This window comes from Dokdonia sp. Asnod2-E02, assembly GCF_045063915.1.
Lineage (GTDB): Bacteria > Bacteroidota > Bacteroidia > Flavobacteriales > Flavobacteriaceae > Dokdonia.
In genome coordinates this window covers 518,047-575,717 of sequence record NZ_JBEFNX010000005.1, presented here as the reverse complement: position 1 = coordinate 575,717, position 57,671 = coordinate 518,047, and the positions used below count along the sequence as shown (strand labels likewise).

52 protein-coding genes (2 of these 52 only partly in view) are annotated in these 57,671 nt (G+C 36.9%); 30 read left to right on the top strand and 22 right to left on the bottom strand.

Annotation, left to right across the window (positions count from 1 at the left end; translation table 11 throughout):
• From ACJJVM_RS02535 to ACJJVM_RS02515, 5 genes are all read right to left on the bottom strand, one after another.
• Positions 1–1,088: the 5' portion of a serine hydrolase domain-containing protein gene (locus tag ACJJVM_RS02535; RefSeq protein WP_405210701.1), read on the bottom strand. 541 nt of this gene lie to the left of the window's left edge; the window shows 1,088 of its 1,629 coding nt (coding positions 1–1,088); the start codon lies at positions 1,086–1,088; the stop codon falls past the left edge of the window.
• 90 nt (positions 1,089–1,178) lie between these two features.
• Positions 1,179–2,177 (bottom strand): helix-turn-helix domain-containing protein, encoded by a 999-nt coding sequence (locus ACJJVM_RS02530; RefSeq protein ID WP_405210700.1) that lies wholly within the window; start codon positions 2,175–2,177, stop codon positions 1,179–1,181.
• Between the two features lie 505 nt (positions 2,178–2,682).
• Positions 2,683–3,981 carry a sulfatase-like hydrolase/transferase gene (locus tag ACJJVM_RS02525; RefSeq protein ID WP_405210699.1) on the bottom strand — a complete coding sequence of 433 codons (1,299 nt, stop codon included), beginning with the start codon at positions 3,979–3,981 and terminating at the stop codon, positions 2,683–2,685.
• 14 nt (positions 3,982–3,995) lie between these two features.
• Positions 3,996–5,216, bottom strand: coding sequence for a cytochrome-c peroxidase (locus ACJJVM_RS02520; protein WP_405210698.1), 1,221 nt, complete (start codon positions 5,214–5,216; stop codon positions 3,996–3,998).
• A gap of 296 nt (positions 5,217–5,512) precedes the next feature.
• On the bottom strand, positions 5,513–5,923 hold the full coding sequence (locus tag ACJJVM_RS02515) for a DUF4293 domain-containing protein (RefSeq protein ID WP_035329128.1): 411 nt from the start codon (positions 5,921–5,923) through the stop codon (positions 5,513–5,515).
• 201 nt (positions 5,924–6,124) lie between these two features.
• Here ACJJVM_RS02515 and rho point away from each other — a divergent pair, with 201 nt between their 5' ends.
• The 5 genes from rho (at position 6,125) to ACJJVM_RS02490 (ending at position 11,392) form a co-directional block, all read left to right on the top strand.
• Positions 6,125–7,849 carry a transcription termination factor Rho gene (gene rho, locus ACJJVM_RS02510; RefSeq protein WP_298353982.1) on the top strand — a complete coding sequence of 575 codons (1,725 nt, stop codon included), beginning with the start codon at positions 6,125–6,127 and terminating at the stop codon, positions 7,847–7,849.
• Between the two features lie 396 nt (positions 7,850–8,245).
• Positions 8,246–8,521 carry a DUF2061 domain-containing protein gene (locus ACJJVM_RS02505; RefSeq protein ID WP_035328436.1) on the top strand — a complete coding sequence of 92 codons (276 nt, stop codon included), beginning with the start codon at positions 8,246–8,248 and terminating at the stop codon, positions 8,519–8,521.
• A 2-nt stretch (positions 8,522–8,523) separates the two neighbouring features.
• A complete protein-coding gene (locus ACJJVM_RS02500; RefSeq protein ID WP_038600638.1) occupies positions 8,524–9,144 on the top strand; it encodes a phosphoadenosine phosphosulfate reductase family protein in 621 nt (206 codons plus the stop codon).
• Between the two features lie 7 nt (positions 9,145–9,151).
• Positions 9,152–10,084, top strand: a complete 933-nt coding sequence (gene cysD, locus ACJJVM_RS02495) for a sulfate adenylyltransferase subunit CysD (RefSeq protein ID WP_298353974.1) — start codon at positions 9,152–9,154, stop codon at positions 10,082–10,084.
• Positions 10,085–10,147: 63 nt separating this feature from the next.
• Positions 10,148–11,392 carry a sulfate adenylyltransferase subunit 1 gene (locus ACJJVM_RS02490; protein WP_380035841.1) on the top strand — a complete coding sequence of 415 codons (1,245 nt, stop codon included), beginning with the start codon at positions 10,148–10,150 and terminating at the stop codon, positions 11,390–11,392.
• A gap of 170 nt (positions 11,393–11,562) precedes the next feature.
• On the opposite strand, the gene ACJJVM_RS02485 is transcribed toward ACJJVM_RS02490, so the two are convergent.
• The 3 genes from ACJJVM_RS02485 to ACJJVM_RS02475 form a co-directional block, all read right to left on the bottom strand.
• The gene (locus ACJJVM_RS02485; RefSeq protein ID WP_405210697.1) at positions 11,563–13,434 is read right to left on the bottom strand and encodes a SulP family inorganic anion transporter; all 1,872 of its coding nucleotides are present in this window, start codon (positions 13,432–13,434) and stop codon (positions 11,563–11,565) included.
• Between the two features lie 148 nt (positions 13,435–13,582).
• Positions 13,583–13,789 (bottom strand): DUF2892 domain-containing protein, encoded by a 207-nt coding sequence (locus ACJJVM_RS02480; protein WP_035336420.1) that lies wholly within the window; start codon positions 13,787–13,789, stop codon positions 13,583–13,585.
• 75 nt (positions 13,790–13,864) lie between these two features.
• Positions 13,865–14,479 carry a Crp/Fnr family transcriptional regulator gene (locus ACJJVM_RS02475; protein WP_405210696.1) on the bottom strand — a complete coding sequence of 205 codons (615 nt, stop codon included), beginning with the start codon at positions 14,477–14,479 and terminating at the stop codon, positions 13,865–13,867.
• 146 nt (positions 14,480–14,625) lie between these two features.
• On the opposite strand from ACJJVM_RS02475, the gene ACJJVM_RS02470 reads away from it, so the two are divergent.
• From ACJJVM_RS02470 to ACJJVM_RS02460, 3 genes are all read left to right on the top strand, one after another.
• Positions 14,626–15,297 carry a DUF2306 domain-containing protein gene (locus ACJJVM_RS02470; RefSeq protein ID WP_405210695.1) on the top strand — a complete coding sequence of 224 codons (672 nt, stop codon included), beginning with the start codon at positions 14,626–14,628 and terminating at the stop codon, positions 15,295–15,297.
• A 78-nt stretch (positions 15,298–15,375) separates the two neighbouring features.
• On the top strand, positions 15,376–16,005 hold the full coding sequence (locus ACJJVM_RS02465) for a hypothetical protein (RefSeq protein ID WP_405210694.1): 630 nt from the start codon (positions 15,376–15,378) through the stop codon (positions 16,003–16,005).
• A gap of 6 nt (positions 16,006–16,011) precedes the next feature.
• The gene (locus ACJJVM_RS02460) at positions 16,012–17,346 is read left to right on the top strand and encodes a histidine kinase (RefSeq protein WP_405210693.1); all 1,335 of its coding nucleotides are present in this window, start codon (positions 16,012–16,014) and stop codon (positions 17,344–17,346) included.
• Between the two features lie 105 nt (positions 17,347–17,451).
• Here ACJJVM_RS02460 and ACJJVM_RS02455 read toward each other — a convergent pair whose 3' ends face one another.
• The 3 genes from ACJJVM_RS02455 to ACJJVM_RS02445 form a co-directional block, all read right to left on the bottom strand.
• On the bottom strand, positions 17,452–18,297 hold the full coding sequence (locus tag ACJJVM_RS02455) for a TerC family protein (protein WP_035328452.1): 846 nt from the start codon (positions 18,295–18,297) through the stop codon (positions 17,452–17,454).
• Positions 18,297–18,680: a DNA topoisomerase IV gene (locus tag ACJJVM_RS02450; protein ID WP_405210692.1), complete on the bottom strand. Its 384-nt coding sequence runs from the start codon at positions 18,678–18,680 to the stop codon at positions 18,297–18,299. The genes ACJJVM_RS02455 and ACJJVM_RS02450 overlap by 1 nt, the downstream gene beginning before the upstream one ends.
• A 113-nt stretch (positions 18,681–18,793) precedes the next feature.
• Positions 18,794–19,243 (bottom strand): helix-turn-helix domain-containing protein, encoded by a 450-nt coding sequence (locus ACJJVM_RS02445; RefSeq protein ID WP_405210691.1) that lies wholly within the window; start codon positions 19,241–19,243, stop codon positions 18,794–18,796.
• Positions 19,244–19,524: 281 nt separating this feature from the next.
• Here ACJJVM_RS02445 and ACJJVM_RS02440 point away from each other — a divergent pair, with 281 nt between their 5' ends.
• From ACJJVM_RS02440 to ACJJVM_RS02430, 3 genes are all read left to right on the top strand, one after another.
• On the top strand, positions 19,525–20,571 hold the full coding sequence (locus ACJJVM_RS02440; protein ID WP_405210690.1) for a M14 family zinc carboxypeptidase: 1,047 nt from the start codon (positions 19,525–19,527) through the stop codon (positions 20,569–20,571).
• A gap of 134 nt (positions 20,572–20,705) precedes the next feature.
• A complete protein-coding gene (locus ACJJVM_RS02435) occupies positions 20,706–21,188 on the top strand; it encodes an Lrp/AsnC family transcriptional regulator (protein ID WP_013751723.1) in 483 nt (160 codons plus the stop codon).
• Positions 21,189–21,269: 81 nt separating this feature from the next.
• Entirely contained in the window at positions 21,270–21,791 is a 522-nt protein-coding gene (locus tag ACJJVM_RS02430; RefSeq protein WP_298353942.1) for a DinB family protein, read from the top strand.
• Here ACJJVM_RS02430 and aroB read toward each other — a convergent pair.
• Positions 21,786–22,874 carry a 3-dehydroquinate synthase gene (gene aroB, locus ACJJVM_RS02425; protein WP_405210689.1) on the bottom strand — a complete coding sequence of 363 codons (1,089 nt, stop codon included), beginning with the start codon at positions 22,872–22,874 and terminating at the stop codon, positions 21,786–21,788. The two genes, ACJJVM_RS02430 and aroB, sit on opposite strands and share 6 nt — an antisense overlap.
• A gap of 89 nt (positions 22,875–22,963) precedes the next feature.
• Here aroB and ACJJVM_RS02420 point away from each other — a divergent pair, with 89 nt between their 5' ends.
• On the top strand, positions 22,964–24,133 hold the full coding sequence (locus ACJJVM_RS02420; protein ID WP_405210688.1) for a proline dehydrogenase family protein: 1,170 nt from the start codon (positions 22,964–22,966) through the stop codon (positions 24,131–24,133).
• Here ACJJVM_RS02420 and ACJJVM_RS02415 read toward each other — a convergent pair whose 3' ends face one another.
• Genes ACJJVM_RS02415 through ACJJVM_RS02405 form a run of 3 tightly spaced genes read right to left on the bottom strand, consistent with a single transcriptional unit; the run spans position 24,134 to position 26,318 of the window.
• Positions 24,134–24,718 carry a hypothetical protein gene (locus tag ACJJVM_RS02415; RefSeq protein WP_405210687.1) on the bottom strand — a complete coding sequence of 195 codons (585 nt, stop codon included), beginning with the start codon at positions 24,716–24,718 and terminating at the stop codon, positions 24,134–24,136. It abuts the gene before it with no gap.
• Positions 24,719–24,730: 12 nt separating this feature from the next.
• Positions 24,731–25,111, bottom strand: a complete 381-nt coding sequence (locus ACJJVM_RS02410) for a hypothetical protein (protein ID WP_298353927.1) — start codon at positions 25,109–25,111, stop codon at positions 24,731–24,733.
• A 7-nt stretch (positions 25,112–25,118) separates the two neighbouring features.
• Positions 25,119–26,318 (bottom strand): alanine dehydrogenase, encoded by a 1,200-nt coding sequence (locus tag ACJJVM_RS02405; RefSeq protein ID WP_298353924.1) that lies wholly within the window; start codon positions 26,316–26,318, stop codon positions 25,119–25,121.
• A gap of 192 nt (positions 26,319–26,510) precedes the next feature.
• On the opposite strand from ACJJVM_RS02405, the gene ACJJVM_RS02400 reads away from it, so the two are divergent.
• Entirely contained in the window at positions 26,511–27,875 is a 1,365-nt protein-coding gene (locus ACJJVM_RS02400; RefSeq protein ID WP_405210686.1) for a pyridoxal-phosphate dependent enzyme, read from the top strand.
• Positions 27,876–28,049: 174 nt separating this feature from the next.
• Positions 28,050–29,327 (top strand): DUF2851 family protein, encoded by a 1,278-nt coding sequence (locus tag ACJJVM_RS02395; RefSeq protein ID WP_405210685.1) that lies wholly within the window; start codon positions 28,050–28,052, stop codon positions 29,325–29,327.
• 221 nt (positions 29,328–29,548) lie between these two features.
• Here ACJJVM_RS02395 and ACJJVM_RS02390 read toward each other — a convergent pair whose 3' ends face one another.
• The gene (locus ACJJVM_RS02390; protein ID WP_405210684.1) at positions 29,549–31,141 is read right to left on the bottom strand and encodes a peptide chain release factor 3; all 1,593 of its coding nucleotides are present in this window, start codon (positions 31,139–31,141) and stop codon (positions 29,549–29,551) included.
• 515 nt (positions 31,142–31,656) lie between these two features.
• Between ACJJVM_RS02390 and ACJJVM_RS02385 the strand changes: the two genes are divergently transcribed.
• Positions 31,657–35,910 (top strand): Ig-like domain-containing protein, encoded by a 4,254-nt coding sequence (locus ACJJVM_RS02385; RefSeq protein WP_405210683.1) that lies wholly within the window; start codon positions 31,657–31,659, stop codon positions 35,908–35,910.
• Positions 35,837–36,460 (top strand): T9SS type B sorting domain-containing protein, encoded by a 624-nt coding sequence (locus ACJJVM_RS02380; RefSeq protein WP_405212159.1) that lies wholly within the window; start codon positions 35,837–35,839, stop codon positions 36,458–36,460. Before ACJJVM_RS02385 ends, ACJJVM_RS02380 begins: the two co-directional genes overlap by 74 nt.
• Positions 36,461–36,679: 219 nt before the next feature.
• Here ACJJVM_RS02380 and ACJJVM_RS02375 read toward each other — a convergent pair whose 3' ends face one another.
• From ACJJVM_RS02375 to tsaE, 3 genes are all read right to left on the bottom strand, one after another.
• On the bottom strand, positions 36,680–37,189 hold the full coding sequence (locus tag ACJJVM_RS02375; protein WP_405210682.1) for a hypothetical protein: 510 nt from the start codon (positions 37,187–37,189) through the stop codon (positions 36,680–36,682).
• 43 nt (positions 37,190–37,232) lie between these two features.
• A complete protein-coding gene (locus tag ACJJVM_RS02370) occupies positions 37,233–37,361 on the bottom strand; it encodes a hypothetical protein (RefSeq protein ID WP_405210681.1) in 129 nt (42 codons plus the stop codon).
• Between the two features lie 269 nt (positions 37,362–37,630).
• Positions 37,631–38,038: a tRNA (adenosine(37)-N6)-threonylcarbamoyltransferase complex ATPase subunit type 1 TsaE gene (gene tsaE / locus ACJJVM_RS02365; RefSeq protein ID WP_405210680.1), complete on the bottom strand. Its 408-nt coding sequence runs from the start codon at positions 38,036–38,038 to the stop codon at positions 37,631–37,633.
• An 857-nt stretch (positions 38,039–38,895) separates the two neighbouring features.
• On the opposite strand from tsaE, the gene ACJJVM_RS02360 reads away from it, so the two are divergent.
• Together ACJJVM_RS02360 and ACJJVM_RS02355 are read left to right on the top strand one after the other, a co-directional pair.
• A complete protein-coding gene (locus ACJJVM_RS02360; protein ID WP_405210679.1) occupies positions 38,896–40,749 on the top strand; it encodes a helix-turn-helix domain-containing protein in 1,854 nt (617 codons plus the stop codon).
• A gap of 225 nt (positions 40,750–40,974) precedes the next feature.
• Entirely contained in the window at positions 40,975–42,771 is a 1,797-nt protein-coding gene (locus tag ACJJVM_RS02355; RefSeq protein ID WP_405210678.1) for a helix-turn-helix domain-containing protein, read from the top strand.
• Positions 42,772–42,847: 76 nt separating this feature from the next.
• Here the strand turns inward: ACJJVM_RS02355 and ACJJVM_RS02350 are convergent, their stop codons facing one another.
• Together ACJJVM_RS02350 and ACJJVM_RS02345 are read right to left on the bottom strand one after the other, a co-directional pair.
• The gene (locus ACJJVM_RS02350; RefSeq protein ID WP_405210677.1) at positions 42,848–43,546 is read right to left on the bottom strand and encodes a hypothetical protein; all 699 of its coding nucleotides are present in this window, start codon (positions 43,544–43,546) and stop codon (positions 42,848–42,850) included.
• Between the two features lie 204 nt (positions 43,547–43,750).
• On the bottom strand, positions 43,751–45,298 hold the full coding sequence (locus tag ACJJVM_RS02345; RefSeq protein ID WP_405210676.1) for a PglZ domain-containing protein: 1,548 nt from the start codon (positions 45,296–45,298) through the stop codon (positions 43,751–43,753).
• Positions 45,299–45,406: 108 nt separating this feature from the next.
• On the opposite strand from ACJJVM_RS02345, the gene ACJJVM_RS02340 reads away from it, so the two are divergent.
• The 12 genes from ACJJVM_RS02340 to ACJJVM_RS02285 all read left to right on the top strand — a co-directional run bounded on the left by ACJJVM_RS02340 (position 45,407) and on the right by ACJJVM_RS02285 (position 57,376).
• Positions 45,407–46,630: an HD domain-containing protein gene (locus tag ACJJVM_RS02340; RefSeq protein WP_405210675.1), complete on the top strand. Its 1,224-nt coding sequence runs from the start codon at positions 45,407–45,409 to the stop codon at positions 46,628–46,630.
• A gap of 21 nt (positions 46,631–46,651) precedes the next feature.
• A complete protein-coding gene (lpxD, locus tag ACJJVM_RS02335) occupies positions 46,652–47,677 on the top strand; it encodes a UDP-3-O-(3-hydroxymyristoyl)glucosamine N-acyltransferase (protein WP_298350245.1) in 1,026 nt (341 codons plus the stop codon).
• On the top strand, positions 47,670–49,076 hold the full coding sequence (locus ACJJVM_RS02330; protein ID WP_405210674.1) for a bifunctional UDP-3-O-[3-hydroxymyristoyl] N-acetylglucosamine deacetylase/3-hydroxyacyl-ACP dehydratase: 1,407 nt from the start codon (positions 47,670–47,672) through the stop codon (positions 49,074–49,076). The genes lpxD and ACJJVM_RS02330 overlap by 8 nt, the downstream gene beginning before the upstream one ends.
• A gap of 1 nt (position 49,077) precedes the next feature.
• Entirely contained in the window at positions 49,078–49,860 is a 783-nt protein-coding gene (lpxA, locus tag ACJJVM_RS02325; protein ID WP_021778942.1) for an acyl-ACP--UDP-N-acetylglucosamine O-acyltransferase, read from the top strand.
• Between the two features lie 193 nt (positions 49,861–50,053).
• A complete protein-coding gene (efp, locus tag ACJJVM_RS02320; RefSeq protein WP_298350250.1) occupies positions 50,054–50,620 on the top strand; it encodes an elongation factor P in 567 nt (188 codons plus the stop codon).
• Positions 50,621–50,687: 67 nt separating this feature from the next.
• Positions 50,688–51,623, top strand: a complete 936-nt coding sequence (locus ACJJVM_RS02315) for a UDP-3-O-(3-hydroxymyristoyl)glucosamine N-acyltransferase (RefSeq protein ID WP_299149390.1) — start codon at positions 50,688–50,690, stop codon at positions 51,621–51,623.
• Positions 51,623–52,024 carry a nuclear transport factor 2 family protein gene (locus ACJJVM_RS02310; RefSeq protein ID WP_298350253.1) on the top strand — a complete coding sequence of 134 codons (402 nt, stop codon included), beginning with the start codon at positions 51,623–51,625 and terminating at the stop codon, positions 52,022–52,024. Before ACJJVM_RS02315 ends, ACJJVM_RS02310 begins: the two co-directional genes overlap by 1 nt.
• A 74-nt stretch (positions 52,025–52,098) precedes the next feature.
• Positions 52,099–52,971 (top strand): succinate--CoA ligase subunit alpha, encoded by an 873-nt coding sequence (sucD, locus tag ACJJVM_RS02305; protein ID WP_021778946.1) that lies wholly within the window; start codon positions 52,099–52,101, stop codon positions 52,969–52,971.
• A 196-nt stretch (positions 52,972–53,167) separates the two neighbouring features.
• Positions 53,168–53,914: a 3-oxoacyl-[acyl-carrier-protein] reductase gene (gene fabG / locus ACJJVM_RS02300; protein ID WP_405210673.1), complete on the top strand. Its 747-nt coding sequence runs from the start codon at positions 53,168–53,170 to the stop codon at positions 53,912–53,914.
• A gap of 37 nt (positions 53,915–53,951) precedes the next feature.
• Positions 53,952–55,985 carry a VWA domain-containing protein gene (locus ACJJVM_RS02295; RefSeq protein ID WP_405210672.1) on the top strand — a complete coding sequence of 678 codons (2,034 nt, stop codon included), beginning with the start codon at positions 53,952–53,954 and terminating at the stop codon, positions 55,983–55,985.
• A 21-nt stretch (positions 55,986–56,006) separates the two neighbouring features.
• A complete protein-coding gene (locus tag ACJJVM_RS02290; protein WP_298350259.1) occupies positions 56,007–56,822 on the top strand; it encodes a prohibitin family protein in 816 nt (271 codons plus the stop codon).
• A gap of 104 nt (positions 56,823–56,926) precedes the next feature.
• Positions 56,927–57,376 (top strand): PepSY-like domain-containing protein, encoded by a 450-nt coding sequence (locus tag ACJJVM_RS02285; RefSeq protein ID WP_299149392.1) that lies wholly within the window; start codon positions 56,927–56,929, stop codon positions 57,374–57,376.
• Positions 57,377–57,410: 34 nt separating this feature from the next.
• Here the strand turns inward: ACJJVM_RS02285 and ACJJVM_RS02280 are convergent, their stop codons facing one another.
• Positions 57,411–57,671 carry the 3' end of a hypothetical protein gene (locus ACJJVM_RS02280; RefSeq protein ID WP_405210671.1) on the bottom strand. It continues 369 nt past the right edge of the window, so only the last 261 of its 630 coding nucleotides appear in the window; the start codon falls outside the window, past its right edge; its stop codon occupies positions 57,411–57,413.

Genomic DNA, 57,671 nt, shown 5'->3' with positions numbered 1-57,671 from the left:
GTTCTACCTTGTTGCATAGGTAAATCAAGTGTAAATTTTACCCAATTTTTTGTAGGGTACATATTTTCTTCATTTCCCGGGTTGCTATAGTCTGCATCATCACCAAGAAGCCCAGAACTCATTGTTAAAAGAGATTTTAAGGTTATAGCATCTTTTTTAGGACTATAATTATCAAAAGACTTTAGGTTGTAAAAATCTTTTAATAAGATGTTTTCGTTTTTTATGAAACCCTCTTGAATTGCAATTCCCATCATTGTTGAAGCAATAGTTTTACCCACAGATCTTGGGTCGTGCAGGCTATTTCTGTTTTCACCATTAAAGTATTCTTCTATTAAAAGCTTATTGTCTTTTATAACCACTATGCCATTAATATCTTCAAAACGTCCTTGTGCAATTTTTCTGTTTAGAGCTTCTATTTTAGTACTGTTGTAAGTGTCATTAGATAATTCCCAACCACTATCAGGTTGTATTTTTTGAATAGGGACTAAGCTTTTATCTATAAAGGCTTGTGTGTTAATAGTACCTTTTGCAAGAATCTCGCCTATCTTCAATGTATCTTCTTTTATATATGGTCTTACTTCGATACTTAAAGAATGATTGCCTTCTAGAAGAACATCTTGACCTCCTCCTAGTTTCATAAATTTTAACCACATAAACCAACCCCAAAAGTCAATTTGTGTGGGATAAACTAATGGTACTAAATGTTTGAGTTGCGTAGTTTTTGAGTCAATTGTTCCTGCTCCCTTGTTTAGGTTTTCTACATAAATTACTTCACCATCAACTAAAAATGAGAACTGAAAATTTCCCTTATTTAATAATTGATCTTGTGATAAGTGTGGTGCTAGCGATTTAATACTTTCAATAAGGGGTTTTTCTAAGGTAAAGTCAATGCTGAGAAATTTATCTTTATTGAGAGTAAAACTATTTGAATAATTATTTGGTGTAGGCTTATTTTTTTTAAAGTCAACTTTTGAAAAATGCAAATTCTCTATTTCATTTGTTTGAGAATTTTTTGCGGTTGATTGCGTCCTACCTTTGCAAGATATTATTAAACAAGCAAGGAGCACTAAGTAATAGTTTGAGTTCATAAATGTCATTTGATTTTTGATTGAAATATTCATCAAATCTAGTACGTAAGTAAAGTATCAAAAGCCCCATATTATAGAATGGCACTAGTTTTAATCCTTCTTAGGGGTACTTTTTATTGACTTTTTATAATATATAGGAGTTACGCCCGTAATATTTTTGAAAACCCTATTAAAAGTAGTTTTTGAATTGAAACCGCATTCATAAGACATTCCTAATAGCGTTATGTGATCGTATTTATCACTGTGTAATTTATCAATAATGGCATTTACACGATATTCATTTACAAAGTCAGAAAAGTTTTTACCTAAGCCATCGTTTATTATTTTGGACAATAAATTGGGATGTATATTGAGATTATCTGCCAGAGACTTTAATGTTAATTCTGAATTAAGGTAAAAAAGATTAGTTTCCATCTGTTCTTTAAGCCAAGATGCTTTGGTTAAGATTTCTTCAGAGGGACTTTTTGTGGTTTCTTGAGATGAGTTAGTCTTGTAAATATCATTTTGTTTGTTAGCCTCAAGTAAAATTATTTCAGGTCTTAAAAATGCTTCTGCACTAATCCAAATTGTTATAATAGAGAGTAGCATATAAATAGGGTAATAGTCACTTATATCTAATTGAAAATCATAGATTATATAGTCTATAAACGTATAGGGCACTAATAAAAACCAAAGTATTGCAAATAAGATAAGTAATCTGTACAACCACCTTAAACTATATGCATCATTATTACTATAGTTTTTCTTGAGCCAAGAATGATAGGTTTTTATTAATCTAAGTGCATATATACAATAGGTTATAATAGAGATAATTGCCAGAAGTTGAGTAATAGGCATTAGTATAAGATAAGTTTCTGTTTCTATACCAATAACATTATTTGAAAGAGCATCTTGACTAATAATAATATGTACGCATAGTTCTATAATTACAGGCAAGAAATGAATACTATCTCTCTTAGAAAGGTGATAACTATAGTTAGTTGTCTTTTTTACATATAAATATAATAATGGACCAAGAGCTAAAGAATAGTTTAACGGTATTAAGTAAAAATGTGGTAGATAATTTGTTATTTGAAAATCTATACTCAATACCCATATATTCCAAAAAACAATAATGAACGTTACTAGGCCCAGTAATACATTAGCCTTTTGATTTATCCGCCTAGTGAAAATAAGTAGTAGCCCAAATGTGAAACCTATAAATACAGATGCTATTATAATAAGGTTAAAAAAATTTAAATTGAATTCACACATTAATAAATGACGTTCTTTTTACAATACGAAGCTTATCAAAAGCTAGCCTTTGATAACGTGATTAGTAAAACACTCTTGGTTTTAATTTGTAAAGCTCGTTGTACAACTGGCCACTTTAAAACCAAGCGAAGCTCCCGGTAACGACCGGGATTGCTAGATAGCCTGTATTGTTTTGTTGTTTAATTGATTGGCTTAAATATACACTTATTTAAGACGCTATGGTTTTATCTTCGGGTGGCTCAATTTTTCTGGAGGGGATCCCGCTTTCGCGAAAGCGTACTTAAGATTCTCTGTAACGATAACTCATTGCGGTAAAAATAAACTTAGTAGCTTCTGGAGCTTAATTTCTTATCCCGTTCAGTTCGGTTTCCAATGCTGTTTTTATGGCGTTTTGGGTAGTTGTAAGTGTTCCGTTTAATAAATTCTCTTGTTCGTAAGGATCACTAGTAAGATCATAAAGTTGGGCATCGCCATCAATGGTTTGGAAAAGCTTATAATCACCATTGCTTATAGTCCAGAGGTTGTTTACTCCGTCATCTTTTTCACAATATTGATAATCTCTTATACTGGCTGACTGTGACAGTAGGGGTTTAAAACTTTTACTATCATTAATACTGCTACTAGAGACACCAGCTAGTTGTGCAATTGTGGTAAATACGTCTGTACTTGTTATTAAGTTGTGATCACTACCTGTTCTTAAAACTCCTTTGCCAGCTATAAATAGTGGTACATTTATACCACCTTGATTAAGGGAGCCTTTTGCCGTAAAGAAGCTATATGGATTTTGTGCTACCTCATTAGGGGTGCCATTATCTCCTATAAAAATAAGTACAGTATTGTCTTTTTCTTCTTCAGGTAAAGAATCTAGTAGTTTCCCTATCTGAAAATCCATAGCCTCTATTGCAGCCATATAGTATGGTGTTTCATCCATTCCATCTGTAAAAGGAGGCAAGTTGCCTTGAGAGTGCATATCGCTAGGTGGTACGTGATAAGGCGTGTGAGGGGCATTATAGGCTAGCCATAAAAACCAGGGCTTGTCTTGTGCATTTACCCAGTTTATAGCTAGGTCTGTAAATTTTGTAGTAGCATAAGCTGTCTCGATATTGCTCACTTCATCTTCTGTAAGTAGCCAGTTATAGTAACTTTGTGGCTCACCTCTTAATAGTCCAGCGTAGTAATCAATACCAAATACCTCTGGATTAAAGGTGCTACTATTGCCAGAAAGATGCCATTTACCTATAATAGCGGTCGCATAGTCATTGCTACTTTCTTCGGTAATATATTGCTGCAAACTTCTTTCTGATAGATTAATCTCATCACCAGCCCATTTTACCCCTGTTCTATAACCGTATTTACCAGTAAGTATAGAAGCCCTAGTAGGGGAGCAGGTAGGATAAGACCAGAAATTAGAAAAAGAGAGTCCTTCATTTCTAATGGCATCTATGTGAGGAGTAAGAGCTTTTATGGTTCCTTCTGTAAATCCTGATATTGCATCCTTTCCTAAATCATCTGCTATAATAAATAAAATGTTTGGAGCATTTTCTGTATTATCATTTGTTGACTGTGTTACTGATGTCTCATCTGTAGAGCTACAACGTAGAAGGAGCAGTAAAGAGCAGCTCAAAAAGTAAAATTTCATAAAATAGGAGATATTTAGTTGAAAGGGTTGCTGTATTTCTCATCACTTATCATTTGTATATCTGTAAGTGTATTAAGAAAAGCAACAAGAGCATTTTGTTCTGCTTGTGTGAAGTTAAACTGGCCCACCTCACCATTTGAGTTTACGAGAGGAGTGATAAGGCTAGAATGATTTTTTATCCCAGAACTATAATGGCTCACTACTTCCTCAAGGGTAGGAAATCTACCGTCGTGCATATATGGCGGAGTTATACCTATATTTTTAAGAGAAGGCACTTTAAACTTCCCTATGTCATTAGGATTTCCAGTAGCTTCATTTACACCTAAGTCTGTTGTAGATGTCGCATCTAGGCCATTTGTTGTAGCAAAAGAAGTAAGTGTAAAATTAGTATTAGGTAATGGGCCTACAAAAGCTTCTGTTTGATGGCAAGCGGCACAGTTTGCCATCTCACCATTAGTAAGTTCTCTAGGTATAAAAAAGAGCTGTTTTCCTTGGTTTTCTTCCGTTGTAAAACTTGGAAAAGGAGCAAGAGGAGAAGAAACTTCACTTCTCGCTTGATCATACCTTGAGGTGGTACTTACCATACTTCTTACAAACTGAGCGAGCGCACTAGAAATTCTGTCTGTGTTAATTGTAGCGTCTCCAAAGGCTTCACTCATTAATGGTGGGTAATACTCTTGGTCATTTACTATCTGGACAAGCTCTGTGAGGGTTAGTCCCATCTCTACTTCATCTTGAAAAGGCATTAATACTTGTTCTTCTAGCGTTTGTGCTCGTTCATCCCAAAAAAACTGTCCGTCGGCATAAAATCTAGCATTTGCAAGACCCATAGAATGTCTTCTAGTAAACTCACCATCAAAACCTTCACTTAAAACACGTACGTCAGAAAAACCGTTTGCAGCTTGATGACAAGACGCGCAAGAGGTTGAACCATTTGCGCTTAATTTTTTATCATAAAAAAGTACTCTCCCCAGTGTTGCTCCTGCATCTGTAACTACGTTGTTGCTTGGCGTGTTGTCATATGCCGTTACAGACTGAAACTGGAACTGATCAGGAAATTGACTCTCTGCATAGTAATCAGGAAGTTCAATATTTGCATAGTTAAAATAATCCTCAGGTAAGTTTAATTCTGCTAGTTGATTATCATCTATTGGAGTATACTGCTCATCATCTGTAGTGCTACAAGAGCAAAGAACAATTACCATAAGTAAGAGCGTTGCGATAAGATTTTTCATAAAGAGAGAGTTGGTTAGTCCTTATGTTAAGACGCAGTTTTTATGAAAAGGTTTAATGGAGAGATATTACAAGCTCGTTTTGTGTTTGTAAAGTTATTTGATTTGAAATGTAAATACGCTTTCGCGAAAGCGTACATAGAACTATAACCACCGCAATTTAATTTCTTCCATCTTAATGGCAACTAGTATAATAGCAGCTACATCCTCCATTCATCGCCAAAAAACAAGCCATAAAAAAAGCCTCCCAAGATTAAAAGGAGGCTTCTACGCACTAATAAAACTAAGATTTTATAAGTCTATCGTAATCTATCTACAGATTTTACAAGATCTTCATCGCGCTTGATTGCCTTGTTTGCCAAGACTAGTAAAACGATAGAAACAAGCGGAATGATCATCCCAATACCCTTCTCAAGAACCGCCGTCCCTCCAGATAAGATTTGTGATCGATATACCAATACACCTAATAAAACAAAGTTTAATAAGATATTAAGACGTCCTAAGACGAATTGGTTTTGTCTTTTGCTCCATAAAAATATGGAAATAAATGAGAGTACAGCACTTACACTAAAAAGAGTAATGTAAAGTACCTCATCTGCAGCCCATACAGCTTCACCCGTAGCATCTGCATATAGGCTAAAGGCGTACGGCAAGCCTAAAGAGGCAAGCGCTGCAAGTAATAAATAAACGGTTTGAATACGTTGTATCAAATCTTTTACATTTTTTATCTACCAGCAAAAATAAGTTTCATTTTGTGATATTGCTAAGAAAACTTTAAAAATAAAATTGTATCATTGTTGTATAATATCATAACAAGCTCTCCGCTTGTTATTTAATTACTTCAATATTCGTATCAAATTCTTCTTTTGATACATAATAATCACTCGATTTTTAATTTACTACATTATTAGATGTTTGACATTTCAGAATTAAAAGCAAAGAAGCTTCCCGAGCTTCAAGAAATTGCAAAAGGAATAAACGTTCCTAAGTTTAGATCCTTAAAAAAACTAGATCTAGTTTATAAAATACTAGACCTGCAAGCTGCAGACCCAAAAAAGGTAGAGGCCGTAGTGCCAAAAGGTAAGGAAGAAGCTGCTCCAGCACCTAAGCCTAAGCAAGAGCGTAAGCCACGTACACCTAGAGCACCTAAGGCTACTACAGAGGCAAAAGCTACCACTCCAGAAGACAAAAAAGAAGCCCCAGCACAAAAAGAGGCTCCAGCAAAGAAGGAAGCCGTAAAGCGTGAGCCAGCAAAAGCTAAGGTAAAAGATACAGAAGAGGCAAAAACACCTCAAAAACGCGATACTCATAAAGACAAGCGTTCTAATAATAATAACGATAAGCGCTCTAGCAATGACAACCGCCAGAGCAACGACAAGCGCTCATCTCGCGATAATAATCGTAACAATAATAATAACCGCAATAACAACCGTAATAACCGTAACCAGAAAGATGGTAATACACACGGTAACAACGGTAATAAGGATAATCGCAACCGCTACCGCGAGCCAGATTATGAGTTTGAAGGTATTATAGAAAGCGAGGGAGTACTAGACATTATGCAAGATGGTTACGGCTTTTTACGTAGCTCAGATTATAATTACCTAGCATCACCAGACGATATTTATGTATCACAATCACAAATACGTCTCTTTGGTCTTAAAACAGGAGACACTGTACTAGGTGTGATACGCCCGCCAAAAGAGGGAGAAAAGTACTTCCCACTTATTAAAGTAAGCCGTATAAACGGTCTCAACCCTAACATTGTGAGAGATCGTGTCTCTTTTGAGCATCTCACACCATTATTTCCTACAGAAAAGTTTAACCTAGCAGAGCGTCAAGCCAGTATCTCAACACGAGTGATGGATATGTTTGCACCTATAGGTAAAGGGCAGCGTGGTATGATAGTATCACAGCCTAAAACGGGTAAAACAATGTTACTTAAAGACGTTGCAAATGCCATTGCTGCAAACCATCCAGAGGTATACCAGATTGTACTCCTTATAGATGAACGACCAGAAGAGGTAACAGATATGCAACGTAATGTAAAGGGAGAGGTTGTAGCCTCTACCTTTGATAAAGAAGCACACGAGCACGTAAAAGTGGCAAACATTGTACTTGAGAAGGCAAAACGCCTTGTAGAGTGTGGTCACGATGTAGTCATACTACTAGATTCTATCACACGTCTCGCAAGAGCATATAACACCGTACAGCCAGCTTCTGGTAAGATTCTTTCAGGAGGGGTAGACGCAAATGCACTACATAAACCTAAGCGTTTCTTTGGAGCAGCACGTAATATAGAAGGTGGAGGATCACTTTCTATTATAGCGACAGCACTTACAGAGACTGGTTCAAAAATGGACGAAGTAATCTTTGAAGAGTTTAAAGGTACCGGTAATATGGAGCTACAGTTGGATCGCAATATTGCAAACCGCCGTATCTTCCCAGCTATAGATCTTACCTCTTCATCTACACGTCGTGATGATTTACTACACAGTAAAGACACCTCACAACGTCTATGGGTATTACGTAAGTATCTAGCAGATATGAACCCAGTAGAGGCAATGCAGTTTATGAGTGATCGTATACGTAGCACAAAAAATAATGAAGAATTCTTGATTTCTATGAATCAGTAAGACCACTTCATAACCCTTATAAAAAACCTCTTGAGCTATCTCAAGAGGTTTTTTTGTTTAACGTGTTCGTTTAAGGAGCACTAGGGTAGGAGCTTCTCATTAAAAGTAGTAACCCGCTTTACATTGCAATTCCTCATTGCGCTGCGCTACATTGCGGGATTTTCATTACAATCGGGGCTAGCGAGTATGGATATAGCATTTTTTTCTAAATGAAGAAGTGAGTTTGTATGTAGGGTGTTGTAGATAGTCTATTGTATATCAATGTTTTGAATTGTATGTGGGCTATGGGTAAATGTAAAAGCAATGCTAAAATTGTTGCTCAGCCCAAAAATTTACTTACTTTTGCCCATTAGTCTAGTAATCCCATAGATTAATAGATGTATATTAGACAAAACAATGATTTTAGATCAAATCTTTTTACAAAGAGACAAAGAGAAAAGTAAATCATACCAAAAAGATAAAACTTCAGAAAAGCCTATGCGTAGTATCGTAAAGGCATTAAGCTGGAGACTCGTTGGTACATTAGATACTCTTTTTGTTTCATACCTATTAACAGGTGAGTGGTTACTAGCCACTTCTATTGCCTCTATTGATTTTTTAACAAAACTTATTCTTTACTTTGCGCACGAGCGCATTTGGAATAAAATTAACTGGGGAAAAACCGCATCATAACTATGTACACAGCAAGTGATATAGACGCCCTCAACGCGCGCTTTGCAACTGCAACGCCGCAAGAGGTAATAAGCTACGCCATAGCACAGGCTAGCAAAGCTATTATAACAACAAATTTTAGACCCTACGAGGGAGCATTGCTACACGCAGTGACACAAGTAGCACCACAACTGCCTGTTGTATGGTGTGACTCGGGTTATAACACAAAAGCAACCTACACACACGCACAAGAGCTTATAGAGACGCTAGACTTACAAATAGACCTCTATGTGCCTAAACAAACGAGGGCTCACAGAGATATCCTTATGGGTATCCCATCTATAGATGACCCACAGCACGCAGTGTTTACAGAGCAAGTAAAGATTGAACCATTTACTAGAGCAATGGCGACACAAAAGCCAGATGTGTGGTTTACAAACTTACGCAAGGGGCAAACTGCTCTGCGCGACTCACTAGATATTTTTAGTGTAAGTAAAGCAGGCGTACTTAAAGTGAGTCCGTTTTATAATTATAGCGATAGTGATCTAGATGTCTACCTTAAGGAGCATAACCTTCCTAACGAGACAGATTATTATGATCCTACAAAAGTGCTAGCACACCGTGAGTGCGGCATACACCTTTAAAAAAATTATGGATATTACAACACAACCTATTATAGATACTAAGGCTACTCTTGCACTCAATCCATTAGAGAGTGAGGCGGTTTACATTTTTAGAGAAGTCGTAGCTCAGTTTGACCGTCCAGTGTTATTATTTTCTGGAGGGAAAGACAGTATAACGCTTGTACGACTAGCACAAAAAGCCTTTTTTCCGGCTAAGATTCCTTTTCCATTATTACATATAGACACTGGGCACAACTTCCCAGAGACAATTGCCTTTAGAGATAAGCTTGTAAAAGAGCTAGGTCTTGAGCTTATAGTACGTAACGTACAAGATGCCATAGATGAGGGTAGGGTTACAGAGGAGACGGGTAAATATGCCAGTCGTAATATGTTGCAAACCACCACACTTCTAGATGCGCTAGAGGAGTTTAAATTTGACGCGGCTATAGGTGGTGCACGTCGTGATGAGGAAAAAGCAAGAGCTAAGGAGCGTATCTTTTCTGTGCGTGATGATTTTGGACAGTGGGATGAAAAGAACCAGCGTCCAGAGTTATTTAACTTCTTAAACGGAAATATTGATCACGGTCAGAATGTGCGCGTGTTTCCCATAAGTAACTGGACAGAACTAGATGTATGGAGCTATATTGCTTCAGAAAAAATAGAAATTCCTAGTATCTATTTTGCACACCAGCGCAAGACCTTCTTAAGAGATGGTATGTTATGGTCTGCACAAGATGATGTAGTTTTTAGAGCAGAAGATGAAGAGGTAGTAGAGCGCACAGTGCGTTTTAGAACGGTAGGTGATATGTCTTGTACAGCAGCAGTACTCTCTACAGCAGACACTATTGAGAAAGTAGTAGGAGAGATACGTACCTCTACCATTTCAGAACGAGGTGCTCGTATTGATGACAAGCGCTCTGAGGCCGCAATGGAAAAACGTAAACAACAGGGATACTTCTAGAAGTAAGGCTGTTTAACTTTTCGCGAAAGCGTAAAAGAAATTCAAAGATTAAGACACAATACAATGGACGTATTAAAGATAGCAACCGCTGGAAGCGTAGATGATGGTAAGAGTACTCTAATAGGGAGGTTACTATACGACACAAAATCGCTCACTACAGATAAGCTGGAGGCGATAGAAAAGAAGAGTAAGGCAAATGGATTTGATTATCTAGACTTCTCACTTGCAACAGATGGTCTGGTAGCAGAGCGCGAGCAGGGTATTACTATAGATGTAGCACACATCTATTTTAGCACGGCAAAGAAGAGTTATATCATTGCAGATACACCTGGGCACGTGGAGTATACTCGTAATATGGTGACTGGAGCATCTACATCACAAGCATCTATTATTCTTGTAGATGCACGTAAAGGAGTGGTAGAGCAAACGTACCGTCACTTTTTTATAAACGATTTACTACGTGTAGAAGATATTGTGGTTGCGGTAAACAAGATGGATCTTGTAGATTATAATGAGGAGGCTTTTAATAAGATTGTTTCAGATTTTGGAGCGCTTACGCAAAAGCAACAGTTTAAAGCGCAACGTATCACTTTTGTGCCTATAAGTGCTTTAAAAGGTGATAATGTGGTAAATGCCTCTACTGAGATGCCTTGGTATGACGGTGAGACTTTACTAGAACATTTAGAACAATTAAATCCTTCTCAAGTAGAGGAGGTGGGAGCAAGGTTTCCAGTGCAAACCGTTATACGCCCTAAGCAGGATCAATATCACGATTTTAGAGGATATGCAGGTAAAGTTTCTGGAGGAGCGCTAGCAGTAGGTGATGCTGTGACGGTTCTTCCTTCTGGTAGATCTTCTGTAATAAAAGATATTTTATTTTATAATGCATCTTTTACTAAAGTAGATGCTGGTAACTCGTGTACCATCACGCTAGAGGATGATGTAAATGTAAGTCGTGGTGATATCTTAGTTAAAAGTGCGCAAGCACCTAGTCTTACTAAAGAGCTACAGGCTACTGTATGCTGGATGGATAATAATGCACTTGTACCTGGTACAAAATACTTAGTACAGCAGGGTACGGCTCAAATTTTAGGAAAAGTAAAAAGTATAAATAGCATTGTACATACAGACTTTTCTGGTGTAGATGCTACAGATAAACTTGTGCTTAACGATATAGGTAAGGTAACGATACAACTTAGTAAGCAGGTGCTTAATGATCAGTTTTTAGATAATAAGCAAACAGGGTCATTTATACTTATTGATACGCAATCACACGCAACAGCGGGTGTAGGTTTTATAGGTTCTTAATATGTCATAGTTGTTGGATACTATTCGATATTAAAAAAGGCGCTTTATAGCGCCTTTTTTTTGTCTTTCAACTCAATTGGTTGATGTGAGTGTTATAGCTCGTTAGAGATTGCCTCTATTGTTTTTAGAGGTGTGTGTTTCCTCTTAGACAAGTTTCATTTTTTATATTGCTAGGCCTCAGTGTCTAGCACTCCAGAAAGTACGTGATAACGAGGGTCATCTACACTTTCTTCAATTACTTTGTCAAATTTAGGAGAGGCTTTGCGCATTAAGTCTTTACACTCTGTACTGAGGTGCTTGAGTGTGATTGTTTTACCTACGGCTTCATACTTCTCAAGGAGTACAAAAATAGCTTCTAGGGCAGAGTGGTCTGCGACTTTTGCCTCTATGAAGTCAATTTCTATGTGGTCTGGATCACCGTTTATGTCAAACTTAGAATTAAAACTCTGAATACTTCCAAAGAATAATGGGCCCCAGATCTCATATACCTTTGTGCCATCTGCTTTAAATTTCTTTCTAGCTCTAATTTTCTTAGCGCTACTCCAAGCAAATGATAAGGCTGCTATAATTACACCTACAAATACAGCAATAGCAAGATCAAAAAATACAGTCACTGCAGATACTATAATAAGAACAAATGCATCTGATACTGGTATTTTCTTTAAAATTCTAAAACTAGACCAAGCAAATGTCTCAATAACCATCATAAACATTACACCCACGAGTGCAGCAATAGGCACTTGCTCTATAAAACGGTCTGCAAATAAGATAAAGGTAAGTAGCGTGACTGCCATCATTACACCAGAGAGTCTACCACGACCTCCAGCGTTAATGTTTATAACTGTTTGGCCTATCATACCACAACCACCAGTTCCTCCAAAAACACCACTCACGATGTTACCTGCTCCTTGTGCGACACACTCTCTGTTTCCATTACCTCTAGAGTCTGTCATCTCATCTACCAGGTTCATAGTCATCAAGGTTTCTATAAGTCCTACAGAAGCTGCAAGAAATGCATATGGCGCTATAAATTTAAGTGTGTCAAGGTTAAATGGTAGGTTGCTCCATAGGTGAAATACATTGAGCTTGCTTGAAATTTCTGCCATACCATTTAAACCGGCACCACCACCATCTCTTATAAACTCACCTACGTTTACAGCATCTAAGCCTCCAAAAATCGATATTAAGGATACAATAACAATAGCTGTAAGTGCGGCAGGAATTTTAGGAGTTAATTTTGGTAATCCCCATACAATGAGCATTGTAAGTAGTACAAGGCCTATCATTGTAAAGAGTGACTTGCCTTTCATCCAGGTTTTTACAACTCCTTTGTCTTTTACAGAGTAAAAGCCATCTTGTGAAGCATTAAAAACTACCTTTTGTGTATTTGTATCATAAACTTGTCCGTCTGAGAGTACAAAAACTTCCTTGTTTGTTGCTTTGTTTATGACTGAGTTTCCTTCTATTGTAAATAGTACGGTATTAGAAACTTTGTCTTTTACCTCATTGTCAGATACGGTATAAACGAGCTCTTTTGAAGCTGTTTTACGCATATTGTCACCAGCGTAATCTTTCTTATTTTCTTTAAACATCCCTAGTTGTGCAAGAAATATAACGATGGCTAGACCGTTTACAAACCCCATCATTACTGGGTGTGGTATTAAACGCACAAACTTCCCTAGCTTGAATAAGCCAGCAAATACCTGAATAACTCCCATTAATACCACAGCGGCGAGTAAATAGAAGTACCCCATATTTTCAACAGGCTGATCAAATAGTAATCCCTTTGCGTGGCCTTCTTGAATCATCTGTACAAAAATCACAGCAACAGCTCCTGCAGCACCAGAGATTAACCCTGGTCTACCGCCAAAAAGCGCAGAGATAATACCAATAACAAATGCTCCAAATAAAGCAACAATAGGGCTTATTTGTGCTACAAAGGCAAAGGCAACTACTTCAGGTATCATTGCTAGAGAAACGGTGATGCCAGATAGAATATCGTTTTTAGGATTTGCAGTAAAGTTGTTAAAAATGCGTTTCATAGGTCGTTTTTAAGAAGCCGCAAAGATAGGGTATTCTTAAAGTATAGACAGTGCTCGTTTTAGGATAATTACGATACCTATTTTCGCGAAAGCGTATAAAAAACAAACCCTCACCATATGACTTGTGAGGGCTTGCGATGTAAGGGGGTTATTTTTTGGCTCTGTAGGTGCTCAGTTTAAATGGAGCATAAAGCGGGCAAAATGAGATAAAACTTGTCGCGATAAATACCAATGCTAGAATGCCTAGTATAAGTGCAAGGGTGCCATTTATAACGTGGGTTGCATAAAGTATACCTATTATTACCGCTGCTGCAATACGTAAACCGCGGTCTAGATTTCCCATATTCTTTTTCATAATGTGTTGTTTTAGATAATAATACAGCACAAATGTAATGGGAGCTTTTCCATTAAACGGTGACTATGGTCACACTTACTTGATTTTTATGGTGCGTCCCTCTTGGGTGATATGGTTTTCGGCCTCTAGCTTTTTTAAAATCCTGCTTACTACTTCTCGAGCAGTACCTAAGTCTGTGGCTATTTCTTTATGAGTGATATGTAATGTTTGAGAAGAGGTCACACGTGTTTTTTCTTTGAGGTAATCTAGTATGCGGGTGTCCATCTTATCAAACAGGAGGTGGTTTACGGCATTCATCATATCAAGATAGCGAGCATCATAATTTTTAAAGAAAAGGGTGTTGAGCGCTGGATAGCTTTTAAGCCATTGTTGTACATTTTTGACAGGCAGAAGGAGCAATGTCGCTGCCGTCTCTGTGATAGCATAGCCACGGCTAGGTAATTGTGAGATGCCAGAAGAAAAAGAAATAATACAACTCTCTGCTGGATGAATGTAGTAGAGCAGGAGCTCTCTATCTCCATAACGAGAGTACACTTTTACAAGGCCTTCTATCACAATAGGTATAACCTTTGCATATTGTCCCTCACGTAGTAACTCTGTTTGAGCAGGGAGCTCTTTTATGATGCCGTGCGTGTTGATCTCTTCTATAAGTTCTGGATGAAATCTAGGGAAAAGCTCTTTTACAATCATAAGTAAATGTACTGGTTGATACAAAACTACAACTCGGTAGCTTATTTGTTCAATTGGGTCGTATGGTTTTTGTAATCCTTAAGTTACGGTTCATATTTGTAGTGTCAATCAATAGCCGATATCCTCAACATCAAAATATATCAATTATGGACTATGCTACTTTCTTTAAGATATTTATCACGCTACACGCAGTAGGTGGGTTTATTTCTCTCATCTCTGGTACTATTTCTGTCATTGCTCGTAAGGGTAATGTGTGGCACAAAAAGTCTGGGATGATTTTTTATTATGGGATGCTTACAGCGGGTATTTCGGGTATTGTGGCTTCGCTACTGCCAGATCACAACAATCCGTTTCTGTTTGTGGTAGGACTCTTTAGTGTCTATCTCGTGCTTTCTGGGTACAGAGCGCTTAGGTTTAAGAGCGTGCGCAAAATGGCAGATCTACGCTGGGACAAAGTGATCTCTTGGTCTATGGCTATCATAGGTTTAGGTATGGTAGGTTACGGATTGTATCTCGTTTTTAAAAGTTTTACAATGGGCTGGGTGCTTGTGGTTTTTGGCACCATCGGCTTACTTAACGCCATAAATGATTTAAGAGCAATGCGAGATTTAAAACTATTGCGCAAGAAATACTTACGACTACATATAGCAAAAATTTCTGGGGCATACATTGCTGCTTTTACAGCCTTTTTTGTTACAAATAGCGTGTTACCGTCATTGTTGAGTTGGCTATTACCTTCGGTTTTTGGGATAATTTTCATCTCTTACTGGATGCGTAAGACGAGACTTGGTAAGAAAATTACAGCTGAGACTGTATAAATGACAATTGGGTAGATTACGCTTTCGCAAAAGCGTACTTAAAACCATCTTTACATCATCAATCAAAACAACACTATTATGAAACACTTACTTATTATTATCGCATTATGCAGCAGTACCTTCCTTGTAGCTCAAACTAAATATGAGCAGGGTATGCGCAAAGCAATGGAACTCTGGGATCAAGATAAACTTGATGAAGCTTCAAATCTTTTTGAGCGTATCGCAACGGTAGAAAAGGATAACTGGTTGCCCTCGTACCACGTGGCACAAATAGCCATTGTGAAGAACTGGCGAGATTTTGAAAACCAAAATGAAACAACGCTTAAAGTAAATGGAGATAAGGCGCAGGAGTATATCAATGCAATGCGTACGATAGAAAAAGATAACCCGTATGCAGATTATCTACAAGCGCAGCTATATACCGTGTGGGTAGCTTATGATGGTATGAAGTACGGAATGAAATATGCCGGTACCATAGGCGAACTGTACCAGAAAATGGTTAAGAAAGATCCAGATAATCCCATTTTTATAGCAGATAAGGCACAGTGGGATATGGGGAGTGCAAAGTACTTTGGCAGCTCAATAGAACCGTATTGCGCAGAGTTAAAGCGCGCCATTGAGCTTTTTGCTACCTTTAAACCTGAGACGGAGTTCCATCCCAAAGGAAATGTAAAAAGAGCTTTAGAAAGTGCAGAGGCTTGTAATTAAGAAGAAATGAAGTATTATCTAACAGAGTTTGCAAAGGCAAATATTGTAGGCTTAACCATATTTATCGTTCATAGTATCATACTGTATGTGCTGGGTAACCCTTGGTATGGAGATGGAGTGATAACCTTTTTTATCCAAAATCAAATCTTTTCTGTAGCGCTGTATGCAGTAAATACGATGGTTATAGTAAACTTTAGAAAACGTTTTACCGCTACTCTGTGGAATTTTAAGGTGCTTACTTATGCGCTTATTGCGCATATTGCTGTGACTTTAGTTACGGTGTTTGTACTGCGATTACTACTTATCACAAGGTATTACAACATTCCTTTAGAACAATATTGGGCTAGTGAAGGTCTGGAGGATTATATATTTCCTTTTATAATAACAGCTGTCGCAACTACCTCGTTTTATGCGGTGAGTCGCTGGAAGAGAAAGCAAGAGAGTAAAGTAAAGGAATCTAAAATTATTGCAGGAGCCGCTTCTGCAAAGTTTGATGCACTTAAAAATCAGCTGGATCCTCATTTTTTATTCAACAGTTTAAATGTGCTGGCAAGTCTTATTGAGGAAAACCCAAGACAGGCAACCAAGTTTACCACTTCGCTTTCAAAAGTATACAGATATGTACTGGAGCAAAAAAATAAAGAACTAGTGCCTCTAGAAGAGGAGCTTGCCTTTGCTCGTACGTATATGAATCTTATCAAAATGCGTTTTGAAGACAGTATTGTGGTAGACATACCAGAGCAATCTTCTCACTCAGAGTACAAGGTGGTGCCGCTATCGTTACAATTACTATTAGAAAATGCTGTAAAGCATAACCAAGTCACTCCTTCAAATAAGCTTCATATAAGAATCTATGAAGAGGGAAATACGCTATATGTGACTAATAACATCCAGAAAAAACAAGTAGTCAAGAAGAGTAGCGGTGTAGGTTTACAAAACATACGCCAGCGCTACGGCCTGCTTACGAGTAGTGATGTTGTTATAAAAGATGATGGTGCAAACTTTCAAGTAGGTGTGCCGTTACTTACACAAGCTGGACAAGCTAGTTTTGAACCTAAGCAAACAGAGTATCTAGAGGATAAACGTTATCAACGTGCAAAAAAGAAGGTAGAAGAACTCAAAGGATTTTACATACACTTCACTATTTATGCAATTATGGTGCCTGTCTTTATTTATTTTAATGTGATGTCTACCAGTTTTCCTTGGGCACTTTTTCCTATACTAGGATGGGGCTGGGGTGTTGTAGGTCACGCCTCTGAGGTGTATGGCTGGAGCCCTATATTTAATAAAACTTGGGAAAAACGCAAGATAGAAAGACTTATGGATGATGATGATTTCTAAGTTGTAAAACTAAGCTCCATAAAATAAATCGATAATTTATCACATAAAAAAAAGTGTCTTTAAGCCGTAGCCTAAAGACACTTTTTACATTCTGTAAGAAAGATGTTAGTCCTTTTTAAGGTGCTCTACATTTTTCTTCATTTGTATTTGTGCTCCAGAGTCTTTTGTTTTCATCGCTCTGTATTTGAAGTTTATAAACTCTACCAGTAATGAGAAGGCAATCGTAAAGTATAAATAACCCTTAGGGATGGCTCCTACGCTTGATCCAAAGATTTCTAGGTGTGATAGGTGCGCGCCTTCTGCAATAAGCATAAAACCTATTAAAATTAAGAATGACAGCCCTAAAATCTGTAAAGATGGGTGCTTTGCAATAAAGTTTCCTACAGGGTTTGCAAAGAGCATCATTATCCCCACAGAGATAACAACTGCTATCACCATAATGATTAATGCATCTGTTGGATTGTCAGAGAGTCCGTTAGTCATCCCGACAGCCGTAAGTATAGAGTCAAAAGAGAATACAAGGTTGATTACTGCAATTTGTACAATGGCATTACCTAGCGTAGTAGAGCTCTTTTTTGAAATCTCTTCTTCTTCTAGTCCTGTTTCATCCACCTTCTCGTGTATCTCGTGTACAGACTTCCAGATAAGGAAGATACCTCCTGCAAGAAGTATAACCGCTTGCCAGCTTATCCCTCCTGTTATCCAGCTTGCGTTTATATGCCAGAAAGGAGCACTTAAGGCCACAAGCCACGATATCCCAAAAAGTAATGCGATACGCATACCCATTGCAAGTGCAAGACCAATATTAGTCGCTTTTTTACGATCCTTTTGCGGAAGCTTTTCTGCGGCGATAGATATAAAGATGATGTTATCTATACCTAATATGATTTCAAGAAAGGTAAGCGTAAGCAGTGCAATCCAAGCATCTGCAGTGGTAAGAATGTCAAACATTAGTTAGTCGTTTTTTTTGCGGTTCCGCGTTGTTTGTTGGTTTCTCCTACGAGGGAGTACTCAAAGGTATAAAAATCTCCGTCAGTAGCTATGATTTTCATATGGAGTGCTTTTTCTTCACTCATACTTTTTGGGTTCAACTTCTTAACGATGTACTCACAATCATTAATCCATCGCACAGAAGAGGAGTCTGCTTTACCGTTAAAAAAATCTACTTCAAGAGTATCGTTACGTGTAAATGTTGTGGCTACAAGTTCGCCATCTAGAAGTGTCTCAAAAGTAAAGGTGCCGGTCTTAAAATTTGCGCAATCTCGCTCTGGACTTTTACAGCTTAAAGCGAAAAAAAAACAAGCAGCAACCGAGTAAAAAAAGATACGTTTCATAGACTACAAAAATAATATACAAAGAGTTGGAACTCGTAATTTGAGACCTCTTTTTTAGAAGGTTTTAAATTGCCGAAAATGACCTAGGTTATTTAATTAGATAATGAGATAAACTACATTTCATAACTTTCAAAAGTTCCATCTTCTAAGAAAATAATCACTCTCTTAATTACCGATTTTGATGAAGAAAAAGTGCCTATATTTTCTATGCTTTTTTGAGCTGTTTTTGGGGTCTGCTCTTCGGTAGTTTTTTGGAGCGAGTTGGAGAGGTTTTTTTGTGAGTTTTCTTGTGGCTCAATTATCGTTTTTTCTAGAGTAGGAGGGGGCGGTTTTGGAGTGGTTTTCTTCCCGTAAAGTAACCATTCTAATTCTACATTTGGAAAGGTGTCTACTACCTTCATAACAAAGTCTAAGCTGGGCTTGTTTCTGCCCGCCATAAGGTGGGAAATTGTTGCACGACCTACAGATAGTTTTTCTGCAAATGATGTGGCGCTAAGCTCGTGTGACTCCATAATTTTTTGAAGTCGCTTTGCAAATTTTGTATTGTCAAGTAGTGTTTCCATTTGTATACAACAAAGATACGTTACAATTGTAAACTATGGCAATCTATACTTGTTAAACATAAAATTTACTTATAAATAGATTAAAGTTTCAGTTTATATTTTAATATTTAAGTAACTGATTTACAATGTAAAAATTATAATGAGTATGAATTTTATCTATTTGAACTGTATTTTACAATAGTAACGCTCCATTTGTGTAAAGAATCCTTGTTTACAATTGTAACGCAACACTTGTAAGAGCTAATTTCAAAAAAAGTATCTTTGTCATTCAAAGTAAGATTATGATATTATCTAAGGTTTTAGAAGAGTTTGTAAGTTGCCGTGAGAAAGCTATTTCTGGTCGCTACATTTTGCCAGAATTTATTACAAATTTTGTTGAAAATTTACCAGAAGAATTTACTGTTTCTATAGAAGGTAAGTCTGTGGAAAAACGTCCTATTTATTCGGTAAAATTTGGATCTGGAAAAACTAAAATTTTAATGTGGTCACAGATGCACGGTAACGAATCTACAACCACAAAATCTGTACTTGATTTTTGTAATTTTTTACAAAAAAATGAGCATCAAAATGATGTGAAAAATGTGCTTGATAATTGTACGTTTTTTATGATCCCTATGCTTAATCCTGACGGGTCAAAAATGTGGACTAGAAATAATGCAAACGACGTAGATCTTAATCGAGATTCTCAAGATTTGAGTCAGCCAGAATCAAAATTATTACTTCAGGTTTTTAATGATTTTAAGCCAGATTTTTGTTTCAACTTACACGGGCAACGCACCATTTATGGTTTTGAAAATACAGGTAAACCATCTATACTTTCCTTCCTTGCACCTTCGGCAAATGAGGAAAGAAATTTTACATTTTCGCGTAAGCAATCTGCTAGTGTAATCACACATATTTTTAAAAATTTGCAAGACGATTTAAGTGGAAATATAGGGCTATATAATGATGCTTTTAATAACAATTGTGTGGGAGATGCTTTTCAAGAAGCTGGGGTAGCAACCGTACTTTTTGAAGCAGGTCATTACCCAAATGACTATGCTCGCGAAAAAACACGAGCATACATTTTTGCATCATTATTGTATGCTATTGAGGCTTGTCAAAAAGATATATCCTACCCCGTTGAGGATTATAAAATGATACCAGAGCATAGTAAGTGTTATTGTGATTTGCATAGTAAAGGAGTAGCTATTGAGAAATCGCAGTATAAAGAAACGGTAGAAGATGGAGCTATTTTATTTACTCCAGAACCTCTTGGAGAGGTGCTAGGTACAGGTGTTTTTTGTCATCAAGAAGTAGATAGTGCATCTAGCTTCAAACTTGTGTAGTATAGTCTCGATTTAAGGTAAAAAATAGGGGGTAAAAAGTTTACGATAACGTTTTAGTAAATAAGAGGCGCTTGTTGCAGAATAATCAGTAATATTCTATTATTTTTGCATTATATTCAAAAAACGCAGATACAATGGCAAAGTTCAAATTAGACGAAGTAGACCACCAGATACTCGATATGCTTATCGAGAATACAAGAACTCCTTTTACAGATATAGCAAAAAAATTACTCATCTCTGCAGGTACTGTACACGTACGTGTTAAGAAGATGGAAGAAGCGGGAATTATCACAGGTTCCTCACTTACACTAGATTACGGAAAATTAGGCTATTCTTTTATAGCATACGTGGGTGTATATATTAATAAGACATCACAAACTACTTTTGTGCTTGAGCGCATTGCTCAAATCCCGTTTGTAACTGTCGCTCACGTAACTACAGGTAAGTTTAATATCTTCTGTAAAATAAGAGCAAGAGATACGAATCACGCAAAGAATGTTATATTCTTACTAGATGATATAGATGGTGTATATCGTACAGAAACGATGATCTCGCTAGAAGAGAGCATTAATGACAAGAAAAGATTAATGCACTCTATCTTTCAAGATCTAGTATAATTAGAACCGCAGAATATTTTAAAACCCTTTCTCACAACGAGAAAGGGTTTTTTATTACTTTTAACTTAAATTTTTTAGACTATGACAACGCGAGCAGAAGTTAAAGAGCCAGAATATAACACCTACTATAATCAGTATATCTCTCAGGTACCAGAAGAAACAGATTTACTTGAGGCATTACAATCTGGGCTAGATTTTACCGTGTCGTTTTATAATAGTTTATCAGAAGAGCAATTACTCTTGCGTTATGCGCCTGGTAAATGGACTCCTAAAGAGGTATTGTTACACCTTATAGACACTGAGCGCATATTTTCATATCGTGCATTACGCTTTTCTAGAATGGACGCTACGCCTTTGCAGGGTTTTGAGCAAGATGATTTTGTGGCTTCAAGCAATGCAAATGAGCGTACTATATCATCTCTACTTGAGGAGTATGCTAGTGTGCGTCTAGCAAGCTTAAGTCTCTTTACATCTATGACAAAAGAGACTGTGCGTGTAATAGGAGAAGCAAGTCAAAGCCCGTTAAGCCCTCGCGCAGCAGGATTTATAATCGCGGGTCACGAGCGTCACCACATTACCATAATTAAAGAAAGGTATTTATAAAGTAGCTTGCTGTGTGCTCTCTAGATAATGATCAAAGGCCTTATATATAAGTTCGTTTGGAGCTTGTTTGTCTATAACGGCACTTCCTATACTTTCTAGAAGTACAAAATTTATATTACCATTTGTATTTTTCTTATCGTGCTTGAGGTATTCTATAATGGGTTCTATGTCCGCTTTCGCGAAAGCGACCTCCTCATACATATCATTAAGCGTAGTTGTAATATCATCTAGCGCATCCTTACTAAGCCCCGTAAGCTCCACCGAAAGGTAGCTTTCTAAAATCATCCCAATTGCTATTGCCTCTCCGTGTAAAAGCGTCTTTCTAGTGTCTGAAGCTAGGCAGTATGACTCAATAGCGTGACCCAGTGTGTGGCCGTAATTGAGGGTTTTTCTAATGCTTTGTTCTCTAGGGTCTTGAAGTACAATTTCATTTTTTATGATGATGCTCTCATAGATGAGTTGGCTCAAATCATCTGTGGTCATCTCGCTCAAGTTTTTAAGCTTGTTCCAGTAAGATTGATCTGCAATGAGTCCGTGTTTATACATTTCTGCAAGGCCAGAACGGAGTTCTTCTGGTGGTAATGTTGCCAGAAAGCCACCGTCTATAAGTACCATTTGTGGGTTGTTTATAACACCTATGAGATTTTTAAGTGTGCCTAGATCAACACCTGTTTTGCCACCTACACTGGCATCTACCATAGAGAGAAGAGAGGTCGGGACATTTATAAAGTCCATACCACGTTTAAAAGTACTTGCTACAAAGCCACCTAGATCTGTAACAACTCCTCCACCTACGTTAATCACAAGTCCTTTTCTATCTGCATCTAGTGTTGCTAGGGCATCCCAAACTCCACTACAGGTTTCTATCGTTTTATTAATCTCACCGTGTGGTATCTCTATGACTTCTATAGGTATTTCGGTAGCTAGATTGCCTAAAAAAGGAGCGAGACAATCTTCGTGGGTATGATCATCTACTATTACAAATATCTTACTGTAAGAGCTTTGGAGTAATAGTACATTAAGGGCATCATATCCAGATTGATTAAAAACGATATCGTATGAGGCAGCTTGAATGGTAGTCATTATAATGTAATTTTAACAGTTGCAAATTACTCACTTTTGGTTTAAAAAAGTGTAATCTAGATGTATATTTGTCTAACTAATTTAAGCATATGCAAACCTCTCTTTTTGATAATACAGAAAATGCCTTTAAGCTCAAATCTGATAGTGAGTTAGAACGCGCGTACTTTCTTTTTAAAATGATTTCTAAAGAACCACTTGTGCGCATAGGTACAGCAGCAACTCGTTTTGCACTTAATGCAAACCTGCCTGTAGAAGGTCTTATACGATCTACTGTTTTTGATCACTTTTGTGGAGGTGTTAATGAAGAAGACTGTATGACATCTGTAGATAAACTGTACAGTGCAAATGTGTGTTCTGTTCTAGATTATTCTGTAGAGGGTAAGGAAGAAGAAGCTTCTTTTGACGAGTGTATGAATAAAGTAATAGGTCTTGTAGAGTTTGCAGATGAGAAAGATGCAATGCCTATCGTGGTTTTTAAACCTACTGGTGTAGGTCGTTTTGCAATCTGGCAAAAGCTTACAGAAGGAACTGAACTTACCTCAGAAGAACAGGTAGAATGGGAGCGTATTAAAGAGCGTATGCACGCTATATGTAAGATAGCAAAAGAGCGTGATGTAGAGGTGCTCATAGATGGAGAAGAATCGTGGATGCAAGATGCCGCAGATGATATGGTGGCAGAGCTTATGGCAACTTACAACAAAGAAAAACCCATTGTCTATAATACCTTACAGTGTTACCGTCACGACCGCTTAGAGTACTTGAAAAAACTACACCTTGAAGCGCGTGCTAGAGATTTTAAAATAGGTATGAAAATCGTGCGAGGTGCCTATATGGAAAAGGAAAATAAACGCGCTAAAGAAAAAGGATATCCAACGCCCATATGTAAAGATAAGCGCGCTACAGACGAAAACTTTAATGCGACGATGCGTTATATTTTTGAAAATATAAATGACATCTCTCTATTTTTAGGAACACACAATGAAGACAGTTCTTTACTTGCAGTGAAGCTTATGGGGGAGATGGGAATCGCAAAAGATGATAACCGAGTTTGGTTTGGACAATTATATGGTATGAGTGATCATATAAGTTTTAACCTATCTCTTGAAGGGTATAATGTGGCAAAATACCTTCCCTTTGGCCCCGTAAAAGATGTAATGCCATACCTCATACGTCGCGCCGAAGAAAATACCTCTGTAGCGGGACAAACTAATCGTGAGCTAGAGCTTATTAAAGCAGAGCGTAAGAGAAGAAAGTTATAGTTATTCTTCTAGTGGCTTAGTGCTGTTGTTTTCTCGGTTAGTATAAAGATCTATTGCCTTGAGGTAGTTAAGGCCGCCTTGAAGTGTTTGATCTATCATAAAACCATCTAGCTCCTTGTGATTATTTACTATCCACTGGGTAAGACCTTCCTTTTGCTCGGTCCATAATTTCCAGTCAGTATTGATAAAATCAACATTATCAATCCTACTTATTTTACCATTAGTAAAATGTACTAAATGTTTAGTAACAAGAGGATTGTTTCTTAAAAACTCAAATCGTTTAGAGCTTGCAGATATAGTTACGAGAAGGTCATTTTCTTGTTGCTCAATATTAATAATCTTTACCTGAGGCACAAATACAGAATCCCATTTAAAATGAGTTTTAAAAGTCTCTGGTGTAAAATTCATTACATAATTACCTTCAGTGATTGTGAGGCTGTCTGAGAGCTGAGTCTCTATTAATTTATAATCACCATTATTAAAGCCGCTGTAGTAATTTTTTACCGTCGCAATACGTGAAGCTTCTTTTGAGGAACAAGCACTTATAACTAGTAGTAGAAGTATAGCGTATGTTGCTGTTCTCATAGTGGTATAGCGTTATTCTTTAATTTCTTTTATAGAAACTATGCGTACCGACTCTTCACAATTATCTAGCGTCATTTTAAGATCTTTACCAGTTTCATCCTCTCCGGTAATCACATAAAAACCACAAGGCTCTTTGCGTGTCTCGCTTTCACCAAAGTCTACTTCTCCTAGTTTTAAAAGTCTATTTATAGTTACAGTGTCACGTTGCATAGACGCAAGCTCTGCTGTAGCATCTGGTGACAATGTATAGGGTTTAATTCGTAAGTTTTTTAAAACCCGCTGCTGCGGAAAATAGGCACAACTTGTTTTTTTACCGCTAAAAAAGAATGCGAGTACGATAAGTCCTATAGAAAAACCACCTAGGTAATAACCTATACGTTTTAGAATGTGCATATGCTTGCTAGAAAATCAAAAGGTTGATGTCTCGGTGAGAAAGATTAAACCAGTCTGCTACCGATTTTTTGGTTAAAATACCGTGGTAAAAATACAATCCATTTTTTAATCCTCGGTCAAAGCGCAGCTTATTTTCTATACCACCTTCCTCTGCAATATCTAGTAAGTAAGGAGTAAAAATATTACTAAGTGATACAGAAGCCGTACGCGCAAATCTAGCAGGTATATTAGGCACGCAATAATGAGTCACTCCGTGTTTTTTATATGTAGGAGCATCGTGTGTTGTTACTTCAGAAGTTTCAAAGCAACCACCCATATCTATACTTACATCTATAATGACAGCTCCATTCTTCATTCCTTCTACCATCACCTCACTTACAATAACAGGAGCGCGATTTGCGCCTCTTACAGCACCTATAACCACGTCGCATCTTTTTAATGCTTTTACAAGGTTTTTAGGCTGTATGGTAGAAGTGTATAGTGGTCTCCCTACATTAGTTTGTATAGAGCGTAGTTTAGTAATAGAGTTGTCAAATATTTTTACGTTTGCTCCAAGACCTATAGCAGATCTAGCGGCAAATTCTCCCACAGTTCCCGCACCTATTATAACAATCTCTGCAGGTGGCACACCACTTATATTGCCTAGTAGCATACCAGTACCTGTTTCTGAGCTAGACATAATTTCGGCAGCCATTTGTACAGCAGCGGTTCCTGCTATTTCAGAGAGTGTACGTACGGCAGGGTAAGTACCATCTTCGTCTTTTATAAACTCAAAGGCAAGTGCTGTGATGCGCTTGCTAGCAAGGGTTTCAAAATATTTTTTTTCTTGTGTTTTAATTTGCAAGGCAGATATGAGTACCGTCTGTGGGTTCATCATCTCGATTTCCTCTAGTGAAGGCGGTTCTACCTTTAAGATCATAGGGCAAGAAAAAACCTTTGCGGTATCTTTTGTGATCTCGGCACCGTTTTCTGAGTAATCTTTATCGGTATATCGAGCGCCCTTTCCAGCCTTAGACTCTACCATTACACGGTGGCCATTTGCAGTAAGCGCACCTACAGCATCTGGCGTGAGACATACACGTCGCTCTTGAAAATGCGTCTCTCTAGGGATGCCTATAAAGAGCTCGCCACGTTTCTTTTCGACCTCAAGGCATTCTTCTTGAGGAAGTAACATTTCTTTGGTAAAGGGTGAGCTGCTCGTGTCCATTGTAGTTTGGTAAGTAGTTACTCAAAAGTAAGGAATTATTTACCAAAACTTTACTTATAGTCCCCTAGAGGTGCTTATAGAGATTTGTATTGCGCTTTCGCGAAAGCGTACTCATACCCTTACTAATTATTTGTAATGCGGGTGATGCATCTGCGTCTTACTAAGTATCTTTGCAATCAAAAATTAAAGGAGATGAACTACGCCGAAAATATATTAGGAACTATAGGAAACACACCTATGGTAAAGATGAACGCACTTGTAAAAGACTTGCCTTGTCTTGTCCTTGCAAAGTATGAGACTTTTAACCCTGGTAACTCTGTAAAAGACCGTATGGCTTTACAGATGATAGAAGATGCAGAGGCAGATGGAAAACTTAAACCAGGAGGTACAATTATAGAAGGTACATCTGGTAACACAGGTATGGGGCTCGCTCTTGCGGCTATTATAAAGGGATATAAGATGGTTTGTGTTATTTCAGACAAGCAGTCTAAAGAAAAGATGGACATATTGAGAGCTGTGGGGAGTGAGGTAATTGTTTGTCCTACTAATGTAGAGCCAGATGATCCAAGGTCATACTACTCGACATCTGCACGTCTGGCAAAAGAAACGCCTAATAGCTGGTATGTTAACCAGTATGACAACCCTAGTAACGCAAAAGCACATTACCAAAGCACGGGTCCAGAAATATGGGAGCAAACCGAAGGTAAGGTTACACACTTTATAGTGGGTGTAGGTACCGGAGGAACAATTTCTGGAGTAGGTAAATATCTTAAAGAACATAACCCTAATGTAAAAGTATGGGGAGTAGATACCTATGGATCTGTATTTAAAAAGTATCACGAGACGGGTATTTTTGATGAGAATGAGATTTATCCATATATCACAGAAGGAATAGGAGAGGATATTTTACCAAAAAACGTAGATTTTTCTATTATAGATGGATTTACTAAGGTGACAGATAAAGATGCCGCAGTATATACAAGAAGACTAGCAAAGGAAGAGGGGATGTTTTTAGGAAACTCTGCCGGGTCTGCCATAAAGGGGTTACTGCAACTTAATGAAGAAGGTAAATTTGGCCCAGATGACGTAGTGGTGGTTCTTTTTCACGATCACGGTAGTCGTTATGTGGGTAAAATGTTTAATGATGACTGGATGCGTGAGCGCGGTTTCTTAGATCAAGAGTATAAGGTTGCTAGTGATCTTATTAAAAACCACATAGATAAACCATTAATTACTGTAAAAACAGAAGAGCTTGTATCGCACGCTATAGAGCGTATGCGTGAGTTTAAAATATCTCAAATCCCTGTAGAAGATACAACTGGCATAGTAGGGTCTGTAGATGAGGCCGACCTTTTTAGAGCCTATATGGAAAATAATGATGTGGCAGATACACCTATTAAAGACGTTATGGGAGCTCCATATCCAGTAGTTCAAAAAACTGCAGTTATTTCTGAAGTGTCAAAACTTATCACAAAAGAAAATAATGCAGTGCTTGTAGATCTGGGAGAAGGTAAACATCACATAATTACAAAGCACGATATCATAAACGCTATCTAGTCGTTGCATAGATAAGGTAAGAGCTAAAGAGGTGGACATTGTCTACCTCTTTTTTTTTCGACCTCATAGAAGTAATAGTGCATCCTTATACTATTGATTTACAATCTAATTGCTTGTAAATAGTAACATTAGTTGTGAGAATTTTCTATTTTAGAACCTTAATACTTGGTGTCTATGCAAGAAGATTTTCTTCATTATTTATGGAAATTTAAGAAGTACGCTTTCGCGAAAGCGAAAACCATCACAGGCGTACCTATAACCTTAGTAGCCACAGGACAACATAATGAACTCTCGGGTCCAGATTTTTTTAATGCAAGTTTGCATATAGGTGATCAGTTATGGGCAGGAAATGTAGAGATACACTTAAAATCTTCTGACTGGTATGCTCATCATCACGAGAGTGATCCAGCATATGACAATGTGATACTGCACGTAGTCTGGGAGCACGATGTTGAGATTTATAGAGCAAATAATGACGCCATACCCACTCTGGTTCTTAAAGATTATGTCTCACCACAGGCGCTCGAGAGTTATGAAAAGCTATTTGCAAATCAATCTCAAAAGTGGATAAATTGTGATGTAGATATCAAGCGTGTGCCAGATATGATAGAAAATAACTGGCTGGAGCGTTTATATTTTGAAAGACTAGCTCGCAAAACCGACCTTATCAAGCCTTTGCTAGAGATGGTAAATAATGACTGGGAGGCTACATTTTTTATATTGTTACTCAAAGGCTTTGGGACCAAAATCAATGCAAGTTCTTTTCAATCAATAGGAGAGAAGCTCCCTTTTTCTGTAATACGTAAATGTGCTCCAGAGCCCTTTAAGCTAGAGGCGTTATTGCTTGGTATGGCAAACCTCCTGCCAGAAGATACTATAGATTCTTACCCTATGCAGCTGCAGGGTGAATTTGAATTTATACTACATAAATTTTCTCTTGACAGTAGTGGTATTTTGCCCGTGCAGTTTTTTAAATTGCGTCCAGATAATTTTCCCACCATACGGTTATCTCAAATAGCGCAACTATATCACAAGCATCCTAATTTATTCAGTAAAGTGATGACTGCAAAAAGCGTAGAGGAATTATACTTGCTTTTTGATATAAAAGCGTCCTTATATTGGGATACACATTATTCTTTTGGAAAAGAACAAAAGAAACGAGTAAAAAAGCTCACAAAATCTTTTGTAGATATTTTGCTTATCAATGCGGTCTTGCCGTTACGTTTTTATTATTCACAATATCTAGGGAAAGATGAAGGTGAGTTGTTGCTCAAAATGATACAAACTATAAAGCCTGAAAAAAATAGTGTCATTAAGAAATTTGAACAGATTAGAGCAAAAGCAAAAAACGCCCAAGAGACTCAGGCGCTTTTAGAATTAAAATCTCAATATTGTGATGTAAATAAATGTCTATCGTGTGCTATTGGAAATTTCCTCATAGCAGATAGTTAAATTCTATTGTATACGTGGTAAATATAACTTCTATTAATTATAGATTTTACTAATTAAAAATTAATAACAATAAATTAAAATTATTAAAATTCAGTTCTTTTAAAGGTTTTTAATGGGTTTTTAAATTTAAACCACCCACTTGTAGTGGTATTGCCTTAAAAAACTCTTAGAGTCGCTTAAAATGAATATTTTATAAAATTTTAATTTTTATGTCTCATTGTTTAATCTTTAAATTCACTCACGTAGTGCATTTTTACAGATGGATATTTTTGTTGAGTCATCTGTAAAGTAAAAGGGGAGTCGGCAAGAAATACGAGTTGACCTCTTTTGTCTTTGGCCATAAAACGCTGTTTAACTCTCAAGAATTCTTTAAATTCTTCACTTTTTGGGTCTTCTGGATCTACCCAGCAAGCTTTTGATACGCCTAGAGGTTCATATGTACATTTTGCGCCATACTCGTGCTCTAGTCTGTATTGTATTACTTCATATTGTAATGCACCTACGGTACCTATAACCTTTCTTCCGTTGAGTTCTAGTGTAAATAATTGTGCTACACCTTCATCCATAAGTTGATCTATACCTTTTGCTAACTGCTTAGATTTCATAGGGTCAGCATTGTTTATATATCTAAAGTGTTCTGGAGAGAAAGCAGGTATACCTTTATAGTGTAGTATTTCTCCAGAGGTTAAGGTGTCGCCTATTTTAAAGTTACCTGTGTCGTGTAAGCCCACAATATCACCAGGGTAAGAGATGTCTACAATTTCCTTACGCTCTGCAAAAAATGCATTAGGACTTGAAAATTTTAGGTTTTTCTTATTACGTACGTGCAAGTATGGTTTATTACGCTCAAAAACACCAGAAACAATCTTTATAAAGGCAAGTCTATCTCGGTGCTTAGGGTCCATATTTGCGTGTATTTTAAATACAAATCCAGAAAAAGCATCTTCATTAGGTAAAACAAGGCGCTCCTCGCTCATTTTAGGCCTTGGTGGCGGTGCAATCTTTACAAAACAATCTAAGAGCTCTCTCACTCCAAAATTATTTAACGCCGACCCAAAAAACACAGGTTGTTGATGTCCAGCTAGATAGTCTTCTTGATTAAACTCGGGGTATACGCCTTGCACAAGTTCAAGTTCTTCTCTTAAATCATTTGCAGATTTCTCACCAACGAGTTCATCTAGTATGCTGTCTTGCAGGTCTGATACCTTAATAGTTTCTTCTATATTCTTTCTACTATCACCACTAAAAAGATTGACATTCTTCTCCCATAAGTTGTAAATACCTTTAAAGTCGTAGCCCATACCTATAGGAAAACTTAATGGAGTCACTTTAAGGTGTAGCTTTTCTTCTATTTCATCAAGCAGTTCAAAAGCGTCTTTACCTTCACGATCCAGCTTGTTTACAAACACGATCATAGGTATATTACGCATTCTACACACCTCTACAAGCTTCTCTGTTTGTGGTTCGACCCCTTTTGCTACGTCTACCACTACAATTACACTATCTACAGCTGTGAGTGTTCTAAAGGTATCTTCGGCAAAATCTTTGTGTCCTGGTGTATCAAGTATGTTTACTTTAATACCATTATACTCAAAGGCTAGTACAGAAGTGGCTACAGATATACCACGCTGGCGCTCTATTTCCATAAAGTCACTAGTTGCTCCTTTTTTAATTTTATTGGATTTTACCGCTCCGGCTTCTTGTATTGCTCCTCCAAAAAGGAGTAGTTTTTCTGTAAGAGTAGTCTTTCCTGCATCTGGGTGAGATACAATCCCAAAGGTTCTTCTACGTGCTATTTCTTTTTTGAAACTCATAAGATGTGCATTCTATTAGCTTGCAAATATACTATATAGTGGTTAGTGTTTAGTTATTGATACAGAGCACTTGTGATAGTTTGATTTGTGGTAATAAGTGTTTGATATGTAGCGTTTTGAGGGGTTCGCTTTCGCGAAAGCGTTAAGATATTATTTTGATATTAGAGGATTTAAGTTGCAAACATTTCTGTTGAACTGCTTTTTTTGTGTATTTTACCGAGTATAAAATGCAATTGGACTAAAAGTTGATTTTTCAAATTTCGAATTTCAATAATGACGTATATTTGTATCCCCAACTTAGAATGACATAAATTAACTAAATCTCAAATTGAGGTTTTTGAAGTTTTTTTTGATTTTTTTGTTGTGGTCTATTTTATTGCAAACCTGCACAAAAACATAAGTAATGTGTTTTCTCACAGAACTTAAATCACTAAAATTTTTTTAAACCAATTTTGAGTCGAATTGATTTCGTACTTAAAATGTATAATTATGCTTTTGCATAATAATTGAATAAGATGAAAAGAAAATTACAATTAAGCAGTTTTATTAAAATCTCTTGTATTGCTATTGTTGCAATGTTAAGTTGTTTTGAGGTGAGCGCACAGTCGCAATCACCCTCAATTACTTCTGGTGTGACGTTTGATTATAGCGATGTTCAAGATGTTAATAATGATGGTTTTATTACTGGTTTAGAGAGAAATAGACCAGCTACTATTAGGTCTATTAGTGTTGGGTCAAATGTGTATAATACATTTGTAGTTCCTTCTAATTACCAGTTAACTAGGCTAGGAAGTTCTGGACATAATCCAAATGGAATTTACCGTAATGGAAGTCTTATCGTTAATACGAGTTCGACAGCTACACTTAATATTAATGATTCTAATACTTGGGATGATGCTGCATTAGACGCATTTCAGGACAAAAATTTAAATCATTATTTTACTTCAAATCCAAATGGAGCTAATTTTTGTGGTAATTTTTCTGCGGCTGCAACTACAAATGCTCAAAAGCAAACCTTGTTTTATAGTCCTGCAATACCATCTAATCAGGATGGTGTTCTTGCAGTTACTGAGCGTGGTGGTAACAACTGTTACTATATAGAGATGTGGGGAACGCCGGCAGGTGGTGGTCCTGAGCAAAAATTAGGAGAGACATTTGTGAGAACAAATGGAGACTTAAGAACTGCAAATGTGCAGCCTCCTAATCAAGGAACAGCAGCTAGTGGAGATGAGTCTGATTACTGGGCTTCTGGTAGAATGCTTGAAAACGGACAAACTATAGCAATAGCGCTTTTTGAGTTAAACGATATTGCACCTGTAGGGTCAAAAATTTCAAGAGTTGAATTTGTTGCTGCATCTAATGACCACGGAGATGGAAAGTTATTTATACTTCAGAAATATGCTGTAGATCAATTAGAGATAGGGTGTCTTGATGAGATGTTTGAAGGAAATATTGATCTTTCTAATAATGTGCCAGATGGTTCTCATTATACATTAGTAGATGGTCCTTCTCCAGCAGGAGCTGGATTTAATCTAAATGGAGATGGTACTTTTAGTTATACGCCTCAACCAGGTTTTACTGGTGATGTGGTTTTTGAATATCAAGTGTGTTTACCTGCGCCTAACTCTAGTGTATGTGATAGAGCTTTTGTAACTCTTAATTATGTAAGTCCTCCAGAGGCTGCGATTGTTGATTTAGATTGTAATGCAAACGGAACAACAAATCTAATAGTTACTAGTCCTTTAGGAAGTAACTTAGAATATTCTATAAATAACGGACCTTTCCAGTCTAATACTACTTTTTCAAATTTATCTGAAGGTTCATACATTGTAACCGTACGTGATATAAATACGGGATGTTTTCAAGCATCTGCATCTGGTTTTGTTATAGAAAATCTAGAGGTAGCAGTACCTATAGATGTTACAGATGTTAGTTGTTTTGGTGGAGATGATGGTGCGATTAATCTTGAGCCATCTGGTGGTACGCCTCCTTATGAGTTTGAGTGGAGTAATGGAGCAACCACAGAGGATATAAGTGGTTTAACTGCGGGTTCTTATACCGTTGTTGTTACAGATTCTTTTGGATGTGAGCTTGAGGCAACTGCAGTTGTAAGTGGTCCGGCGATGGCTGTAAGTATCGCTCCTGATACCGTGATTACAGATGTTTCTTGTTTCGATGGTAACGAAGGCGCTATAAATATAACACCTCAAGGAGGAACAGCTCCTTATACTTATATATGGAGTAATGGTGCTACTACTCAAGATATTTCAAATCTAGAAGCGGGTTCTTATACAGTAACAGTAAAAGATTCACGACAGTGTGAGGCTGAGGCTACATTTACAGTTGAGCAACCTACTGCAGCATTAGCAGAGTCAGCTTCAATAACTAATGTATTGTGTAATGGAGATAGTACTGGTGTTGTTCAATTAACAATAACAGGAGGAACACCTCCTTACTCTTATGAGTGGAGTGATGGATCAACTTCTGCAACATTAGAAGATGTTGCTGCTGGTAGTTATTCTGTTACTGTGACTGATGCTAATGATTGTGAGCTTCAAGAATCTTATACTATTACTGAGCCAGACTCACCTTTAAGTATAAATCTTACAAGAGAAAATGCAACTACAGCTCAAAATTGTGAAGACGGAGTAGCAACTGCAGCGGTTACTGGAGGAACAGCTCCTTATTCATATCTATGGAGTAACGGTGCAACTGTTGCAACTATTTCAGATCTTTCTGATGGTACATATTCTGTAACTGTTACAGATGCAAATGGTTGTGAGCTTACTCAAAGTGTTGTTGTAGACTGTATAAACACTTGTGATGCAGTTATCGCTATTGGTACTGTAACAGATGTGTTATGTGCAGCAGAAGAAACTGGTTCAACTACTGTAAGTGCTAGTTCTGAGGCAAATCCAGACGCTCTTTTTACATTTACTTGGAGTAATGGTGAGGTTGATGCAGGTGTAACTGCTAGTACATTAAATAATATAGGTGCTGGTGTTTATACGGTGAGTGTTACTATAGATGGTACTGTGTGTCAGCCAGTAGAGCAAAGTGTGACAATATCTGAACCAAGTTCAGCTGTAGGGGTTGCGATTTCTACAGAAGATGAAACGGGCCCTGGTCTATCTAATGGTGAGGCTACAGCTTCTGCTAATGGAGGGGTGGCGCCTTATACATACTCTTGGAGTAATGGAGCAACCACAGCTCAAATTGAAAATTTAAGCCCTGGAGATTATACTGTAGAAGTTACAGATGATAATGGGTGTACAGTTGAAAGTACTGTAACTATTAATCCTGGAAGTTGTAATAACTTAGCAATTACTACAGGGGTAGAAGATGTAACTTGTAATGGTTTTTCAGATGGTTCTATTACATCAACGACAACCGGAGGAAATGGTCCATTTACTTATTCTTGGAGTAATGGAGCGACAACAGAAAATATTAATGATGTAACAGCTGGTTCTTACACAGTTACAGTTACTGATACTTTTACAAATTGTACTGCTCAGTCAACAGTTACGGTAAACGAGCCTACGGTCTTAAGTGCTGGTATAGCTGTTAATAATGTATTGTGTTTTGGAGAGTCAACAGGTTCTTTAAACCTTACTGTTTCTGGAGGTACTTTAGATTACTCTTATGAATGGAGTAGTGGTCAAACTATTGAGGATTTAACAGGCTTACCTGCGGGTAGTTATTCAGTAGTTGTAACAGATGGGAATGGTTGTACAACTACAGCATCTGCTGTAATAAGTGAGCCTACTAGTGCTGTGACTGCTGATGTGTCAAGCACAAACGAAAACGGAGCAACTTCTAATGATGGTACTGCAACTGCAATCCCAGAAGGGGGTACGCCGCCGTACACTATATCTTGGAGTAATGGTGAAACTTCAGAAACTATTAGTGGTCTTGATGCTGGTGATTATACAGTTGTTGTAACAGATGCTAATGGTTGTAGATATGAAGAAACAGTTACTGTAGCTTCTACAAATCAAGTTCCTGCTCCTGTAAACGATTCGGCAACTACAAATGAAGATACAGCTGTAGAAATTGATGTTACGGATAATGATAATTTTGGATCTGACGGTCCAAATGATTCTGTAATAGTTATAACAGAACAACCAGATAATGGAACAGTTACAGTTGATGATGGTGGAACACCAAATGATCCAACTGATGATTCTGTAATTTATACTCCAGATCCAGACTTTAATGGGACTGACACTTTCGAATATGAAATTACTGATAGCAATGGAGACTCTGAGACTGCTACTGTAGTAGTAACAGTAACTCCAGAGGCTGATGTTGTAGATGACGCTGAGACAACACCTGAAGATACACCAGTAGTAATTGATGTATTAGATAATGATGGTTTTGATCCTGCTGCTGATGTAGAGGTAACTGATGTTACAGATCCTGCAAACGGAACTGTAGTAATCAACGATGATGGAACAGTAACGTATACTCCAGATCCTGATTTCAACGGAGAAGATACTTTTGAATACACAGTAACTGTAACAAACCCTGATGGAACAACAACTACTGAGACTGCTACTGTAGTAGTAACAGTAACTCCAGAAGAAGATGTTGTAGATGACATTTACGATAGATGGTACGGTAGAAGATCCTCAGATTGGGGTGAGCTACAGCTATGCGTGGACACTAGATGGTGCATTGATATCACTAGATCCTGTGGTGACTGTAGATGCTGCAGGAACCTACCAGGTGCTGGTCACAGCTACGTATGTAGATGGTACGGAGTGTGATTACCTAGCAGAGGCGGTATATACGGCAGAGAGTGCGCCGGTGTTTGAGGCGATTGTATTAGAACCTTCTTTTAACAGTAGCGGATTGTACACGGTAGAGGTGATAAACATCACGGGAGCAAATCCTACCTCTGAGTATGAGTTTGCACTAGATGATGGTCCGTTCCAGAGTAGTACGACTTTTACAAATGTGACTCCGGGGACCCACACCATTTTTGGGAGACTGGCAAGTGGTAACTGTTCTATCTCTGAGTTTGAGATAGGGATTATAGATTACCCACGTTTCTTTACACCTAATGCAGATGGCTTCCACGATACGTGGAATATTATAGGGCTAGGCGTGGATCCTAACCTGAATGCGAAGATTTTTATCTTTGATAGATACGGGAAGCTCTTAAAACAGTTGAGCCCTACAAGCCCAGGATGGGACGGTACCTTTAATGGACAACCGATGCCGAGTAACGACTACTGGTTTAGAGTAGAATTTACAGAGGTAGATGACTTAGGCACACAGAGAACGGTTAATGGTCACTTTACGTTGAAGCGATAGGTAACCATAATGTTCTAGCATAAAAAAACTCCCTACAGAGCTGTAGGGAGTTTTTTTATGAAGTTCTTTTAGCCTTAATTTTTAGAAGCTATATATAATAACTTAATTTATATTTAATAGGGGAGTGGCTACTTTCGCGGAAGCGTAAAACAAGTTATAAGGATCTTATAGTATGTATATTTATTATCTAAACTAATGAGTGATTTTTATAAAATAGGTTTAAGAGACATCCTTTTCTTCTTCCTCTTCTTCTATAATCTCATCGTCTTCATCATTAATTAGTTTTAGGTCTAAAGGAGAGTCTGCAGGTATTGTAACAATTTTACCATTCCAACGTACACGTTTGAGCTCTTGATCTAGATTTACACCATATAAACGATCAAAGATTTTTGTTCTTATTGTATACGTTATAGCTGCGACAACGGCAATAATAGGTATGATAATGTAGAATTCATCATCATCTGCAAATTGTAAATCTTCGTTGATTGTACTATAAATCTGGAAAACATACATCGCTATTGGGACTAAAATAGAATGATACCACCAGTGTTTACAAGTGAAAAACCAGATTAATAATAAGATAAAGGGAACAACTTTGCTAAAAACTACCCAAACTAAGATTTGAATACTCTCGTAATAATTACTGTGTATCGCACCAAACAAAGAGGATTCCCAAGTTTTTACATCTGGGAATCCTTGATAAACATATGAGAGTATAGGTGATAACACTATACATAAGGCAATAATAGTACCTATAGATAAATTTTTTCTTTTATCCGTTACTTGGTGCTTTAACTCTTGCTTTTTCGATTGCTTGTTCTGCATTTTCTGTAATGGCAGTGTACGTTAATGCTGTTGCTCCTGCGATAAGCAGGCCTAATAGTAAAGCTTTAATTTTCATAATTTAGAGTGTTTTGAGTATTAATGATTTGTTGATACAAACATCACCCAATTCTTTTAAATTATAACCAATTGCTTTTTTTTGTATATTCGCGCCCTTTTTGAAAAAAAATACGCGAAAACAACATATTACACTTGTTAGGGGTTATCTATTAAAATACTATTTTTCGATTAAAAGTTTTATGTTATGTTTTTTATCAATAAGTAAAATTCAATTATCAGAAAAAACTTACATTTTAATTAAATCAGATTAACATAATTTTAACATAATTAATTTATTGATATTACTCTTTTATTAGTGTTTTGCTTCTCTATCTTGATAATATCTGCTTCTTTTGGTAAAAATTTTGAAATATTATCAGGCCACTCAATAAATATCCAGTCACCATTATATATATATTCTTCAAATCCCATATCAAGCGCTTCTTCTTGATTTGTGATTCTATAAAAGTCAAAGTGGTAAATGAGCTGGTCATTACCTGTGACATATTCATTAACAATTGAAAAAGTGGGGCTACTTATGGTGTCTGTCACACCAAGTTTTTTTGCAATGGCTTTAATAAGTGTTGTTTTACCAGCACCCATCTCTCCATAAAAAAGCAATACGTTGCTTTGCACGGTAGTGACGATTTTATCTGCAATAGCTTCTATATCAGATAAATCATAAGATATTTGCATTATTAAGTATTTTAAGGGCGTTGCTAATATAAGAATTTTTTAAACTTTTATCGTTCAAATACTATATAGGAGTCTTAATATATCCAAATACGTAGGAATATTCTTTCAATTAAGATTAATAAGAGCTATTGTCAATTCATTTAGAAAAACCGAGGTAAATTTTTTGAATAGAATTTTACTCCTTTCCTTAAGAAGTAGGAAGGAGGAGTACAAAACTGTTGTCTTCTAATAAAAAGAAATAAAAATTTTGAAAGAAGTAGTGCGAGAGCAATACTTAATATAATTCTAATAAATCGATGTCAATCTGTAATAGATTTGAAGGTAACATTTGATTAACTGTTAGACCCCTTCATATAACTTGTTTTAGTTGCAAACCCCTAATATGTAGTATAAAAACGAGTTAATAAACACCGATTATTAGAATTGTGATAGTACCTTAAATTACAATTAATCCATTGTAATAGTAAATTACATCAGGTACTTGTCCATTTTTTGATTGTCCTTAAACGACATTAATAATTTAAAGGTCTTGTTTTATACCATACCAATCAACTAGGGTGTAGGTACATTTATAAATATACCGTCTATATTTATCTTTTTACCGAAATTTCAATGCGCTGAAAAACAATGGTTTGATTGTTGTTTTGTCCATTTAAAGTAAAAAGAACATAATGTATTTCAAATAGACATTTGAAGTCAAAAAATCTGCTAAAATAATGGCATAAAATATCGGCACGACATACACTTACTTCTATGTGTTAAGTAAAAACTATGAGGTGTTATTCATTTAATGAAATAAGTAAGAAATTTCGTTTGTTTATCAATGAATGTATATTTTTGACTTTTACTTGCTATTTATGAAGAAGCGCGTTTTTCTCCTCTTTTTATTTTATTCTATTGTAACTATTTCTGGTAATGCTCAAGATTTACCCTTCCTAATAGATGATAAAGTCCCAGACTCTATACGACTACAAGATTATCAAGCAGTAAGGAAAAAATTCTTTGAACTTACTCACAAAGACCCTCAAGTAATTGATACGCTATTATTAGAGTTGTACAGTAAAGATTTAATAATTAAAGCAACAGAGAAGAATGACTATCTAGAAGTCTCTAAATTTTATATTACACTAAGTAATTACCGAGAGAATAGTTTACCTACCATTGATTATGTAATAGGGTATACCACAACACATAATCTTGACGAGTTTTACATTGAGGCTTTAATAAGTAAAGCTCTTTATTTTATAAGGATAGAATCTAATTTAGAAGAAGCTTATAGTTTAGCTCAAGAGGCTTACGATAAGAATCAACATTTTAATAATCCAGTTATAGCGTATACCACAAAAAATATTATGGGAGTATTGCTAGAAGACAGTGGTAAATTTAATGATGCTATTAAAATGTATTTGGAACTTGAAGAGTTATATCATACTGATGTAATTAATGAAATATTTAAGTTTAACACTGATCAATATATTAAGGAGGCTCTTACAGAAATACAGTATGGTCTGGCTTTAACATATTTTAAACTTAAAAAATATAAAAAAGCTTCTGAATATATTAACAAAGTAAAGGAGTATGCAGATATCTCTGGTAGTAAAGAATATCTTAGCGCGTATTTAGGCTTAAAAGGTGGTATTTTAATAAGAAAAGAAAACTATACAGAAGGTTTGAAATTAACCAACGAATATCTAGACCTTTCTATTAACCGAAATAATAACGAGTTTTCTCACTCCTATACAATGCAAGGCATCGCTTATAGGGGCTTACAACAACCAGAGAAGGCTCTAACTTCATTTCTCACAGCCGATAGTTTACGTGATATTGCAGGATCAGATTATTTCTTTTCAGATTTAAAAGTTACTTATGATTATCTACACAATCATTATAAACAAATAGGAGATGTAGCTAGACAAATTGAATATCTCAATAAGATGATTGCTTGTGAAGAGGAGTATGGTAAACTTAGCCAGAATGTAGGTGACGAGATAATAGCGTCTTACACGTTACCAGAGTTGCTGTCAGAAAAAGAAAACGCGATAAAGACATTAGAACAAGAAAAAGAAAGTAGAAACATTGGTATAATTCTCTTTGTAATATTGGGAGTGCTAGCGGTAACCTTTGCGATTTACCAGTATAGAAGACGACTCAAGTTAAAGCAACGTTTTATAAACTTAAGAGATACTTATAGTGAACGCATAACCACTGAGGAGAGACGAGAAGAAGCTACTGCAGTCAAGCTGCCTGTTGTAGAAGATCATATAGAAGGCGCATTATCACATATTAAACCAGCCCAGCTTGAAAAAATACAAGAAGGCTTAGACAGTTTTGAGAAAAAGGCTCTTTTTACATCTCATAACGTGACCCTCAAGAGCCTAGCCAAACAAATAGGGACAAACGCTTCATACCTTTCAAAATATATTAATGTTGAAAAATCTGAAAATTTTTCTACTTACTTAAATGATTTGAGAATTAATTATGTCCTTAAAGAGCTTTACAACAATCCCAAATTAAAATCTTACACAGTCGCCGCTATAGCAGAGGAGGTAGGCTTTTCTAACGTAAAATCATTTTCAACACACTTTAAACGTGTCACTGGGCTTTCGGTCTCCTATTTTATAAAAAATCTTTCTAGTGAGCGAGACAGCTTTTCTAATGAGGAGAAGGACGGCGTTATCAACCTTTCTGATCGTGTGAATAAAGCTGGTTAATTAACATTTGTTTTTTAGTACGCTTTCGCGAAAGCGTAATTACTCTTTGTAATATTGAAGTTTTATATGATCAATAGGTGGCTAAAAGGATAATCTACATTGTGAAATCGTAAGAAATTTCGTAAAATTTAAAATGTAATCTCTATTTTTGTCGGCTATTAGTTAGTTTCCCTTATGAAGGTTTACACCTTATATTTTTTTACAATACTTCTTTGTCTACCAGCTTTGGTATCCAGCCAAGACCTACCCTATATCACAGATCAAGAAGTACCAGATTCTATAGCCTCTATAGACTACTCAGTACTTAGAAAACAGTTTTTTAAATTTGCAGTTGAGCCACCTGCAAATGTTGATTCACTCACTATAGAACTCTATGCTAAGTCTCTGATTATAGAAGCTCAGCAAAAAGAACTAAAAGCTGACTTTGCTAAATTTTATAGTAATTTGGGTACTTTTAGAGGAGATATTGCAAGTATAGATTATGCACTTCAACATACAGACAAACAAGAATCATCAGACTTATATGAGCAGATATTAATTGAAAAGGCTATCAATCTTCTTTACATTGATCAACTTCAAGAATCTTATGAGATCGCTCAAGAGGCCTTAAAATTTGCAGAAAAATCTAAAAACTTATCAAATGAATGGTCTCTAAAAAACTTAATAGCCGTATTACTTGTTAATAATAATAAAGCCGTTGAGGGAATACAGGTTTTGAAAGAAATTGAAGAAACCTACAGTACAGATAAGATCAGAAATATATTTCCATATGGTGATGAAGCTTCTCATAAAGAAACATTGGCATCTGTGCAATATAGTATTGCTACTGCTTATTATGATATAAATAAATTAGACAGCGCCACACATTATATATCAAAGATTGAGCAATATGCAAAAGATGCTAGTGATAATGACTATTATTTATCCTACGTAGGGTTACAAGCAGGCATCTATATTAAATCACATAATTTTAAAGAGGGTTTAAAGTTTACTAATCAATATTTGGTTGAAAATCTAGATGCAGATGATGATGAGCTATCACACTCTTATGCTTTAAAAGGCATAGCTCACAAGGGACTACAGCAACCGGAAGAAGCGCTCGCTGCGTTTCTTAAAACTGATAGTTTACACGAGACTGGTGGTGCAGATTATTTCTTTCAAGAACTTAAAACCACCTATGATTACCTCCTTACACATTACAAAAACACGGGTAATAGCACAAAACAAATTGAGTACCTCAATAAAATGATAACCTATGAAGAGGATTATGGTTCACTTAGTAAAACCATAGGTGATGGTATTGTGGCATCTTATACAATCCCTCAATTACTCTCAGAAAAGGAAGCAGTCATACAAAGTCTTGAGGGTGATAAAAAACAGCGCAACGTTGGTCTTATTTTTTTTATAAGCCTAGGGTTACTTGCCCTATTTTATGCGCTTATTCAATATAGAAAGCGACGTATTTTAAAACAACGTTTTGAAAAATTGCGCGCCATATATAGTGAGTGGGTCGTACAAGAAACAAACCCTATAAAGGAAGCCGAACCAGCCTTAGCTGTTGTAGAACCTGAGATAGACGGGCCTTTATCACACATAAAGCCAGCACAACTAGAAAAGATACAAGAAGGTCTAGACCGTTTTGAGAAAAAGGCCCTTTTTACTTCTCATAACGTGACGCTTAAGAGTCTTGCTGCACAAATAGGAACAAACGCCTCCTATCTTTCTAAATACATTAATGTAGAAAAATCTGATAATTTTTCTACCTACCTAAGTGATTTACGTGTTAATTATGTGCTTAAGGAGCTGTATGCTTCTCACAAACTACGTTCATATACCGTTGCCGCCATTGCAGAGGAGATAGGTTTTTCTAACGTAAAATCATTTTCTACACACTTTAAGCGTGTGACTGGACTCTCTGTATCTTATTTTATTAAGAATCTAGAGGGTATTAAAGAGACTGCTGTGACAAAAAAAGATGATAATGTGATAGACTTTTTAGAGCGAATTAATAAAACGGGGTAACTACGTTTTGATATCTTATAGCATCATAAAAAAACCACAGCTCTGGCTGTGGTTTTTTATTTAAAAATGAGGGTGTTTAAAACTTCTTAAGACGATAGCTCAGGTTAAAGTAAGGCAATATAATAGAAGCATTAGGTCTTGTGGTCGTACCAAACTCGTGTTGTGTAGAAAAGTATATCCCACCTGTAAAGCTTATGCCATTGCTTTCATAACCTAAAGCCGCATTAGTAGGATACCACGTAAAATTTCCATCTCTTCTAGTAGCTATACTACCAAATTCACCCAGTTCAGGTATATCTAAAAATTGCGTAGTGGCATATCTTGTTCCAGTATTTGCAATACTTGTTCCAAACCTCACGTAAAGGCTCTTGCCTTGTGAGAGCATAAAATGCTTTTCTATATAAAAATTATAATCCATTATTAATCTATATATAGGCTTGTCATAAGTTATTTCCAAATTATTTGGAACGTTTGCTCTCTCGTTATAGACAAAGTTATAACGTAAGGAGTGTGAAAAGTTAAAACTCCAATTTTTTACAAACTCCCACCCCAACTCATAGTTTATGGAGGGACCTATTAACATATCATCAGTATTAAATGATACAGGCGCTAAAGACATAATAAGACCTGGCTCAAGTTCTCTTATAGTTGTTATTCTATATTCTGTACCTATAGAGAAGGAGAACTTTTTTCTTTTGGTTTCTTGTTCTTGAGATAATCCAAAGGCACTATGTAATATTAAAAATAAAAGAGGGAGGTATTTTGCTTTGAGCATTTTAATTGTTTTATAATTTAAAGATGCTCTTTTCTTAGATGACGTACAAAATGTGTTTACGAAGAATCATAAAAAAGCAGCCTTGTTTTATAAATATTCCTAATAATAATCGCGCTGAGATTTTCCATAATAACATAAAAAAACCACAGCTTCTGGCTGTGGTTTTTTTAGTTGAGTTTACGCTTTCGCGAAAGCGTAATACGTCTATTTAGGTTCCATTACAACAAATGGAATCACCATTTCTTCAAGGCTCACGCCTCCGTGCTGGTAGGTATTTCTATAATAACTCACGTAGTGATTAAAATTATTTGGGTAGGCAAAAAAGAGGTCACTCTTTGCAAAAATATAAGAGCTACTCATATTTATAGAAGGTAAGTGTATGGTGCGCGGGTCTGGTGCTGCGAGTACATCTTTATCTTCATACGTAAGGCTACGGCCTGTTTTATAACGTAGGTTAAGACTCGTGTTTTTATCACCTATTACCTTAGAAGGATTTTTTACATTTATGGTACCGTGGTCTGTAGTAAGTACCAGCTTCATACCCAGCTCCTGTGCTTGCTGTATCATAGAGAGCAGCGGCGAGTTTTTAAACCAGCTCTCTGTAAGGGAGCGGTATGCCTTATCATTACTAGCTAGCTCTTTTATAACTTCCATCTCGGTTTTAGAGTGGGAGAGCATATCTACAAAGTTATAAACCACCACAGTAAGGTCGTTATCCTTTTGAGACTTAAAGTTGTCTGCTAGCTTTTTACCATTTTTAAGATTAGTGATTTTGTGGTATTCCCACTTTACATCTAGGCTTAATCTCTTAAGTTGCGCCTCAAGAAAGGCCGCCTCGTGCATATTTTTTCCTCCCTCATCTGTATCATCAAGCCATAGATTGGGGTGTTTCTTTTTCATATCTTCTGGCATAAGCCCAGAAAATATGGCATTACGAGCATACTGTGTTGCCGTAGGGAGTATACTGTAGTAAGGCTCTTCTTGTACTTTTTTATAATGAGCAGCAAGGTGTGGCTCAAAAGCCTTCCACTGGTCATAGCGCATATTATCTATCACCACAAAGAGGGTAGGACTACCTTTTTTAATATGAGGCTGTACCTTGTCTTTAAACAAAGTGTGAGACATTGTAGGGGCCTCATAACCGTCAAACCAGTCTGGGTAATTTTTATCTATAAATTTACAAAACTGGTTATTTGCCTCTGTTTTTTGAGACTCTAGAATCTCAAACATCCCGCTATCTTCTATGCCTTCTAGCTCCATCTCCCAGTAAATGAGCTTCTGGTACAGTTCGCTCCACTCCTCAAAACTATTTATCATAGAGAGGTCCATCGCAATTTTTCTAAACTCTTGCTGGTATGAGGATGTTGTCTTCTGGCTTATCAGACGGCTATGGTCAAGATTTTTCTTTAAGCTTAGTAAGATCTGGTTAGGGTTTACCGGTTTTATAAGGTAGTCTACTATTTTTGAGCCTATGGCTTCCTCCATAATGTACTCTTCCTCACTCTTAGTGATCATTACGACGGGTACATTTTCTCTTTTATTTTTTATCTCATTGAGCGTCTCAAGTCCCGTGAGGCCAGGCATATTCTCGTCTAGAAATATGATATCAAAATTTTGCTCATCTATCATATCTACTGCCTCTGCACCGTTATCACAGGTGGTCACACTATAGTTTTTCTTTTCCAGAAAGAGGATGTGTGGTTTTAATAAGTCTATTTCGTCGTCTACCCAGAGTATTTGTATGTTGCTCATATATATAGTTAGTTCTTTAGTGGCCTTACCGTTGTATGGTGAAACCTTATATTTGTAAGGAGTACGCTTTCGCGAAAGCGTAAAACAACAGAATTTAAACTTTTTCTATTGCAGTCTTCCAAAGTTACAATTATTAACGACCCAATTTATGGGTTTATTACCATACCAAATGGGGTGCTCTTTGATCTCATACAGCACAAATATTTTCAGCGACTGAGACGTATCACCCAGATGGGACTTTCTTATCTCGTATATCCTGGGGCGCACCACACCAGATTTCAGCACGCTATAGGCTGTCTGGGTGTAATGCAAAAAGCGCTCAAAGTCCTTGTAGATAAAGGTGTTGTTATATCTGAGGAAGAGCAAGAAGCTGTACTTATAGCCATCTTATTGCACGACATAGGTCACGGTCCTTTTTCTCACGCGATGGAGCATAGCATTGTAGACGGGGTGAGTCACGAAGACATTTCTACCTTATTTATGGAGGCTCTCAATGAGGAGTTTAACGGAAGTTTAACGCTCGCCATACAAATTTTTGAAGGGTCATATCATCGCTCCTTTTTAAATCAGCTGGTTTCTGGGCAGCTAGATATGGATCGTACAGACTACCTCAAGCGCGATAGCTTTTATACGGGTATGGCAGAGGGTAACATTAATACAGAGCGCATAGTCGCAATGCTCAATGTAAAGGATGACCACCTAGTGGTAGAAGAAAAAGGTGTGTATACGGTAGAGAAGTTTCTCGTGGCGCGACGCCTTATGTACTGGCAAGTGTATTTGCATAAAACAGGTATTGTGGCAGAGCAATTGCTTACCAGGGTACTTAAAAGAGCAAAAGAGCTCTCGCGAGAGGGTGAGATATTACCTTCTAGCAAGGCACTGCAGTTCTTTTTACAAAATCAAATAGATAGCGATACCATAAAAAAGAGCTTAGATACCTTTGCACAGCTTGATGATTATGATATTATTTCGGCAATGAAGGAGTGGTGCTCGCATAAGGACTTTGTGCTTTCTGAGCTGTCTAAGAGTATTATAAATAGAGACTTATTAAAAGTAAAAATACGTAAGAAGCCCTTTGCTCCAGCAAAGCTAGAGAAGCATAGAAGCGCTCTTATGGAGCAGTATGGTATCTCTCAAGAAGAGGCAAATTACTTTGTAATTACGGGTACGATATCTAATCAAGCGTATAATTATAAAAAAGGGGGTATCAATATATTATTGAGTAATGGAAAGATTGTAGATGTTGTAAAGGCTAGTGACCAGCTTAGTTTAAAATCGCTTACTAAAGAAGTAGTTAAAAACTATCTGTGTTACCCAAAACCTAAACGTTAATTTTTCCTATTTTTGTGCTTTATGAAATTTACCGCAACCCAAATCGCAGGCATACTAGAAGGGACCGTAGAAGGTAACCCAGAAGTAGAGGTCTCTAAGCTCGCCAAAATAGAAGAAGGAACCCCTGGGTCTCTTACTTTTCTGGCAAACCCTAAGTATACATCATACATCTACTCAACAGAGGCAAGTATTGCCATTGTTGGTAATGACTTTGTGGCAGATCAAGAAGTTAAGCCTACGCTCATACGTGTAGAAGATGCTTATAAGTCTTTTTCAAAATTACTAGAATACTATAATCAAGTAAAACTTAATAAGTCTGGTATAGAGCAACCTTGCTTTATATCTGATACGGCTAGTTATGGTGAAGGACTATATCTAGGTGCATTTTCTTACTTAGGTGATAACGTACGTATAGGTGATAATGTAAAGATCTATCCTAATGTATATATAGGTGATAATGTAACTATAGGTGATAACTGCGTGCTTTTTGCAGGGTCTAAGGTATACTCAGACAGTGTGATAGGTAATACTGTTTATATACACAGTGGTGCTATAGTGGGCGCAGATGGATTTGGCTTTACGCCAAATGAAAAAGGGGAGTATAGTAAAGTACCACAAACAGGTAATGTAATTATAGAAGATCACGTAGATATAGGTGCTGGTACTACTATAGATCGTGCTACCCTAGGATCTACTATTATAAGAAAAGGAGTAAAACTAGATAACCAAATACAGATTGCACATAACGTAGAGATAGGTGCACACACCGCTATTGCTGCTCAGACTGGAGTTGCGGGGTCTACTAAGATAGGTAAGCATTGTCTTATAGGTGGGCAAGTAGGTATCTCTGGTCACCTCACTATAGGCGATAAAGTGCGTATACAAGCACAATCTGGTATAGGAAGAAATATAAAAGATGGTGAAGTGCTGCAAGGCTCTCCATCATTTAACTACGCAGACTGGAACCGCTCTTATGTACATTTTAAAAATTTACCAAAAATTGTACAAGCGGTAAACAAACTAGAAAAACAACAAAACAATGGGTAACGCTAAAGCACAACAACGTACGATAGCAAAAGAAGTAAGCCTTACAGGAGTAGGTTTGCATACTGGCGCAAATGTAAAAATGACATTTAAGCCAGCACCAGAAAATCACGGGTACAAGTTTAAGCGATTAGACATTGAAGGCGAGCCTATTCTCAATGCAGATGCCTCTCTTGTGACTAACACGCAGCGAGGGACTAACCTTGAGAAGAACGGTGTTGCTATACAAACTACAGAGCACGTTCTTGCAGCTTGTGTAGGTCTAGAGATAGATAACCTGCTTATCGAGCTAGACGCATCTGAGCCGCCTATTATGGATGGATCGTCAAAGTTTTTTGTAGAAGCACTAGAAGAGGCAGGTATACAAGAGCAAGAAGCTATACGAGATGAGTATATTGTAAAAGAAGTGATTACCTACAGAGATGAAGAAACGGGTAGTGAGATTATTCTTATGCCATCAGACGAGTATCAGGTAACTACAATGGTAGACTTTGGTACAAAGGTGCTAGGTACTCAAAATGCAAGTATACAGCACATCTCAGAGTTTAAAGAAGAGATATCAGATAGTAGAACATTTAGTTTTCTACACGAGATAGAGATGCTACTTGAGCACGGTCTTATAAAAGGAGGTGATCTTAACAATGCAATTGTATATGTAGATAAGGAATTATCGCCTAGTACAATGGAAAAGTTACGCGTAGCCTTTAATAAAGATCACATTGCGGTAAAACCTAACGGTATTTTAGACAACCTTACTTTGCATCACGCAAACGAGGCAGCACGTCATAAATTACTTGATGTAATAGGTGACCTTGCACTTGCAGGTACTCGTATACGTGGTAAAGTAATAGCAAATAAGCCTGGGCATTTTGTAAATACACAGTTTGCAAAGAAGCTACAGAAAATTATAAAAAATGAGCGTCGTAACTATGTGCCAGATGTAGACTTACACGCAGCGCCGGTAAAGGATATTAATCAAATTATGGAGATGTTACCACACAGACCTCCATTCTTACTGGTAGATAAAATTCTAGAACTTACAGAAGAGCACGTAATAGGTATAAAAAATGTCACGATGAATGAACCATTCTTCGTAGGGCATTTTCCTGGTGCACCTGTAATGCCAGGAGTACTTCAGATTGAGGCAATGGCACAAACGGGAGGTATACTTGTATTAAGTACAGTGCCAGATCCAGAAAACTATCTTACTTATTTACTTAAAATAGATAACGTAAGATATAAACATCAAGTGGTGCCTGGTGATACGCTTATTTTTAAGCTAGACCTTATGGCGCCTATACGTAGAGGAATTTGCCAGATGCAAGCACGTGCTTATGCAAATGGAAAATTAGTGTCGGAGGCAGAGATAATGGCTCAGATCGTTAAAGTAAAAAATAACTAATATGAATCAGCCATTAGCATATGTGCACCCAGGTGCAAAAATTGCAAAGAATGTAGTGATAGAGCCTTTTACAACCATACATAATAATGTTGTGATAGGAGAGGGAAGCTGGATAGGTTCTAACGTAACTATTATGGAGGGAGCTCGTATAGGGAAGAACGTAAGTATCTTTCCGGGAGCAGTAATCTCTGCAGTGCCGCAAGATAAAAAGTTTAATGACGAAGATACTGTTACCATTATAGGTGATAACACCACGATACGTGAGTGTGTTACCATAAACCGTGGTACATCAGACCGTATGAAAACTCAAGTAGGTAATAATTGCTGGATTATGGCATACTGTCACATAGCACACGATTGTATCGTGGGCGATAACTGTATTTTTTCTAACAATAGTACACTAGCAGGACACATTACCGTAGGTGATTATGTGGTCCTTGCAGGTATGGCAGCCATACAGCAATTTTGTACCATAGGGAGCCACGCCTTTGTAACAGGTGGATCGCTAGTACGTAAGGATGTACCGCCATTTGTAAAAGCAGGTCGTGAGCCATTAAGTTATGTAGGTATAAACTCTATAGGACTACGTAGACGTGGTTTTACGACAGAAAAGATAAGAGAGATACAAGATATCTTCCGTATACTATACCAAAAGAATTATAACAACTCACAAGCGGTCACTATTATAGAAGCAGAGATGGAGGCAACTCAAGAGCGTGATGAGATCTTACAGTTTATAAAGAACTCTCAACGCGGTATTATGAAGGGGTACTTTAGCTCTTAATAGCTATGTTTACGCTTTCGCGAAAGCGGAATATAAACCATATCAAACAACCTCTAGCTTTAGGCGCGAGGTGACAGAATAATAATCAAGAGGGGAGAGTGGTAATCTTTTCCTATTTTCGCGAAAGCGTTATTTTAACAACAATATCAATATGAGTATCTCGAGCTAAGAGGTAGTCGATTAATTTTAATTTATGGCAACAACATCAGATATCCGTAACGGTCTTTGTTTACACTACAATAATGACATCTATAAAATTGTAGAATTTTTACACGTAAAACCTGGTAAAGGTCCAGCTTTTGTACGTACAAAAATGAAGAGCGTGACAACTGGAAAAGTGTTAGATAACACATTTTCGGCAGGACATAAAATTGAAGAAGTACGTGTAGAAACTCACAAATTTCAGTTTTTATACAATGATGGAGAAGGGTATCACTTTATGAATACCGAAGATTACACACAGATTGCTTTACAAGAAACAGCGCTAGATCGTTCTGACTTATTAAAGGAAGGTGAAGTAGTAACTGTACTTATTAACTCTGAAGACAACTCTCCGCTATCTGTAGATATGCCTGGTTCTGTTATACTAGAAGTAACACATACTGAGCCTGGAGTAAAAGGAAATACAGCTACAAATGCTACAAAACCTGCAACAGTAGAGACAGGTGCAGAGGTAAACGTGCCTTTATTTATAAATGAAGGAGATAAGATCAAAATCGAGACTGTAAAAGGTACGTACAAGGAGCGTGTTAAAGAATAAATAATACTAGCTAACTAATTATAAAAATCCCGCAATTTCGCGGGATTTTCTTATTATATTCGTAATCGTGAAATTTAAAAAACAACATACACTTCAAGAAGTTGCTAGTCTTATAGACGCCACATTTGTGGGTGAACCATCATTTCCAGTACTTGGTATGAATGAGATACACGTCGTAGAGGAGGGAGATATCGTATTTGTAGATCACCCTAAGTATTATGATAAAGCGCTTAACAGTGCTGCAACGGTTATACTTATCAATAAAGAGGTAGATTGTCCAGAAGGCAAAGGACTACTTATCTCTGATGATCCTTTTAGAGATTTTAATAAACTTACTACGCATTTTAAACCTTTTGAGAGTGCAGGAGCCAGTGTTGCCACAACAGCAACAATAGGTGAGGGAACCGTTATACAACCTAATGCCTTTATAGGTAATCACGTTACAATAGGTAAAAATTGTACCATACACTCTAACGTAAGCCTTTACGACCATACGGTAATAGGTGATAATGTGACAATACACGCTGGGAGTATACTGGGTGCAGATGCTTTTTATTATAAAAAACGTCCAGAAGGTTTTGATAAACTTAAATCTGGTGGTCGTGTAGTTATAAAAGATAATGTAGATATAGGTGCTGCTTGTACAATAGATAAAGGCGTTACAGGAGATACTACTGTAGGTGCTGGCACTAAAATAGATAACCAGGTGCACATAGGTCACGATACGGTTATAGGAGAGAAGGTTTTAATAGCTTCTCAGACAGGTATAGCTGGATGTGTAGTTATAGAAGATGAAGTGACATTGTGGGGTCAGGTAGGTGTAACCAGTGGTATAACCGTAGGTGGTAAAGCAGTTATCTCTGCACAAAGTGGTGTAAGTAAGTCACTAGAAGGTGGTAAAAGTTATTTTGGATCTCCAGCAGGAGATTTTAGAACAAAATATAAAGAGCTTGCGGCATTGCGACAGGTTCAAGAATTATTAGACAAATTAAATAAACAATAATGGCTAAGAGTAAGAAGAAGATCGTACAAGAGTTTTATAAGTCAGATTTTTTTAATGACACCTCTAACCTTGATAAGTATATGCATCCAGAAATGGAGCTTTACTGGAATGCAAAAACCGGATACAATCATATGGATATCCAGGCTGTAAAGGATATGGCAACAGAGGCTGGTAAGTCTTTTGATGCGGTACGACCTCAAATTACACACCTTCTGTCTGACGGTGATAATGTAGTGATACGCTTTACATATCACGTAACTACTATAGAAACACCAGAGGTAGAAGAGCCTATAGCACACTTTATGGCTATATGGGAACTTAAAGACGGATTAATGTACCGTGGTTACCAAATGAGCCAACCTATAGAAGAAGATAAAAAGGCTATGAAGTCTTGGAAGTAAAATTCATTAATATTTTACTTGAGAATACTTAATCAAACTGCTATTTTTGCAGAGCAAAATTTTAAAACAAACTGATGAGCGTTTTAGTAAATAAAGATTCAAAAATAATTGTTCAAGGATTTACAGGTAGCGAGGGAACTTTCCACGCGGGCCAGATGATCGACTATGGAACAAATGTAGTAGGTGGAGTTACTCCAGGTAAAGGAGGACAAGTACACCTAGATAAGCCTGTTTTTAACACAGTACAAGAAGCTGTAGAAAAAGTAGGAGCAGACACAACTATTATTTTTGTACCGCCAGCATTTGCTGCAGATGCAATTATGGAAGCTGCAGATGCAGGTATCAAAGTAATTATAACAATTACAGAAGGTATCCCTGTTGCAGATATGATCAAAGCATCAGACTATATCGCTACAAAAGAGTGTCGCCTTATAGGACCTAACTGTCCAGGTGTAATCACTCCAGGAGAAGCAAAAGTAGGTATTATGCCAGGTTTTGTTTTTAAAGAAGGAAAAGTAGGTATCGTTTCAAAATCTGGAACACTTACTTATGAAGCTGCAGACCAGGTTGTAAAACAAGGTCTTGGTATCACAACAGCTATCGGTATAGGTGGTGACCCAATTATCGGGACAACTACAAAAGAAGCTGTAGAGTTACTTATAAATGACCCAGCAACAGAAGCTGTCGTAATGATAGGTGAGATAGGTGGTCAACTAGAAGGTGATGCTGCAAAGTGGTATAAAGAAAGCGGAAGCAAGAAGCCAGTTATAGGATTTATAGCCGGAGAGACTGCACCAGCAGGACGTACAATGGGGCACGCAGGTGCAATTGTAGGTGGATCTGATGATACAGCTCAAGCTAAAAAAGCAATTATGAGAGAATGTGGAATACACGTAGTAGATTCTCCAGCAGAAATAGGTAAGAAAGTAGCAGAAGTTTTAGGCTAGTATTTTATCTAATAACTATTAAAAAAACCTCTCAAGTATCGAGAGGTTTTTTTGTGCTTTATGGTTATCGTAATTCTTATATTTGATATATAAATAAGTGGGGTATTACGCTTTCGCGAAAGCGTAATAAAGAATATGTTAAGTATACCGAGCACTTATTATAAAAACAAAACAGCCAACAGACACAATATTTATAATGAAATTACTAGAGGGAAAAACAGCCATTATTACAGGTGCTAGCCGTGGTATAGGAAAAGGAATAGCAGAGGTTTTTGCACAACACGGAGCAAATGTAGCTTTTACATACAGCTCATCATCTGCCGCGGCAGATGAGCTTGAGAAAAGCTTAGAAGGATCTGGAGTAAAGGTAAAAGGATATAAAAGTAACGCTGCAGATTTTGAGCAGGCACAAGAGCTTGTAAAAAATGTGCTTGAAGATTTTGGCGCGATTGATATCTTGATAAACAACGCAGGTATCACAAAAGATAATCTCCTTATGCGTATGTCTGAAGAAGATTTTGATAAAGTGATAGAAGTAAACCTTAAGTCTATTTTTAATATGACTAAGGCTGTACAGCGCACAATGCTTAAGGCTCGTAAGGGAAGTATCATAAATATGAGCTCTGTAGTAGGAGTAAAAGGTAATGCTGGGCAGGCAAACTATGCAGCATCAAAGGCAGGTATGATAGGTTTTTCAAAATCTATGGCACTAGAGCTAGGTTCTCGTAACATACGTACTAACGTGATTGCACCAGGATTTATCGAGACAGAAATGACAGGTAAGCTAGATGAGGCTACTGTTGCATCGTGGAGAGATGCTATACCGCTTAAACGTGGTGGAAGCCCAGAAGATATTGCAAACGCTTGTGTATTTTTAGCAAGTGATATGAGTGCCTACATCACAGGTCAAGTGATTAATGTAGATGGAGGGATGCTTACCTAAAACAAGGTAAAACTCAATATAATTTAGTCATATACTATTGCAAACAGAGACACTATTATTAATTATTGGAGCTGCTATTCTCTCACTGGGAGTAGCGGTTTTTCAATATTTCTATCGTGTTAAATATAAAAGTAAGCGCAATCGCGTTTATACATTTTTACGATTTTTAACCATTTTTGGCTTACTGCTTTTACTTATCAACCCTAAGTATGAGCAAGTATCTTACTACACAGAGAAGCCTTCACTGGCTGTCGCTGTAGATAATTCTTCTAGTATTGCCCACCTTGGTTATGATGGTGTGTCTCAAGATGTGATATCCCGCTTTCGCGAAAGCGAAAAACTCAACGATGCTTTTGATATTCAGTACTATCAATTTGGAGATGATTTTAATTCACTAGATTCCCTTTCATTTACTAATAAGCAGACTAATATCTCAAACGCTTTGCGTGGTCTTGAAGATATTTATACAACAGATGTAGCTCCGGTAATTTTACTCTCTGATGGTAATCAAACCTATGGTGAGGCCTACCAGTATGTTGCTCAAAATTACAATCAACAAGTGTATCCTGTTGTACTGGGAGACACTATCATTTATGATGATCTTAAGCTGGGACAGATCAATGTAAATAGGTATGCTTATATAAATAATAAATTTCCTGTTGAGATATTTGCCACATATAACGGTGAGGGGACTATAAACTCTACTTTATCTGTGCGTTCTGGCGGGAAGGTGCTTCATCGAGAGTCTGTAAATTTTAGCCCAGAAAAAGCATCACAAATTTTTAATATAGAAGTCCCTGCAACACAAGTAGGAGTGAGACAATATAGTGTGAGTCTTGTGCCTGTTGCAAGTGAGAAGAATAAAAGCAATAACTATAAAAACTTTGCGATAGAGGTTATAGATCAAAAAACGAATGTACTTCTTATAAGTAATATAGTTCACCCAGATGTGGGAATGCTCAAAAAGAGTATTGAGAGTAATAGATTGCGCACGGTTACCTTCACAAAACCATCAGACGCGGTTTCTAAAATAAATGAGTATGAACTTATTATACTCTATCAACCAGACGCAAGCTTTAATGATGTCTATAAACAACTAGAAACACTAGCTAAAAATAGTATAACAATAACTGGAGAGCACACTGGCTGGAATGCTATAAATAAATTTCAAAAAACAATCATACAAGAGATTACAGGTCAAACAGAAGAAGTACAAGCTCGGCTTAATCCTAACTTTTCTGCATTTGTAATTGAAGATATAGGTTTTGACGATTTCCCACCTTTAGTAGCGGCCTTTGGAGAGACTCGTTTTAATACAAAAGCAGACATTGCTTTATCACAAAGTATAGGCCTTGTAGAGACTAATCAACCACTTATAGCCACAACAGAAGATAGTGGAAGAAGAGAGGTATATATATTAGGAGAAGGTTTATGGAAGTGGCGAGCACAGAGTTTTGTAGACAAGCGTGATTTCAAATCTTTTGATAATTTTATAGATAATCTAGTACAATATGCTGCTTCAAACAAGAAGAAAAGTAGACTTAACTTAGATTATGAGTCGTTTTACTATGGCAATAAAGCAGTGATGCTTTATGCACAGTACTTTGATAAAAATTACAATTTTGATGCAAGGGCTAAGGTGTCTATAAAAGTGATAAACCAGGAGTCAAAAAAGCTTACAGAGATTCCATTATTACTTAAAAAGAACACCTATCAGGTAGATATGAATAATCTTGAGCCTGGAAGTTATAAGTTTACCGTATCTGTAGCAGATCAAGGTATCGCGCGTTCTGGATCTTTTACAATTGTTCCTTTTGATATAGAGCAACAATTTTTAAATGCAAATGTAACACAGCTACAACTTCTAGCGTCTCATACAGATGGCGGTTTATATAACCCTGTAAGTTTAGATAAACTTATAACGTCGCTCATTGCAGATAATAGATATAAACCTATACAGAAGAGTACAAAAAATAGTGTACCTTTTATAGACTGGAAATTACTACTTGCAATTTTGGCATTATTGCTCGCTTTGGAGTGGTTTATGCGCAAGTATAATGGACTTACTTAAAATCAAAATTAAAAATTAGCTATGGAAAAATTACCTAAAATTGGAGTGCCTGTCGTAATAGGCCTCGTTATTCTACTCGTGATTATCACAAAATCTGCCATCACAATAGACTCTGGAGAGGCGGGCGTGTTGTATAAAACATTTGGCGGTGGTGTGGTAACAGATGAGCCACCACTAGGAGAAGGATTTCATCTAGTAGCCCCTTGGAACAAGGTGTACGTTTATGAAGTGCGTCGTCAAGAGCTTTTTGAAAAAATGAAAGTACTATCTTCAAACGGACTAGATATACAACTAGACGCATCTGCTTGGTACAAGCCTAGATATACAGATGTAGGGAAGTTGCACCAAGAGATAGGTGAAGACTACTTACAACGTATCTTATTGCCTACTATACGATCTGCAGCGAGATCTGTTGTGGGGCGTTATACGCCAGAGCAGTTATATTCTTCTAAGAGAGATGCGATACAGTCAGAAATTTTTGAAGAAACAAAGAAGATTATAAAGGATCAGTACATCGAGCTAGATGAGATACTAGTAAGAGATGTAACCCTGCCAAATACAATTAAAGAAGCTATCGAGCGAAAATTAAAGCAAGAGCAAGAGTCTCTTGAGTATGAGTTCCGCCTAGTAACAGCTACAAAAGAGGCAGAAAAAGTACGTATAGAAGCACAAGGTAAGGCAGATGCAAACAAGATTCTTAGTGCGTCACTTACAGATAAGATTCTACAAGATAAAGGTATTGATGCAACAATAGAGTTATCAAAATCTCCAAATTCTAAGGTGATAGTTGTAGGTTCTGGTGAATCTGGACTACCATTAATTTTAGGAAATAATTAGAATACTCTCTAAAATTATATGAAAGTGTTAAGATGACGCTTTCGCGAAAGCTTATATCTTTACAGTCTACTCGTCATAATGGGTAGATTGTAAAGATTTTTTTTATGTTTAAATATCAGAAAGTACTTTTATTATTTGGCTTTATACTCGCAGTGAGTTGTGGTCAAAAAGTTGAAAGTCAAAATAGTAAGAAAGGATATGCACCAGAGGCTGTAAAGGCGACATTTCAAGCCAAATATCCAGGAGAGAATGATCCAGACTGGCACGTAGACTCAAATGGAAACTATGAGTCAAGATTTAGAATAGACGGTATAAGGCACCGTGCAGACTTTAACCCAAATGGTGCGTGGATAGAAACAGAGGTGAGTATTGAAAAAGATGAGCTACCTAAGGCAGTAAGAAAGGCTATAGATAAAGACTACAGTCACGAGAAAATCACAGAGATAGAACGTGTACAGAGCGCTGAAAAAGGGCTGTTTTATGACGTAGAGTTTAAGAGAAAAGGTAAAAATAAAGATGTAGAGTTTAATGAGGCAGGGGAGAAGATTAACTAGTTTCCTGTTTGTATTCTATAAAAAAAACCACCTACTAGGTGGTTTTTTCATTCATAATCTTCTTTTTTGAGTTCTCAGTATTTACATTTTCTAGTTGTGCAGTCGCGGTTAGTAGCTTTGCTTTTGCAACCCATCTGTCCTTTTTAATTCTATCGGGAAAGAATTTTATAAGCTTTGTCACAGCCAGAATGTCTTCATTATTAAAACGGCTTATTTGCTCAAATGTATAAATACCTAACTCGTTAAGTTTTTCTTCAGTATAAGGTCCTATACCTGTTATTTTTTGTAAATCATT

Bases quoted from the DNA above. Each gene is read 5' to 3' on its own strand.
- ACJJVM_RS02525 (WP_405210699.1), bottom strand. From the start codon at position 3,981: ATGAAATTTTACTTTTTGAGCTGCTCTTTACTGCTCCTTCTACGTTGT.
- ACJJVM_RS02520 (WP_405210698.1), bottom strand. From the start codon at position 5,216: ATGAAAAATCTTATCGCAACGCTCTTACTTATGGTAATTGTTCTTTGC.
- rho (WP_298353982.1), top strand. From the start codon at position 6,125: ATGTTTGACATTTCAGAATTAAAAGCAAAGAAGCTTCCCGAGCTTCAA.
- ACJJVM_RS02505 (WP_035328436.1), top strand. From the start codon at position 8,246: ATGATTTTAGATCAAATCTTTTTACAAAGAGACAAAGAGAAAAGTAAA.
- ACJJVM_RS02500 (WP_038600638.1), top strand. From the start codon at position 8,524: ATGTACACAGCAAGTGATATAGACGCCCTCAACGCGCGCTTTGCAACT.
- cysD (WP_298353974.1), top strand. From the start codon at position 9,152: ATGGATATTACAACACAACCTATTATAGATACTAAGGCTACTCTTGCA.
- ACJJVM_RS02490 (WP_380035841.1), top strand. From the start codon at position 10,148: ATGGACGTATTAAAGATAGCAACCGCTGGAAGCGTAGATGATGGTAAG.
- ACJJVM_RS02485 (WP_405210697.1), bottom strand. From the start codon at position 13,434: ATGAAACGCATTTTTAACAACTTTACTGCAAATCCTAAAAACGATATT.
- ACJJVM_RS02480 (WP_035336420.1), bottom strand. From the start codon at position 13,789: ATGAAAAAGAATATGGGAAATCTAGACCGCGGTTTACGTATTGCAGCA.
- ACJJVM_RS02475 (WP_405210696.1), bottom strand. From the start codon at position 14,479: ATGATTGTAAAAGAGCTTTTCCCTAGATTTCATCCAGAACTTATAGAA.
- ACJJVM_RS02470 (WP_405210695.1), top strand. From the start codon at position 14,626: ATGGACTATGCTACTTTCTTTAAGATATTTATCACGCTACACGCAGTA.
- ACJJVM_RS02465 (WP_405210694.1), top strand. From the start codon at position 15,376: ATGAAACACTTACTTATTATTATCGCATTATGCAGCAGTACCTTCCTT.
- ACJJVM_RS02460 (WP_405210693.1), top strand. From the start codon at position 16,012: ATGAAGTATTATCTAACAGAGTTTGCAAAGGCAAATATTGTAGGCTTA.
- ACJJVM_RS02455 (WP_035328452.1), bottom strand. From the start codon at position 18,297: ATGTTTGACATTCTTACCACTGCAGATGCTTGGATTGCACTGCTTACG.
- ACJJVM_RS02450 (WP_405210692.1), bottom strand. From the start codon at position 18,680: ATGAAACGTATCTTTTTTTACTCGGTTGCTGCTTGTTTTTTTTTCGCT.
- ACJJVM_RS02445 (WP_405210691.1), bottom strand. From the start codon at position 19,243: ATGGAAACACTACTTGACAATACAAAATTTGCAAAGCGACTTCAAAAA.
- ACJJVM_RS02440 (WP_405210690.1), top strand. From the start codon at position 19,525: ATGATATTATCTAAGGTTTTAGAAGAGTTTGTAAGTTGCCGTGAGAAA.
- ACJJVM_RS02435 (WP_013751723.1), top strand. From the start codon at position 20,706: ATGGCAAAGTTCAAATTAGACGAAGTAGACCACCAGATACTCGATATG.
- ACJJVM_RS02430 (WP_298353942.1), top strand. From the start codon at position 21,270: ATGACAACGCGAGCAGAAGTTAAAGAGCCAGAATATAACACCTACTAT.
- aroB (WP_405210689.1), bottom strand. From the start codon at position 22,874: ATGACTACCATTCAAGCTGCCTCATACGATATCGTTTTTAATCAATCT.
- ACJJVM_RS02420 (WP_405210688.1), top strand. From the start codon at position 22,964: ATGCAAACCTCTCTTTTTGATAATACAGAAAATGCCTTTAAGCTCAAA.
- ACJJVM_RS02415 (WP_405210687.1), bottom strand. From the start codon at position 24,718: ATGAGAACAGCAACATACGCTATACTTCTACTACTAGTTATAAGTGCT.
- ACJJVM_RS02410 (WP_298353927.1), bottom strand. From the start codon at position 25,111: ATGCACATTCTAAAACGTATAGGTTATTACCTAGGTGGTTTTTCTATA.
- ACJJVM_RS02405 (WP_298353924.1), bottom strand. From the start codon at position 26,318: ATGGACACGAGCAGCTCACCCTTTACCAAAGAAATGTTACTTCCTCAA.
- ACJJVM_RS02400 (WP_405210686.1), top strand. From the start codon at position 26,511: ATGAACTACGCCGAAAATATATTAGGAACTATAGGAAACACACCTATG.
- ACJJVM_RS02395 (WP_405210685.1), top strand. From the start codon at position 28,050: ATGCAAGAAGATTTTCTTCATTATTTATGGAAATTTAAGAAGTACGCT.
- ACJJVM_RS02390 (WP_405210684.1), bottom strand. From the start codon at position 31,141: ATGAGTTTCAAAAAAGAAATAGCACGTAGAAGAACCTTTGGGATTGTA.
- ACJJVM_RS02385 (WP_405210683.1), top strand. From the start codon at position 31,657: ATGAAAAGAAAATTACAATTAAGCAGTTTTATTAAAATCTCTTGTATT.
- ACJJVM_RS02370 (WP_405210681.1), bottom strand. From the start codon at position 37,361: ATGAAAATTAAAGCTTTACTATTAGGCCTGCTTATCGCAGGAGCAACA.
- tsaE (WP_405210680.1), bottom strand. From the start codon at position 38,038: ATGCAAATATCTTATGATTTATCTGATATAGAAGCTATTGCAGATAAA.
- ACJJVM_RS02360 (WP_405210679.1), top strand. From the start codon at position 38,896: ATGAAGAAGCGCGTTTTTCTCCTCTTTTTATTTTATTCTATTGTAACT.
- ACJJVM_RS02350 (WP_405210677.1), bottom strand. From the start codon at position 43,546: ATGCTCAAAGCAAAATACCTCCCTCTTTTATTTTTAATATTACATAGT.
- ACJJVM_RS02345 (WP_405210676.1), bottom strand. From the start codon at position 45,298: ATGAGCAACATACAAATACTCTGGGTAGACGACGAAATAGACTTATTA.
- lpxD (WP_298350245.1), top strand. From the start codon at position 46,652: ATGAAATTTACCGCAACCCAAATCGCAGGCATACTAGAAGGGACCGTA.
- ACJJVM_RS02330 (WP_405210674.1), top strand. From the start codon at position 47,670: ATGGGTAACGCTAAAGCACAACAACGTACGATAGCAAAAGAAGTAAGC.
- lpxA (WP_021778942.1), top strand. From the start codon at position 49,078: ATGAATCAGCCATTAGCATATGTGCACCCAGGTGCAAAAATTGCAAAG.
- efp (WP_298350250.1), top strand. From the start codon at position 50,054: ATGGCAACAACATCAGATATCCGTAACGGTCTTTGTTTACACTACAAT.
- ACJJVM_RS02310 (WP_298350253.1), top strand. From the start codon at position 51,623: ATGGCTAAGAGTAAGAAGAAGATCGTACAAGAGTTTTATAAGTCAGAT.
- sucD (WP_021778946.1), top strand. From the start codon at position 52,099: ATGAGCGTTTTAGTAAATAAAGATTCAAAAATAATTGTTCAAGGATTT.
- fabG (WP_405210673.1), top strand. From the start codon at position 53,168: ATGAAATTACTAGAGGGAAAAACAGCCATTATTACAGGTGCTAGCCGT.
- ACJJVM_RS02290 (WP_298350259.1), top strand. From the start codon at position 56,007: ATGGAAAAATTACCTAAAATTGGAGTGCCTGTCGTAATAGGCCTCGTT.
- ACJJVM_RS02285 (WP_299149392.1), top strand. From the start codon at position 56,927: ATGTTTAAATATCAGAAAGTACTTTTATTATTTGGCTTTATACTCGCA.